The 57,671-nt window shown below is 70.7% G+C and carries 51 protein-coding genes (2 of these 51 only partly in view); 16 read left to right on the top strand and 35 right to left on the bottom strand.

Annotation, left to right across the window (positions count from 1 at the left end):
* Positions 1-1,227, bottom strand: partial view of a protoporphyrinogen oxidase gene (gene hemG, locus ACYVLP_RS02645; protein ID WP_460625776.1) — the 5' portion only. It extends 165 nt beyond the left edge of the window; the window shows 1,227 of its 1,392 coding nt (coding positions 1-1,227); it begins with the start codon at positions 1,225-1,227; its stop codon lies beyond the left edge, outside the window.
* Positions 1,228-1,296: 69 nt separating this feature from the next.
* Between hemG and ACYVLP_RS02640 the strand changes: the two genes are divergently transcribed.
* On the top strand, positions 1,297-2,046 hold the full coding sequence (locus ACYVLP_RS02640; RefSeq protein WP_460625775.1) for a DedA family protein: 750 nt from the start codon (positions 1,297-1,299) through the stop codon (positions 2,044-2,046).
* A 187-nt stretch (positions 2,047-2,233) separates the two neighbouring features.
* Positions 2,234-3,439, top strand: a complete 1,206-nt coding sequence (locus ACYVLP_RS02635) for a DUF4349 domain-containing protein (protein WP_460625774.1) — start codon at positions 2,234-2,236, stop codon at positions 3,437-3,439.
* Positions 3,440-3,484: 45 nt separating this feature from the next.
* Here ACYVLP_RS02635 and murJ read toward each other — a convergent pair whose 3' ends face one another.
* Together murJ and hemE are read right to left on the bottom strand one after the other, a co-directional pair.
* Positions 3,485-5,173 carry a murein biosynthesis integral membrane protein MurJ gene (gene murJ / locus ACYVLP_RS02630; protein ID WP_460625773.1) on the bottom strand — a complete coding sequence of 563 codons (1,689 nt, stop codon included), beginning with the start codon at positions 5,171-5,173 and terminating at the stop codon, positions 3,485-3,487.
* The gene (gene hemE / locus ACYVLP_RS02625) at positions 5,170-6,222 is read right to left on the bottom strand and encodes a uroporphyrinogen decarboxylase (RefSeq protein WP_460625772.1); all 1,053 of its coding nucleotides are present in this window, start codon (positions 6,220-6,222) and stop codon (positions 5,170-5,172) included. The genes murJ and hemE overlap by 4 nt, the downstream gene beginning before the upstream one ends.
* 118 nt (positions 6,223-6,340) lie before the next feature.
* Here hemE and ACYVLP_RS02620 point away from each other — a divergent pair, with 118 nt between their 5' ends.
* The 7 genes from ACYVLP_RS02620 (at position 6,341) to ACYVLP_RS02590 (ending at position 16,238) form a co-directional block, all read left to right on the top strand.
* Positions 6,341-6,925 carry a DUF3000 domain-containing protein gene (locus tag ACYVLP_RS02620; protein WP_452267758.1) on the top strand — a complete coding sequence of 195 codons (585 nt, stop codon included), beginning with the start codon at positions 6,341-6,343 and terminating at the stop codon, positions 6,923-6,925.
* Positions 6,922-8,190: an HRDC domain-containing protein gene (locus tag ACYVLP_RS02615; protein ID WP_460625771.1), complete on the top strand. Its 1,269-nt coding sequence runs from the start codon at positions 6,922-6,924 to the stop codon at positions 8,188-8,190. The genes ACYVLP_RS02620 and ACYVLP_RS02615 overlap by 4 nt, the downstream gene beginning before the upstream one ends.
* A 111-nt stretch (positions 8,191-8,301) precedes the next feature.
* Positions 8,302-9,543, top strand: coding sequence for a thiolase family protein (locus tag ACYVLP_RS02610; RefSeq protein WP_460625770.1), 1,242 nt, complete (start codon positions 8,302-8,304; stop codon positions 9,541-9,543).
* Positions 9,540-11,693 (top strand): 3-hydroxyacyl-CoA dehydrogenase NAD-binding domain-containing protein, encoded by a 2,154-nt coding sequence (locus tag ACYVLP_RS02605; protein WP_460625769.1) that lies wholly within the window; start codon positions 9,540-9,542, stop codon positions 11,691-11,693. Before ACYVLP_RS02610 ends, ACYVLP_RS02605 begins: the two co-directional genes overlap by 4 nt.
* A gap of 153 nt (positions 11,694-11,846) precedes the next feature.
* Positions 11,847-13,376 carry a helix-turn-helix domain-containing protein gene (locus ACYVLP_RS02600; RefSeq protein WP_460625768.1) on the top strand — a complete coding sequence of 510 codons (1,530 nt, stop codon included), beginning with the start codon at positions 11,847-11,849 and terminating at the stop codon, positions 13,374-13,376.
* A gap of 86 nt (positions 13,377-13,462) precedes the next feature.
* On the top strand, positions 13,463-14,284 hold the full coding sequence (locus tag ACYVLP_RS02595) for a 3-hydroxybutyrate dehydrogenase (RefSeq protein ID WP_460625767.1): 822 nt from the start codon (positions 13,463-13,465) through the stop codon (positions 14,282-14,284).
* A 22-nt stretch (positions 14,285-14,306) separates the two neighbouring features.
* A complete protein-coding gene (locus ACYVLP_RS02590; protein ID WP_460625766.1) occupies positions 14,307-16,238 on the top strand; it encodes a helix-turn-helix domain-containing protein in 1,932 nt (643 codons plus the stop codon).
* Positions 16,239-16,247: 9 nt separating this feature from the next.
* Here ACYVLP_RS02590 and ACYVLP_RS02585 read toward each other — a convergent pair whose 3' ends face one another.
* The 14 genes from ACYVLP_RS02585 to ACYVLP_RS02520 form a co-directional block, all read right to left on the bottom strand.
* Positions 16,248-17,183, bottom strand: coding sequence for an alpha/beta fold hydrolase (locus ACYVLP_RS02585; protein ID WP_460625765.1), 936 nt, complete (start codon positions 17,181-17,183; stop codon positions 16,248-16,250).
* Positions 17,180-18,328 carry a branched-chain amino acid ABC transporter permease gene (locus ACYVLP_RS02580; RefSeq protein WP_460625764.1) on the bottom strand — a complete coding sequence of 383 codons (1,149 nt, stop codon included), beginning with the start codon at positions 18,326-18,328 and terminating at the stop codon, positions 17,180-17,182. Before ACYVLP_RS02580 ends, ACYVLP_RS02585 begins: the two co-directional genes overlap by 4 nt.
* The gene (locus ACYVLP_RS02575) at positions 18,325-19,209 is read right to left on the bottom strand and encodes a branched-chain amino acid ABC transporter permease (protein WP_460625763.1); all 885 of its coding nucleotides are present in this window, start codon (positions 19,207-19,209) and stop codon (positions 18,325-18,327) included. The genes ACYVLP_RS02580 and ACYVLP_RS02575 overlap by 4 nt, the downstream gene beginning before the upstream one ends.
* Positions 19,206-19,949: an ABC transporter ATP-binding protein gene (locus ACYVLP_RS02570; protein WP_460625929.1), complete on the bottom strand. Its 744-nt coding sequence runs from the start codon at positions 19,947-19,949 to the stop codon at positions 19,206-19,208. The genes ACYVLP_RS02575 and ACYVLP_RS02570 overlap by 4 nt, the downstream gene beginning before the upstream one ends.
* 41 nt (positions 19,950-19,990) lie before the next feature.
* Positions 19,991-20,725: an ABC transporter ATP-binding protein gene (locus tag ACYVLP_RS02565; protein ID WP_460625762.1), complete on the bottom strand. Its 735-nt coding sequence runs from the start codon at positions 20,723-20,725 to the stop codon at positions 19,991-19,993.
* The gene (locus tag ACYVLP_RS02560; RefSeq protein WP_460625761.1) at positions 20,722-21,942 is read right to left on the bottom strand and encodes a substrate-binding domain-containing protein; all 1,221 of its coding nucleotides are present in this window, start codon (positions 21,940-21,942) and stop codon (positions 20,722-20,724) included. The genes ACYVLP_RS02565 and ACYVLP_RS02560 overlap by 4 nt, the downstream gene beginning before the upstream one ends.
* 186 nt (positions 21,943-22,128) lie before the next feature.
* Positions 22,129-23,997 (bottom strand): 1-deoxy-D-xylulose-5-phosphate synthase, encoded by a 1,869-nt coding sequence (gene dxs / locus ACYVLP_RS02555; protein ID WP_460625760.1) that lies wholly within the window; start codon positions 23,995-23,997, stop codon positions 22,129-22,131.
* A 178-nt stretch (positions 23,998-24,175) separates the two neighbouring features.
* Positions 24,176-24,544 carry a hypothetical protein gene (locus tag ACYVLP_RS02550; protein ID WP_460625759.1) on the bottom strand — a complete coding sequence of 123 codons (369 nt, stop codon included), beginning with the start codon at positions 24,542-24,544 and terminating at the stop codon, positions 24,176-24,178.
* Positions 24,545-24,636: 92 nt separating this feature from the next.
* Positions 24,637-25,980: a peptidase C39 family protein gene (locus ACYVLP_RS02545; RefSeq protein ID WP_460625758.1), complete on the bottom strand. Its 1,344-nt coding sequence runs from the start codon at positions 25,978-25,980 to the stop codon at positions 24,637-24,639.
* 146 nt (positions 25,981-26,126) lie between these two features.
* Complete coding sequence (locus tag ACYVLP_RS02540) at positions 26,127-27,296, bottom strand: C39 family peptidase (protein ID WP_460625757.1); 1,170 nt, start codon at positions 27,294-27,296, stop codon at positions 26,127-26,129.
* Positions 27,297-27,419: 123 nt separating this feature from the next.
* Positions 27,420-30,197: an aconitate hydratase AcnA gene (gene acnA / locus ACYVLP_RS02535; RefSeq protein ID WP_460625756.1), complete on the bottom strand. Its 2,778-nt coding sequence runs from the start codon at positions 30,195-30,197 to the stop codon at positions 27,420-27,422.
* Between the two features lie 189 nt (positions 30,198-30,386).
* Positions 30,387-30,851 (bottom strand): MOSC domain-containing protein, encoded by a 465-nt coding sequence (locus ACYVLP_RS02530; RefSeq protein ID WP_460625755.1) that lies wholly within the window; start codon positions 30,849-30,851, stop codon positions 30,387-30,389.
* Positions 30,851-32,125 (bottom strand): class I SAM-dependent RNA methyltransferase, encoded by a 1,275-nt coding sequence (locus ACYVLP_RS02525; protein WP_460625754.1) that lies wholly within the window; start codon positions 32,123-32,125, stop codon positions 30,851-30,853. Before ACYVLP_RS02525 ends, ACYVLP_RS02530 begins: the two co-directional genes overlap by 1 nt.
* Positions 32,122-34,083 carry an APC family permease gene (locus tag ACYVLP_RS02520; protein WP_460625928.1) on the bottom strand — a complete coding sequence of 654 codons (1,962 nt, stop codon included), beginning with the start codon at positions 34,081-34,083 and terminating at the stop codon, positions 32,122-32,124. The genes ACYVLP_RS02525 and ACYVLP_RS02520 overlap by 4 nt, the downstream gene beginning before the upstream one ends.
* A gap of 238 nt (positions 34,084-34,321) precedes the next feature.
* On the opposite strand from ACYVLP_RS02520, the gene ACYVLP_RS02515 reads away from it, so the two are divergent.
* Together ACYVLP_RS02515 and ACYVLP_RS02510 are read left to right on the top strand one after the other, a co-directional pair.
* Positions 34,322-34,984: a potassium channel family protein gene (locus tag ACYVLP_RS02515; protein ID WP_460625753.1), complete on the top strand. Its 663-nt coding sequence runs from the start codon at positions 34,322-34,324 to the stop codon at positions 34,982-34,984.
* A 23-nt stretch (positions 34,985-35,007) separates the two neighbouring features.
* Positions 35,008-35,694, top strand: a complete 687-nt coding sequence (locus ACYVLP_RS02510) for a potassium channel family protein (RefSeq protein WP_460625752.1) — start codon at positions 35,008-35,010, stop codon at positions 35,692-35,694.
* A 79-nt stretch (positions 35,695-35,773) separates the two neighbouring features.
* Here the strand turns inward: ACYVLP_RS02510 and ACYVLP_RS02505 are convergent, their stop codons facing one another.
* The 5 genes from ACYVLP_RS02505 to ACYVLP_RS02485 form a co-directional block, all read right to left on the bottom strand.
* The gene (locus ACYVLP_RS02505) at positions 35,774-36,529 is read right to left on the bottom strand and encodes a DUF3159 domain-containing protein (RefSeq protein WP_460625751.1); all 756 of its coding nucleotides are present in this window, start codon (positions 36,527-36,529) and stop codon (positions 35,774-35,776) included.
* Positions 36,522-36,914, bottom strand: a complete 393-nt coding sequence (locus ACYVLP_RS02500) for an OB-fold nucleic acid binding domain-containing protein (RefSeq protein WP_460625750.1) — start codon at positions 36,912-36,914, stop codon at positions 36,522-36,524. Before ACYVLP_RS02500 ends, ACYVLP_RS02505 begins: the two co-directional genes overlap by 8 nt.
* Before the next feature lie 42 nt (positions 36,915-36,956).
* Positions 36,957-37,733, bottom strand: a complete 777-nt coding sequence (locus ACYVLP_RS02495) for a DUF3710 domain-containing protein (RefSeq protein ID WP_460625749.1) — start codon at positions 37,731-37,733, stop codon at positions 36,957-36,959.
* Between the two features lie 101 nt (positions 37,734-37,834).
* On the bottom strand, positions 37,835-38,374 hold the full coding sequence (dut, locus tag ACYVLP_RS02490) for a dUTP diphosphatase (protein WP_460625927.1): 540 nt from the start codon (positions 38,372-38,374) through the stop codon (positions 37,835-37,837).
* Positions 38,375-38,457: 83 nt separating this feature from the next.
* Entirely contained in the window at positions 38,458-38,757 is a 300-nt protein-coding gene (locus ACYVLP_RS02485; RefSeq protein ID WP_452267784.1) for a DUF4193 domain-containing protein, read from the bottom strand.
* A gap of 360 nt (positions 38,758-39,117) precedes the next feature.
* Here ACYVLP_RS02485 and ACYVLP_RS02480 point away from each other — a divergent pair, with 360 nt between their 5' ends.
* Positions 39,118-39,303, top strand: a complete 186-nt coding sequence (locus tag ACYVLP_RS02480) for a hypothetical protein (RefSeq protein WP_452267785.1) — start codon at positions 39,118-39,120, stop codon at positions 39,301-39,303.
* Between the two features lie 7 nt (positions 39,304-39,310).
* Here ACYVLP_RS02480 and ACYVLP_RS02475 read toward each other — a convergent pair whose 3' ends face one another.
* The 3 genes from ACYVLP_RS02475 to ACYVLP_RS02465 all read right to left on the bottom strand — a co-directional run bounded on the left by ACYVLP_RS02475 (position 39,311) and on the right by ACYVLP_RS02465 (position 41,985).
* Complete coding sequence (locus ACYVLP_RS02475; protein WP_460625748.1) at positions 39,311-40,168, bottom strand: inositol monophosphatase family protein; 858 nt, start codon at positions 40,166-40,168, stop codon at positions 39,311-39,313.
* 10 nt (positions 40,169-40,178) lie between these two features.
* Positions 40,179-41,279: a ferrochelatase gene (locus ACYVLP_RS02470; protein WP_460625747.1), complete on the bottom strand. Its 1,101-nt coding sequence runs from the start codon at positions 41,277-41,279 to the stop codon at positions 40,179-40,181.
* Between the two features lie 67 nt (positions 41,280-41,346).
* A complete protein-coding gene (locus ACYVLP_RS02465) occupies positions 41,347-41,985 on the bottom strand; it encodes a trimeric intracellular cation channel family protein (protein ID WP_460625746.1) in 639 nt (212 codons plus the stop codon).
* Positions 41,986-42,199: 214 nt separating this feature from the next.
* On the opposite strand from ACYVLP_RS02465, the gene sepH reads away from it, so the two are divergent.
* A complete protein-coding gene (gene sepH / locus ACYVLP_RS02460; protein WP_460625745.1) occupies positions 42,200-43,600 on the top strand; it encodes a septation protein SepH in 1,401 nt (466 codons plus the stop codon).
* A gap of 36 nt (positions 43,601-43,636) precedes the next feature.
* Here the strand turns inward: sepH and ACYVLP_RS02455 are convergent, their stop codons facing one another.
* The 4 genes from ACYVLP_RS02455 to ACYVLP_RS02440 all read right to left on the bottom strand — a co-directional run bounded on the left by ACYVLP_RS02455 (position 43,637) and on the right by ACYVLP_RS02440 (position 49,008).
* Positions 43,637-44,317 carry a thymidine kinase gene (locus ACYVLP_RS02455; protein WP_460625744.1) on the bottom strand — a complete coding sequence of 227 codons (681 nt, stop codon included), beginning with the start codon at positions 44,315-44,317 and terminating at the stop codon, positions 43,637-43,639.
* A gap of 11 nt (positions 44,318-44,328) precedes the next feature.
* Complete coding sequence (locus tag ACYVLP_RS02450; RefSeq protein ID WP_460625926.1) at positions 44,329-45,480, bottom strand: alkaline phosphatase family protein; 1,152 nt, start codon at positions 45,478-45,480, stop codon at positions 44,329-44,331.
* A 111-nt stretch (positions 45,481-45,591) separates the two neighbouring features.
* Positions 45,592-46,194 carry a DUF5998 family protein gene (locus ACYVLP_RS02445; protein ID WP_460625743.1) on the bottom strand — a complete coding sequence of 201 codons (603 nt, stop codon included), beginning with the start codon at positions 46,192-46,194 and terminating at the stop codon, positions 45,592-45,594.
* 120 nt (positions 46,195-46,314) lie between these two features.
* Positions 46,315-49,008: a bifunctional acetate--CoA ligase family protein/GNAT family N-acetyltransferase gene (locus ACYVLP_RS02440; protein ID WP_460625742.1), complete on the bottom strand. Its 2,694-nt coding sequence runs from the start codon at positions 49,006-49,008 to the stop codon at positions 46,315-46,317.
* A gap of 55 nt (positions 49,009-49,063) precedes the next feature.
* Between ACYVLP_RS02440 and ACYVLP_RS02435 the strand changes: the two genes are divergently transcribed.
* From ACYVLP_RS02435 to ACYVLP_RS02425, 3 genes are read left to right on the top strand one after another with little or no spacing between them, the layout of a single operon-like run.
* Positions 49,064-49,684 (top strand): nitroreductase family protein, encoded by a 621-nt coding sequence (locus ACYVLP_RS02435; RefSeq protein WP_460625741.1) that lies wholly within the window; start codon positions 49,064-49,066, stop codon positions 49,682-49,684.
* Positions 49,685-49,740: 56 nt separating this feature from the next.
* Entirely contained in the window at positions 49,741-52,230 is a 2,490-nt protein-coding gene (locus ACYVLP_RS02430) for a DNA gyrase/topoisomerase IV subunit A (protein WP_460625740.1), read from the top strand.
* Complete coding sequence (locus ACYVLP_RS02425) at positions 52,227-53,366, top strand: sucrase ferredoxin (protein WP_460625739.1); 1,140 nt, start codon at positions 52,227-52,229, stop codon at positions 53,364-53,366. Before ACYVLP_RS02430 ends, ACYVLP_RS02425 begins: the two co-directional genes overlap by 4 nt.
* Positions 53,367-53,378: 12 nt before the next feature.
* Here the strand turns inward: ACYVLP_RS02425 and ACYVLP_RS02420 are convergent, their stop codons facing one another.
* The 6 genes in view from ACYVLP_RS02420 to ACYVLP_RS02395 are tightly spaced (at most 22 nt apart) and all read right to left on the bottom strand, a layout consistent with a single transcriptional unit that may run on beyond the window.
* Positions 53,379-54,227: a hypothetical protein gene (locus tag ACYVLP_RS02420; protein ID WP_460625738.1), complete on the bottom strand. Its 849-nt coding sequence runs from the start codon at positions 54,225-54,227 to the stop codon at positions 53,379-53,381.
* Positions 54,224-55,234: a VWA domain-containing protein gene (locus ACYVLP_RS02415; RefSeq protein WP_460625737.1), complete on the bottom strand. Its 1,011-nt coding sequence runs from the start codon at positions 55,232-55,234 to the stop codon at positions 54,224-54,226. Before ACYVLP_RS02415 ends, ACYVLP_RS02420 begins: the two co-directional genes overlap by 4 nt.
* Entirely contained in the window at positions 55,231-56,220 is a 990-nt protein-coding gene (locus tag ACYVLP_RS02410) for a vWA domain-containing protein (RefSeq protein ID WP_460625736.1), read from the bottom strand. The genes ACYVLP_RS02415 and ACYVLP_RS02410 overlap by 4 nt, the downstream gene beginning before the upstream one ends.
* Entirely contained in the window at positions 56,211-56,690 is a 480-nt protein-coding gene (locus ACYVLP_RS02405; RefSeq protein WP_460625735.1) for a hypothetical protein, read from the bottom strand. Before ACYVLP_RS02405 ends, ACYVLP_RS02410 begins: the two co-directional genes overlap by 10 nt.
* Positions 56,677-57,564 carry a DUF58 domain-containing protein gene (locus ACYVLP_RS02400; protein WP_460625734.1) on the bottom strand — a complete coding sequence of 296 codons (888 nt, stop codon included), beginning with the start codon at positions 57,562-57,564 and terminating at the stop codon, positions 56,677-56,679. Before ACYVLP_RS02400 ends, ACYVLP_RS02405 begins: the two co-directional genes overlap by 14 nt.
* Positions 57,565-57,586: 22 nt before the next feature.
* Positions 57,587-57,671, bottom strand: the 3' portion of a protein-coding gene (locus tag ACYVLP_RS02395) for an AAA family ATPase (RefSeq protein ID WP_460625925.1). It continues 965 nt past the right edge of the window; only the last 85 of its 1,050 coding nucleotides appear in the window; its start codon lies beyond the right edge, outside the window; it ends in the stop codon at positions 57,587-57,589.

Below are 57,671 nucleotides of genomic sequence, written 5' to 3'. Positions count from 1 at the left end.
CAGTCCCCCGCCCCAGCGCTGGACGTGCGCCGCAACCGGGTCCGGCAGCGCCGGGCCGAGCACCGCACGCAGGTCGGTGAGCGCGACGTCGACGAGCTCGTCGTCGGAGCGCTGCAGTGACGCCTCCTCACGGTGGCGACCGATCGAGGCGCGCAGGAACGTGTGGTCCGGACGCGCCGCAGCCAGCCACGGCCACTTGACCGTGGAGAAGGTCGAGGCCTTGATCGTCAGCGGCTCGGTCGGCGGGACGAGGAAGCCGCTTCCGTCAAGGGCCGCGGGCGGGGGTCCGGCCAGGGCGAACGTCACGATCGCCATCGACGCATACCCGATGGACGCGAGTGCGGCAGCAGCCTCCGGGGCGACGCCTCGCAGGAGGCGGGCGGTCGGCGCGGCCGGCGTCGCAAGGACCACGGCGTCGAACCGGTGCTCGACGGCATCGGTCGTGGGTCCGGTCGTGAGCACGAACCCGTGGCCGTCCCGACGCAGCTCGCGGACGGTCGTCCCGGTGGCGACCGAGACGCCGGCTGCGACGAGGGCCTCGCCGAGCAGGACCGGGAGCCGGCCCAGGCCGCCCACGAGCGTGGCGAACACCGGCAGCACTGCCATCGGGCCCGACTGCGCCGCAGCGGCGGCCCGGCGCGCGACGTCGAGCAGCGAGCCCCCCTCATGGGCTGCTTGAGCAAGGGCCGGCACGGCGAGGTCGACGGAGATCTCGCGGGCATGGCCGGCATACACCCCAGCGAGCAGCGGCTCGACAAGCAGGTCGGTCACGGCGGTTCCGAGCCTGCTGTCCACCAGGTCGCCCACCGAGATGTCCGCAACGACAGGACCGTCGATGCGCTCGGACACCAGCCGGGCGACCTCGTCGTCACGCAGCAGGCCGCGCACGGACTCCGGGTCGGAGGGTACGCCCATCACCGTCCCCTTGGGCATCGGCCACCGACGGCCTCGCGAGACGATCGTGGCGCCCACCGGGGCAGGGTGGGTGGTCTGCTGCTGCAGCCCCAGCTCCTCGAAGAGGGCGAGCGCCTCGGGGCGCCGGGCGAGCACGGACTCGGCCCCGACATCGACCGGCACCCCTGCGACGGGTTCCAGGCGCAGCTTGCCGCCGAGCCGGTCCGTGCCCTCCAGAACCGTGACCTCGACGTCGCCGTCGGAGCGGCAGAGCTCCCAAGCGGCCGCCAGACCGCTGATGCCCCCACCGACGACTGCGACCCTCCGTGCCATGCGGCAACTCTCCCATCTCACCCCGAACGGCCGATGCGCCGCCCTGGCCGGTCGCGCGACCGTAGAGGCATGAACCTGACAGCGGCGGCCCTTCAGGCCGCGGCCGAGAGCGAGCCGAGCGGCATCGTCGGCTTCGCGGTCCGGGTCATCGAGGCGCTCGGCGAGTGGGGCGTCGGGGCTCTGACGTTCCTGGAGACGGTCGTGCCGCCGATCCCGAGCGAGGTCATCCTGCCGCTGGCCGGGTTCGTCGCGAGGCAGGGGCAGATGAGCGTCCCGTTGCTGATGCTCACGAGCACGCTCGGTGCCTATCTCGGCGCGCTGGTGCTCTACGGATCCGCCGCACTGCTGGGGCAGTCCCGGGCGGTCGACCTCCTGTCGCGGCTGCCCCTCGTCGACCGCCGCGACTTCGAGCGGTCGGCGCGCTGGTTCGAGGACCACGGGCGGCGCTCGGTGTTCATCGGCCGCCTCGTGCCGGGTGTGCGCAGCCTCGTGTCCTTGCCGGCCGGCGCCGTCCGGATGCCGCTCGGATGGTTCAGCGTCTTCACCATCGTCGGCAGTGCGATGTGGAACGGGCTGCTGATCGGCCTGGGCTGGGTGCTCGGGGCCCGATACAGGCTCGTGGACCAGTACTCCTGGGTGCTCGACTGGGCCGTCGGGATCACGGTGGTCGTGGTCGTCGGCTGGCTCGTGGTCCGTCGGCTCCGGCGCGGTCCGGAAGGGCCTGCGGACGAGGACCTCGAGGCCCTCCGACAAGGCGGCCCTCCCCCGGTGCCGGGGCCGGCCGACCCACCGGTTGACGCACCCGGCGACCACCACTGACGGCGGTTGACGCGCTTGAGCGCACCGGACGCCACGACTGACCACGACTGTCCGCACCAGACCGCACCTGGCCGTCCCGCCGTCGTGCAACGAACGGCGACGCAGACGTGTCTTGACAGAGCAGAAGCGTCGCCACGCCCAGGAGGGCCCCTCCCAGCTGGACCGGCGACATGTCGAAAGGGTCGCCATGACAGCGCTCACCCCGTCTCGCCGCTCGCGTCTCGACCTCGTGCGAAGCCGCCCGATCCTCATTGCGCTAGCCGTCCTGGTCTTGATCGCGATCGCCATCCCCTTGGGGCTCAAGACGATCCACGCGTCAGGAGACGTGGCGACCAGCGGGGGCTCTGCCGGGTCCTCGTTCGCTGAGTCGGACGCAGCACCCAAGGCCCCGCAGGCCGCGCGAGACGCCGCTGGACAGGGGACGTCCGGCGTCGCGGGCGCCCCGTCGGCAGCGGGCGCGAACGGGAACAGCTCGGGCTCGCTCGGAGCGGCCGCGGGCACCATCGAGCCGAAGCTCGCGCGGTCCGCGTGGCTTGGCATCCGGGTGACCGACCTCACGGGCGCCAGCGCCCAGGCGCGGGCCATTGCGACCTCGGCGGGCGGTCGGGTGACCTCCGAGAACATCGTCACCGCTACCGACCCGACCGGGGGTTACGGCGTGCCGAGCTCCGGGTCGGTCAGCCCCGGCGTCAAGGAGGACGTCGCCACCGTGCCCGTCGGGGTGGACCAGGCCCGGATGACGCTGAGCGTTCCCGAGGAGAAGCTGGACGGTGCGCTGCTCGAGCTCTCGCGGCTGGGCACGGTCGCCTACCGCTCGTCCCAGACGGAGGACGTGACCGACACCTACGTCGACGTGAAGGCACGTATCGCACCGGCCCAGGAGAGCATCGACCAGGTCCGGCGGCTGCTCAGCCAGGCCAAGGACCTGCAGCAGATCATCCTGCTCGAGCAGGAGCTCAACCGTCGCCAGGCCGATCTCGACTCGCTGACCCAGCAGCTCGCCTCGCTCGAGCAGCGCACGACGATGAGTGACGTCACCCTGACGATGTGGACGGACCAGACGGCGCCCGCGCAGACCAGCAACGGCTTCGTCGACGGACTGCGGACCGCATGGGACGGGCTGCTGAGCTCGGTCACCGTCATCCTCACCGGCCTGGCCGCCCTGCTGCCCTGGCTGCTCGTCCTCGGCCTGTTCGCGTGGTTCGGGCTGAGGATCTACCGCCGCCGCACCGGCACCGTCGCTCCGGCGCCTGCAGCCGCGACCATCGGTGCCGCACCCTCCACGGGTCCGGCACCCTCCACGGGTGCCGCAACCTCGGGCGCCGCGACCTCGGGCGCCGCGACCACACCTGACCCGACGCGGCCCTCGAGTGACCCGACCAGCACCACGTGACGACACCGAACGCCGAATTCGGTCACCAGCTGGATCGGAAGCGGGTCAGGCCATGCCGGTCTCGCTGACCCGGTCGCGGACCATCTCCGCGGCCTCGCGGACCTCCTTGACGTGCAGCAGGTGGGCGATCCCGACGTAGATGGCCACGAACACCACGCCGACGAGGCCGATCTCGAGCGCGTTGGCGATCATTCTTCCGACGACGGTCGTGCCCTCGCCCTCAGCGGCATACGTGCGGATCGGGGCCAGCACGCTGTGCGTCCCCCACGCCATCACGCCGGCCACGGTCGCGGCGACCCCCACGCGCGCCGCGGCGTCGATGACCGCGGCACCGCCGATCGGGCCGATGCGGGCGCGGACGCAGCGCAGGCCGTAGGCACAGCTGATGATGTTGCCGAACGTCTGGCCGAAGGCCATCACGGCGACCGCCCACTGCGGAGCGACGACGAAGGTCACCAGCATCGCCACGACGCTCGTCCCGGTCAGCATGATCTGCATGACGAACGTGGGTTGCCCGGCCTCGAGAGCGAAGAGCGTGCGGTAGCAGAGCAGGTCGATCCCGAACGGGATGATGCCAAGGATCATGATGACGAGCACCACGGCAGAGTCGCGGACGGAGTCCTGCGACAGACCAGGGTTCAGCAGCGCGACGATCGGCTCCGCCTCGACCATGACGAAGGCCATGACGGCCACATTGACGACGAGCGGCATGATCAGGCCCGTGCGGAAGTCCCCGTGCATATGGTCCGCGTCGCCCCGGGCCGCGGCCGCTGACAGGCGCGGGAACAGCGCCGTGATGATCGAGACCGTCACGAAGGCGTGCGGCAGCATGAAGATCGTGAAGGCGATCCCGGACACCGCGGGACCGCCCACCGGCACTCCGCGTGGCGCCTCACTCACAGCATGGTTGAGCGTGCCTTGGGTGATGAAGAACCCGAGCTGCGAGACCACCAGCCCCACGAAGGCCCACATGGCCAGCCGGCTCACCCCGCCGAGCCCGGCACCCCGGATGCCCCACCGCGGGCGGTACTGGAATCCGCTCCGGCGCAGCGCCGGCACGAGCCAGAGCGACTGCACGACGACTGACAGCGTCGCCGACCCCGCGAACAGCCAGATCATCGGGGCGGTCCACTGCTCGGGGGCGCGCGGCAACGGCTGACCGGTCTGGTCGACCTGGTGCGGCGCCGGGAACAGGATGATGAACAGCACCAGGCCCGTCACCGCGACGATGTTGGCCATGAACGGCGCCCACGCGAACGCGCCGAACCTCCCCCGCGCGTTGAGGATCTGGCCGAGCAGGGCGAAGAGGCCGTAGAAGAAGATCTGCGGCAACGTGATCAAGGAGAACGCGAGCGCCAGCCGCTTCATGCTGGGCGCGCTGGTGCTCGCGAGGAGCTGGACGAACAGCCCCGCACCAGCCGTGACGAGCACGGTCAGGGCCGTCATTCCCACGAGTGCGATCGTGATGACACGGTCGGTGAACTGCTGCCCACCGTCGGGCAGCCGCATCGCGCGGGTCAGCGACGGGATCAGGACGGCGTTGAGAATGCCGCCTGCGGCGAGCATGTAGAGGACGTTCGGCAGCGTGTTCGCGAGCGAGAACGCGTCGCCCGCGAGCCGGGCGCCGATGATCGAGGTGATGAGCCCCGCCCGCACCGTGCCGAGCACGCGCGAGGCCACAGACCCACCGAACATGGTGAGGCTGGAGCGGGCGACCGACGGAGCTGCCGTCATCGGCGGCTCGAGCACTCGTGCACGAGTGCGGTCACCCGGGTCAGCACGTCGGGGTCGACATCGGGGAGCACGCCGTGCCCGAGGTTGAAGATGTGGCCCGGGGCGGAGCGCCCCTCCCCGACGATCTCGCGAACCCGCCGCTCCAGGGCGTCCCACGGGGCGAAGAGCAGGGCCGGGTCGAGGTTGCCCTGCACGGCGTACCCGGGACCGAGGCGCTCGACGGCGTCGGTGAGGGACACGCGGTAGTCGACGCCCACCACGTCGGCTCCGGCCTCACCCATCAGGCTGAGCAGCTCCCCAGTGCCGACGCCGAAGTGGATCCGGGGCACATCGAGATCGGCGACGGCCGCCAGGGTCGTCGCCGAGTGGGGCATGGCCCGGGCTGCGTAGTCGGCGCGGGACAGCGCCCCGGCCCAGGAGTCGAAGAGCTGCACCACGCTGGCGCCGGCCTCGGCCTGCACGCGCAGGAAGGCCCCGGAGATCCGCGCCAGGCGGGCGCACAGGGCGTCCCACAGCGCCGGGTCGCCGTGCATGAGCGCCTTGGTGCGCTCGTGGTTCTTCGACGGCCCGCCCTCGACGAGATACGAGGCGAGGGTGAACGGGGCGCCGGCAAAGCCGATGAGCGGGGTATCCCCGAGCTCCGCGACGAGGTGGCGCACGGCCTCGGTGATGTACGGGACGTGCTCCGGGGTCAGGTCCACGAGCTGGTCGAGATCCTGCGCCGAACGGATCGGCCGCGCCACGACCGGCCCCACGCCAGGGACGATGTCGAGGTCGACCCCGATGGCCTTGAGCGGCACCACGATGTCGCTGAAGAAGATCGCCGCGTCCACACCGTGCCGTCGCACCGGCTGGAGCGTGATCTCCGTGACGAGGTCGGGGCGCATGCACGACTCGAGCATCGGGATGCCACGCCGCACCGCGCGGTACTCCGGCAGCGAACGGCCCGCCTGCCGCATGAACCACACCGGGGTGCGCGAGACCTGCTCGCGGCGCGCGGCGCGCACGAGGTCGCTCTGGCGGGTGGTCGGCAGGGCGGATGTCGGCACCGGTCAATCCTGCCACGCTCAGGGAGCGCCCCCGCCCAGTCCGGGCGGGGACTCGCGGGCCGCCAAAGCTCGGCGCGCCCTGAGGACAGATCGCCACAGTCCGGCATACCCTCGTCAGGTGCACACGAGAACGTTGCCGGGCAACCACGGCGCGGTCTTCGCGAGGACGCTCAACGCCCTTCGCGACGTCCGGATGCGCTCTGAGGTGCACCTCACCGAGGTGCCGGCGCCGACGCGCATCGCGCCGTATGCCGCTGCGCTGACCGCCGATGTCGTCGACGTCGCGAACCCTGACGAGGACCTCGCGACGGGCCGGTTCGTGCTGCTCCACGACCCCGCCGCCCCTGAGACGTGGGACGGCCAGTGGCGCATCGTCACCTTTGCCCGCGCCGAGCTCGAGCCGGAGCTGGCCGGAGACCCGATGCTCGGCGCCGTCGGCTGGTCGTGGCTCACCGACTCGCTGGGCGGGCGCGACCTGTCGTGGACCGCCGAGGCGGGCACCGTGACACGGGTCGTGAGCGAGAGCTTCGCCGGGCTCGCCGACCGGGCGGCGAGCGTCGAGATGGAGATCCGTGCGTCGTGGACCCCGGTGGGCGGTGACCTCGTGGACCACCTGCGGGCGTGGGCGGACATGCTGTGCACGATCGCCGGGATCCCGCCGCTGCCTGACGGAGTCGTCCCCCTGCCGGGGCAGCGACGGTGACGGCGGAGACCGACCAACTCGACGAGGACCACGGCGACACCGGTTCGCAGGTCGACCTCACACCCCTGACGACGCCGCGAGACGGCATACCTGATGTCGTCGTCGACGAGCGGGCCTTGATGCGGGCGGCTGAGGCGATGGCATCCGGTCGCGGCCCGATCGGGATCGATGCCGAGCGCGCCTCGGGCTATCGCTACGGCCAGCGCGCCTATCTCGTGCAGCTGCGGCGGGAGGGCTCCGGGACCTGGCTGATCGACCCTGTCGCCTGCCCCGACCTCTCACCGGTCGACGAGGCGATCGGCGACGGCGAGTGGATCCTGCATGCCGCCACACAGGACCTCCCCTGCCTCACCGAGCTCGGGCTGCACCCGAGACACCTCTTCGACACCGAGCTCGGCGGCCGCCTCGCCGGGCTGCCTCGGGTCGGCCTCGGGGCCATGGTCGAGCACTACCTGGGTCTGGGTCTGGCCAAGGAGCACTCCGCGGTGGACTGGTCCGAGCGGCCCCTTCCGGAGCCGTGGCTGAGGTATGCCGCTCTCGACGTCGAGGTGCTCGGTGACCTTCGCGACGCGGTCGCGGCCGACCTCGAGGCCCAGGGCAAGGCCGGGTGGGCGGCCGAGGAGTTCGACAGCCTGCTGACCTTCACCGGACCCGAGCCGCGGGTCGACCCGTGGCGGCGCACGTCCGGCATGCACAAGGTGCGCGGCCGGCGCGGGCTGGCGATCGTCCGGGAGCTGTGGCTGTGGCGCGACGACGTCGCCCAGCAGCGAGACCTCTCGCCCGGCCGGGTCCTGCCCGACGCGGCCATCAGTGAGATCGCGATCTCGAACCAGCGGGCGTCCCAGCCGCCGCGCAGTGTCGGGTCCAGCGACCCGCGCCTCGCGCGAGCGATGAGGCGCAACCAGGAGGCCATCGTCGAGGTGGTCGCCCATGCGCTCGAGCTGCCCGACAGCGAGCTGCCGGTCGTGGCGCTGCCGCCGACCGGACCGCCACCCCCGAAGTCCTGGCTCGACCGCGACCCGGTCGCCGCCGCACGCCTTGCCCGCTCCCGTGAGCTCATCGGCGCCCTGTCCGCGGAGCTCGCGGTCCCCGTCGAGAACCTCCTGACTCCCGACCTGCTGCGGCGCTTCCTCTGGGAGGGACCTGCGGCGCCGTCGACGACCGAGGTCGCTGACGCGCTCGTCTCGCTCGGAGCCCGTCGCTGGCAGACAACGGTGACCGCGCCGCTCATCGCGCTCGCCTGTGGTGAGAACCCACGCAGCTGACCGGCGTGAGGATGGTCACCCGACCGACCGTTTGCCCTGAAGTTACTCAGCAGTAGGATCGAGTCTGGCCCCGGGTACACCGGGCTGCCCCGTGATCCCTGAGGAGGCACCGTGCCCCGCGCACTCAATGAGGTCGTCTTCGTCGACGGCGTCCGGACGCCGTTCGGCAAGGCGGGTGAGAACGGCATGTACGCCCAGACCCGCGCCGACGACCTCGTGATCCGGTGCATCCGCGAGCTGCTGCGCCGCAACCCCGACCTGCCCAAGGAGCGGGTCGAGGACGTCGCCATCGCCGCGACCACCCAGATCGGCGACCAGGGGCTGACGCTGGGACGCACCGCGTCGCTGCTCGCCGGTCTGCCGTCCACGACGCCCGGATACTCCGTCGACCGCATGTGCGCGGGCGCGATGACCGCGGTCACCACGACCGCCACCGCGATCGCCTTCGGCGCGTACGACGTCGCCATCGCCGGCGGCGTCGAGCACATGGGCCGCCACCCGATGGGCGAGGGCGTCGATCCCAACCCGCGGATCGTGGCCGAGAAGATCGTCGACCCCGACGCCCTTGTCATGGGCAAGACGGCGGAGAACCTCCACGACCGTTTCCCGCAGCTGACCAGGGCCCGCGCCGACGCGTTCGCGGTCGGCAGCCAGGACAAGCTGGCCAAGGCGTATGCCAACGGCAAGATCCAGCGCGACCTCGTCACCATGGCGACCCGGCACGCCGAGCTCGGATGGGGTCTGGCCACGGCCGACGAGCCCCCGCGGCCCGGCACGACCGTCGAGGACCTGGCCGCGCTCAAGACCCCCTTCCGTGCGCGTGGCAACGTGACCGCCGGCAACGCCGCCGGCCTCAACGACGGGGCTACCGCATGCCTGCTCGCATCCGAGACGGCCGCGATCGAGCTCGGCCTGCCCGTCCGGATGCGCCTCGTGTCGTACTCCTTCGTGGGCGTCGAGCCGGAGGTGATGGGGGTCGGGCCCGTGCCCGCCACCGAGAAGGCCCTCGCCAAGGCCGACCTCGGCATAGAGGACATCGGCCTGTTCGAGCTCAACGAGGCGTTCGCCGTCCAGGTCCTCGCCTTCCTCGACCACTTCGGCATCGCCGACGACGACCCCCGCGTCAACGAGTACGGCGGCGCGATCGCCACCGGACACCCGCTGGCCAGCTCAGGGGTGCGCCTCATGACCCAGCTCGCCCGCCAGTTCGAGGAGCACCCCGAGGTGCGCTACGGCCTGACCGCCATGTGCATCGGCATCGGCATGGGCGGCGCGGTCATCTGGGAGAACCCACACCACGCTGACTACACGCCGACCGCCACCCCCGCCGCGACGAAGGAGTCGGTCCAGTGACCGCGACCACCGAGCACACCCACGTCGGCGCCTCTGCTGGATCGGGCGGAGCCGCCGCGTTCACCAGCGAGGTCGTGACCCGCGCCCTCGTCCACGACGTCGACCTGCCCGGCGGCGCCGGCACGCTTGCCCTCGTGACTCTCGACAACGGTCACGACCACACGAAGCCGAACACCTTCGGCCCCCAGTCGATCTCGATCCTCGCCGAGGTGATCGACGGGCTGCGAGAGCGGGCGGTGGCGGGCGAGATCACCGCGGTCGCCGTGACCGGCAAGCCGTTCGTCTTCGCGGTCGGCGCCGACCTCACGGGGATCCCGTTCGTCACGGCGCGCGAGCAGGCGCTCGAGGTCGCACGAGCCGGCCACGCAGCATACGCGCGGCTCGCCGACCTGCCGGTCCCGACCTTCGCGTTCGTCAACGGCGCGGCCATGGGCGGCGGCGTCGAGCTGGCGCTGTCCGCCACCTACCGCACGATCAGCGCCGGCGTGCCGGCGGTCGCCCTCCCGGAGGTCTTCCTCGGGCTGGTGCCCGGCTGGGGAGGGTGTTGGCTGCTGCCCAACCTCGTCGGTATCGAGTCGGCCATCAAGGTCATCATCGAGAACCCACTCAGCCAGAACCGCATGCTCCGCGGCATCGAGGCCTTCCAGCTCGGGATGGCCGACGCGATCTTCGAGCCCGCCGACTTCCTCGAAGAGTCGATCGCCTGGGCCGCACGCGTGCTCAGCGGGGAGGTCACCGTCACCCGCCCGCAGGTCGACCGTGACGAGACCACGTGGGTCACTGCCATCGCCAAGGCCAAAGCGCTGGCCGACGTGAAGACCGGACGCCAGGCCAAGAGCCCGTATGCCGCCCTCGCCTTGCTGGTCGACGCGCGGACCTCGTCGCGCACGGAGGGCTTCGCGGCAGAGGACGAGGTCCTCGCCGACCTCATCATGAGCGACGAGCTGAGGGCGGGCCTCTACTCGTTCGACCTCGTCCAGAAGCGCGCCAAGCGGCCCGCGGGCGCACCCGACCCCGCCCTCGCTCGGCCGGTCACGAAGGTCGGCATCGTCGGGGCGGGACTGATGGCGAGCCAGCTGGCCCTGCTGTTCGTCCAGCGCTTGCAGGTGCCTGTCGTGCTCACCGACATCGACGACGAACGCGTAGCCAAGGGCGTCGGCTACGTCAATGCTGAGCTCGACAAGCTCGCTGCCAAGGGCCGCCTCAACAACGACAAGCTGAACCGCTACAAGGCCCTGGTGAGCGGCTCGACATCCAGGGACGGCTTCGCCGACGCCGACTTCGTCATCGAGGCGGTCTTCGAGGAGATGTCCGTCAAGCAGCAGGTGTTCGCCGAGCTCGAGGCCGTCGTCCGGCCGGACTGCGTCCTCGCCACCAACACCTCGAGCCTGTCCGTCGCCGAGATGGCCTCCCGCCTCGATCACCCCGAGCGGGTCGTCGGCTTCCACTTCTTCAACCCGGTCGCGGTGATGCCGCTGCTCGAGATCATCCCCGGCGAGCGCACCGACGACGTGACCCTCGCGACCGCCTTCACCGTGGGCAAGGGCCTGCGCAAGACGTGCATCCGGGCTGCCGACCGGCCCTCGTTCATCGTCAACCGGCTGCTCGGCCGGTTCATGGGCGAGGCGGCGCGCATCGTCGACGAGGGTACGCCGATCGAGGTGGTCGACCGGGCCTTCGCCGGCCTCGCCCCGATGCCCCCGTTCGTGCTCATCGGACTCGTCGGTCCGGCCATCGCCCTGCACAACGGCGAGACGCTCGTGCGAGCGTTCCCGGATCGGTTCTACGGATCGCCAACCCTGCGGCGCCTCGTTGAGGCGGGGCTCCCGGGCTTCTACGACCTCTCCACGGGCAGGCCGGTCCTGCTCCCGACGGCTGCCGAGCTCATCGAGCGGCCGGACGAGCCAGTCGTCCTCGACGTGGCGCAGGTGCGCGAGCGTGTGCTCACAGTGCTGGCCGACGAGGCCCGACGGATGCTCGACGAAGGGGTCGCTCAGGCGCCGATGGACATCGACCTGGCCATGATCACCGGCGCCGGGTTCCAGTTCTGGAACGGCGGCATCACGCCGCTGCTCGACCGAACGGGCATCTCGGAGCAGGTCACCGGCTCGCGGTTCCTGCCACTCGGCGTGGCGAACGCTCCGCGCTGAGACTCTCGCGACTCATCCGTGACGCATCGGTGACGGTCCCGGTCCACCCAGCCAAAAGGGTGGGCCGGGGCACGCGTCCCGGCCGGACGGCATACGCGGCCCGTCACGGCGGGTCGACTTGCCTTAACTCATATATGAGTTAAGGTCGAGCGCGTGGCACAGACCTACCTAACCCGGATCGGCAGCCTCATCCGCGACGCTCGGCGGCACAAGGGCATGACCCAGGCGGAGCTCGCAGAGCTGCTCGGCACCTCCCAAGGGGCGGTGACGCGCATCGAGGCCGGACGCCAGAACCTCAGTCTCGACATGCTGGCCAAGATCGGCGACGCGCTCGACTCCGAGTTCGTCTCGCTCGGCCACTCCGGCCCACAGCACCTGCGGATCGTCGGCGGCAAGCAGCTGTCCGGCTCGATCGAGGTCAAGACGTCCAAGAACGCCGCTGTCGCGCTGCTCTGCGCCTCCCTGCTCAACCGCGGCCGCACCACCCTGCGCAACCTCGCTCGCATCGAGGAGGTCAACCGCATCCTCGAGGTGCTCGGCTCCATCGGCGTGCGCACCCGCTGGCTCCCGGACAGCAACGACCTCGAGATCATCCCGCCCGCCCGGCTCAACCTGTCCGACATCGACGTGGCCGCGGCGCGGCGCACCCGGACCGTCATCATGTTCCTGGGCCCGCTGCTGCACGAGCACGAGCTCTTCAACCTCCCGTATGCCGGTGGGTGCGATCTCGGCACCCGCACCGTCGAGCCGCACCTGACCGCGCTGCGCTCGTTCGGGCTCGAGGTCACCGCGACCCACGGCTTCTACGAGGCGCGCTCGGACCGGTCGGTCAACCCGTCCCGCGCCATCGTGCTCACCGAGCGCGGCGACACGGTGACCGAGAACGTGCTCATGGCGGCAGCGCGCTACGCGGGCACGACCGTGATCCGCAACGCGAGCCCCAACTACATGGTCCAGGACCTCTGCTTCTTCCTCGAGAAGCTCGGCGTCGGGATCGAGGGCATCGGCACCACCACCTTGACCGTGCGGGGCGTGGCCGACATCGACGTCGACGTCGAGTACTCCCCCAGCGAGGACCCGATCGAGGCGATGAGCCTCATCGCGGCCGCCGTGGTCACCGACTCGTCGATCACGATCCGGCGGGTGCCGATCGAGTTCATCGAGATCGAGCTCGCGACCCTCGACGGCATGGGGATGAAGTACAACCTCACCTCGGAGTACATGTCGGCCAACGGCAAGACCCGCCTGGTCGACCTCACGACGATCCCCGGTCCGCTGCGCGCCCCGACCGACAAGATCCACCCGATGCCGTTCCCGGGCCTGAACATCGACAACCTGCCGTTCTTCGCGCTCATCGGGGCCGTCGCCGAGGGCAGCACGATGATCCACGACTGGGTCTACGAGAACCGCGCGATCTACCTGACCGAGCTGACCAAGGTCGGTGCGCGCGTCCAGCTCCTCGACCCGCACCGAGTCATCGTCGACGGCCCGACCCGGTGGCGTGCGGCCGAGGTGGTCTGCCCGCCGGCTCTGCGTCCCGGTGTCGTCGTCCTGCTCGCGATGCTCGCCGCCCCGGGCACGTCGGTGCTGCGCAACGTCTACGTCATCAACCGTGGCTACGAGGACCTCGCCGAGCGGCTCAACGCACTCGGAGCCACGATCGAGGTCTTCCGCGACATCTAGCGGCGGGCGCCCGGACACATGGATACGGCGGATTTGTGTTCGGCCGCCACACAGGGGGTCCGGGGTGCGGTCCCTAGTCTTCCCGCATGCCCGACGCCCGCACCGACGCACGCGACGACGCTCACGGGGATCCTCAGCGAATGCCCGTGGCGGTCAACGACCCGATCGACCTGACCGGGCGCGCCGCCCTGGTCACCGGCGCCGCGAGCGGCATCGGTGCGAGCGTCGCCAGGGCGCTGGCAGCAGCCGGCGCCAAGGTGCACGCGGTCGACCGCGACCCCGAGGGCCTGGCCGTGCTCGCCGACGCGGCAGGCGTCGCGACGACCACCATGGACCTTGCGGACCTCGATGCCCTCTCCGACCTCCCGACCGACGTCGACATCCTCGTCAACAATGCGGGCATCCAGTTCGTCAGCCCGATCGAGGACTTTCCGCTCGACCGGTTCGACCTCATCGTCGACCTCATGCTCGTCTCGCCGTTCCGGCTGATCCGGCAGTCGCTCCCACACATGTATGAGCAGGGCTGGGGCCGGGTCGTCAACATCTCGAGCGTCCACGGCCTGCGCGCGAGCCCGTTCAAGGCCGCCTATGTCACGGCCAAGCACGGCCTCGAGGGCCTGTCCAAGGTCGTCGCGCTGGAGGGCGGTCCGCACGGGGTGACCTCGACGTGCATCAACCCTGCCTACGTGCGGACCCCGCTCGTCGAGAGGCAGATCGCCGACCAGGCCCGCACCCATGGCATACCGGAGTCCGAGGTCGTCGAGACGATCATGCTCGCGCCCGTCGCGGTCAAGCGCCTCGTCGAGCCCGACGAGGTGGCCGCGTTGGCCCTGTTCCTCTGCGGTCCCGCGTCCGCGTCGGTCAACGGCACGGCATTCTCGATGGACGGCGGATGGACGGCACACTGACGTTCGACCCTAGGATCTGCCCGTGGCACGGAGCACGCACACCGCCGAAACTCCCGCCGACGGCACGAGCGTGAGCGACGCCGACTCCGACGTCGACTCCGTCCCGTCGGCTCGCCGGGCCGAGCAGATGCTGCACCTGCTCGAGCTCCTCGCGCGTGACGCGACCATCAGCCAGGTCGCCGCGGCCGACGCCCCGGCGGCCGCACGCGAGCTCGCGCTGAGCATCACGAACGCGCGCGAGGTGCACCAGCACCGCGAGGCCGGACTGGCCGCCCTGCTCGACACCGCGCGCGAGCTGTCAACCGAAAGCGACCCGGGCGAGGTGCTGGACGCGATCGTGCGGCGGGCGCGGCGGCTGCTCGGCACGGACCTGGCCTACCTGACGCTCTATGACCCCGTCGCCGGCGACACGTACATGCGCGCGACCGACGGGTCCGTCTCGGCCGCCTTCCAGTCGGTGCGGCTCGCGCTCGGTGCCGGCCTCGGTGGGCTCGTCGCGTCGACGCGCAAGCCCTACTGGACCGCGGACTACTGGTCCGACGAGCGGTTCCGCCACACGGCGGCCATCGACGGCGCGGTCGGCGAAGAAGGGATCATCGCCATCTGCGGGACGCCGCTCATCGTGGAGTCGGAGTTCGTCGGTGTGCTCTTCGCGGCGAACCGTACGTCCCGCCCGTTCACGCGCGAAGAGGTCGCGCTGCTCGGCAACCTCGCCACGCTCGCCGCCGTGACACTCGTTCAGACTCGTGCGCTCGCCGACGCGGAGAAAGCCCTGGCTGCCCTGTCGGACGCCCACGAGACGGTCCGCCAGTATGCCGCCGGCGTCGAGAAGGCGGCCGCCGCACACGACCGCTTCGCCTCCCTCGTGCTCGACGGCGGTGGCGTCGACGACATCGCGCACGCCCTTGCCGAGCTCCTCGGCGGCTGGGCCGTGCTGGTCGACGAGACCGGCGCACGCCGCGGGTCCTCCGGTCCTGCGCCGGCGGACGCGCCCGGCGGCGCCGACCCGTTCGCCGCGCTCAACGCCGTGCCCGGGCTCGACAGCGGGCGGCTGGTCGAGCGGAACGGCGCCTATGCGGTGGCGATCACCGCGGCCCGCGAGCGCCTCGGCACCATCTATGTCGGCGGCCTCGGCACCCTCAGCGACTCCGAGCAGCGGACTGTCGAGCGGGCCGGAGTGGTCACCGCCCTGGTGCTGCTCTTCGAGCGCCAGGCGGCCGACGCGCGCCAGTCCGCGCGCAACCGGCTCGTCAGCGACCTCATCAGCGCCCGTGGCTCCCGGGACGAACGCCTCCAGCTCGCCCGCGCGGCAGGTTTCGAGCCGCAGCGTCCGTTCTGCCTGCTCGTCCTGCGTGGAGACGACCCCAACGGTCACCGTGCCCTGCTCATCTCGGCCAGCGCGGCCACCGGCGAAGCGGCCCTGGTGGGGTCGCACAACGGTGACGTCGTGGCCCTCGTGCCGGGCGCCGATGCCGACGGACTCGCGCGGTCGGTGGCGGCCCGCATCGCCAAGCGCACCTGCGTCACTGTCGCGGGGGTCGGCCCGGTGACCGACGTCGCGCGCGTCCCCGAGGCGCACGAGGAGGGCGCCCGCACGGTCGGCGCGCTCATCGCGCTCGGACACAAGGGCAAGGGAGCCGCCGCGACGCAGCTCGGCTTCGCCGGCCTCATCGTCGGCGCGCAGCCCGATGTCGACGAGTACGTCCGCAAGCAGCTCGGGCCGGTGCTCGACTACGACGAGCGGCGCGGCACCGACCTCGTGGGGACCCTCACGGCATACTTTGCGGCCGGCGGCAGCCCGCGGCATGCGGCCGGCGCCCTGCACGTGCACGTCAACACGGTGTCGCAGCGCCTCGAGCGCGTCACCGCTCTGCTCGGCGAGTCGTGGCAGTGGCCTGACCAGTCGCTCGAGCTCCAGCTCGCCCTGCGGCTGCGCGCGCTGCAGGCCCGCTGACGTCGGATCTCAGCCCGTCGAACCGAGCTGGCTGTCGATGGCGTCGACGACGGCCGCGACACCTGGGTCGCCCATGATGACGTCATAGTGGTTCGCGTCGACCTCGGTCGTGACGACTCCGGGAGGGACGCCGATCGCCGCCAGGCGACCCGCGTCGTAGAGGCCCTGCGGCTCGTCCAGCAGCCCTCGGCGAGCCCAGACGAGCTCGGCCCGGACGCCCTGCTCGACCGCGCCGGCGAGCGCACCGTGCGTCTCGGAGTCGGCCATCACGTCTGCGCCGTCGGCTCTGACGGCGTCGAGGACGCACGAGCTGCGCCAGTCCCCCGGTGTGGCGGCGTCCTCGACGAGATCGTGCTCGATGTAGGCCCGCGCGACCTCGCCGGCCGGGCCGCGCAGCACCGGGCCGAGGGCGGGATGCTGCTCCCAGAACTCGAGGTATGCCGCAGGCCCGGCGAACGTCATGCGCAGTCGGTCCATGGCCGGGCCGATGACCGACTGGAGGGCCGCGTCGATGTCGAGGTCCGGCGCGACAGGGAACGCCAGGCCTCCGTCGACGAGGACGATGCGGCGGAACCGGTCGGCATGGCGGGCCGCCGCGAGCGCCGCGACGAACGCGCCCATGGAGTGGCCGACCAGAACGGGCGCCGCCGCGAACGCGGTAGCCACCGACACGAGGTCGTCAACGTGCGCGCCGAGGCCGTAGGGACCCGGCGCGGAGCGGCTGTCGCCGCGACCCCGAAGATCCGGGGCGAGGACTCGGACCGTGCCTGGACCGTGACGCCGAGCCACCTCGTCGGCGACACGCCGCCAGGACAGGCCGTTCGCGGTGATGCCGTGGACGGCGAGCACGACCGGCGCATCGGGAGCGGCCGGGCCGACGGTGAGGTCGTGGATCGCGAGACTCCCCTCGGGCAGCTCGATGACGAACGCGGACTGAGTGGTCATGAAGCCCCTGCCTTCCTGATCAGCCTCGCGCCGAGCCCGGTGATGCCGGAGGGCGCGAAGTACACGACGACGATGAAGAAGACCCCGAGGATGAACAGCGGCTCCGAGAGCACCTGGCCGACGAGCGGCGGCAGTGCGTCGATGAACGGCGCGCCACTCACCTCGACGAGCCTGGCGTCTGCATAGGTGTACAGCATGCCGCCCACCACCGCGCCCCAGCGGCTTCCCGCGCCGCCCAGGACCACCATGACGAGCAGCGACAGCGTGAACTCCGAGGTCGTCAGATGCGGGTTCGACCCGCCGAGCACGAGGGCGTGGACCATTCCGCCGAGCGCTCCGAGGGCCGACCCGGCGACGAGAGCGAGCAGGCGCACCCGGTAGGTCCCGAAGCCGAGGACCGCGGCCCTGGCTCCGTTCTCGCGCACCGCCGCCATCGCATGACCGGCCCGCGACCGCACGACGAGGGTCACCACCAGCCAGGCCACGACGAGGAAGGCCAGGGCGAGCCAGTACCGGTACGGCGCGTTGGCGACGCCGACGAGCCCGCCCGGCAGAGCGGCACGGTCGAGGGTGATGCCTTCCTCGCCGCCGGTGACCCCGCCCGGGTTGCGCATGACGAGAATCGAGGCTGCCTGCGCGAACGCGAGCGTCACCATGGCGAACGCGATCCCACCGACACGAAGAGCGACTCCCCCGACGACCAGGGCCAGCAGGGTCGATGCGCCGAGGGCGAGCGCGGCCGCAGCGGGCAGGGGCAGGCCGAGCGACGACACCGAGATCGTCAGCAGATAGCTGCCCGAGGCGACGAAGAGGGCGTGCCCGAAGCTGAGCAGGCCGGTCCTGCCGAAGAGAACGTCGTAGCTGAGCGCGATCCCGCCCATGACAAGACAGGTCGCGAGCAGCTGCATGGACCCTGGCCCGTTGAGTCGCCCCGGGAGTATGCCGGGCAGCTCGGCGGGCACGTACGGGAGGTAGGCGAGCACGCCGAGGACGAGCACCGCCACGAGTGCCCCGAGTGTCGGGATACGCCGCCCCGAGCGGGCCTTCGCGGAAGGACCGTCGAGCGCGGTCCGAGGTGCCGGCTCATCAGCGCTGGTCAGCTCCGTACTGGTGGGTTCGGTACTGGTCAGCTCGGCGCTGGTCATGGCGTCGCTCCGTTCAGGGTCGAGGGGCGCAGCAGCAGGACCAGTGCGAGCAGGAAGACCACCGACAGGTCTCCGACACCGCTGGCCGCGTAGTAGTTGGCCAGCTGCTGGACGAGCCCGACCACGACCGCCGCCACGGCCGTGCCTGTCAGCGAACCCATTCCGCCGATGACGACGACGATGAAGGCGTAGATCAGCAGCGAGCCACCCTGCGTCGGAGAAACGGCTCCGGCGTACTGCGAGTACATGAGGCCGGCCAGGCCCGCCGCCGCCCCTCCGATGGCGAACACGATGGTGAAGGTCCGGTGCACGTTGATGCCCAACGCCTCGACCATCGTGCGGTTCTCGACGCCGGCCCTGATGACGAGCCCCAGCCGGGTGAGCTGCAGGAGAGCGACGAGTCCCGCGAACAGGGCCGCCGCCACCAGGATGTAGACGAGACGGTCGTTGGGAAGGCGGGCACCGAGGATCTCGGTCGTACTGCTCATCCATGACGGCTTCTCGACGGGTCGCGGGTCTGCGCCCCAGATCCCTTGCGCCGCAGCCACTCCCGCAAGCGATAGGCCAACGGTGACGAGCACCTGCTGGATGTGACGGCGGTAGAGCGGGCGGATCAGCACCACCTCGACCACGAGGCCGATGCCTGCACCGACCGCGATGCCGACGACGATCGCGCCAGCGAGCCTCCCGGAGGCCGGCCAGCCCCCGGGCAGAGACTCCATGACGATCCACCCGGCGTAGGCGCCCGCTGTCATGAAGACGCCGTGCGCGAAGTTGAGCACGCCCATCAGACCGTAGATCAGGCTCAGCCCGCTCGCTGCGAGGAAGTAGAGTGCGCCGAGCCCGAGACCGGTGACGAGCAGCAGGAGGAGGTCGCTCATGCGGCCCCCGCCCGGTACATCGAGACGCCGAGGAGCTGCCGAGTCAACGCCATGTCGGCGACGAGCTCGCTCGCGCCACCACGGTGCACCACGGTGCCTGCGTCGAGGACCACGACCTGGTCGGCGATCCGCCGGACAAGCGGCAGGTTCTGCTCCACCAACAGGATCGGCGTATGCCGGGCCACCTCCGCCAGCACGTCCGCCACCTCCGTGACGAGCTTGGGCGCCAGTCCCTTGGTGGGTTCGTCGACCAGCAGGACGTCGTTGTCGCGCAGCAGGACCCGCGCCAGGGCCACCATCTGCTGCTGACCACCCGAGAGCGTGCCGGCACGCTGGGCCCGGCGCGTGAGCAGGTCGGGGAACAGATCGGCGATGACCGGAGCCTCGACGCCCCGGTCAGGGTCGACGAGCCTGAGGTTCTCGTCGACCGTTAGGGCGGCGAAGACCTCGCGGTCCTCTGGCACGTAGCCCACGCCACCACGCACGATCTTGGCCGTCGAGGAGTCGTGGATCTCCTTGCCGCGCAGCGTGATGCGGCCTGCGCGCGGCGCAAGGCCGATAATGGCCTTGAGGGTTGTGCTCTTCCCGACGCCGTTGCGGCCGAGCAGCGCGGTGACCCCCCGGTCGGGCACGTCGAACGTCACCCCCTGCAGGACGTGCGACCCCCCGTATCGCACGTGCACGTCGTCGAGGCGCAGCACCACGCCGCCGCCCGGACCTTGTCGCCCGCCGGGCAGCATGGTGTCCGGCGCCACGGACTGCGCAGACGACCTTCGGTCCTTCACAGTGCCTCCCCGAGGTATGCCTGCTGGACTCGCTCGTCCGCGGTGACGTCGTCGGGGGCTCCGACGGCCAGGAGCTGGCCGTGGTGGAGCACCGCGACGCGGTCTGCGAGGCCGAGCACCACGTGCATGTGGTGCTCGACCATCGCGACCGCCACCCCGGCGTCGCGCACCTCGCCGATGATCTCCGTGAGGCCGTCGACGTCCTCGGCCGACACGCCCGCCATCGGCTCGTCGAGCAGGAGCACGGACGGCTCCGAGGCGAGGGACATGGCGAGCTCGAGCTTGCGACGGTCCCCGTGCGACAGGTCACGGGCCAGCGTCTCCGCACGACCCGGCATACGGACCCGGGCCAGAAGGCTCGCCACGCGCTCGCTGTGGCGGTCCCGTGCGCGGCGGAACGGCGACATCGACGCGGGACCGGCGGCCTGCACCGCGAGGCGCACGTTCTCCGCCGCCGTGAGGCCGTCGAAGAGTGCCGATGTCTGGAACGACCGGGCCAGCCCCATGCGCGCGCGCGACGTGGCGCTGGCTCGGGTGATGTCCTTGTCCTGCAGGGTGACCCGGCCGCTCGTAGGTCGGGTCACCCCACTGAGGATGTTGACGAGCGAGGACTTGCCCGCGCCGTTGGGACCGATGACGCCCACCAGCTCCCCGGCCCCGACCTGGAGCGACACGCCGTCAAGGATCTGCGCGCCGCCCACCTTCCAGCCGACGCCCTGCGCGGCGATCACTTGAACTGCGTGACCGGCGGCGCGACGGCGGCCGGGTCGAGCGTCTCGCCGAGCTGGGGGACGACGTTCGTCCCGTCCTTCTTCAGCGTGGCGGTGAACATCGGCTGCAGCAGCGCGTGGTCCTCGGCCCGGATCTCGAGGGCGCCCTTGGGACCGTCGAACTTCCAGCCCTCGAGAGCGGTGACCATCTTGTCGACGTCGTTCCCGCCGGTCTCCAGAGCGTGCACGATCATCTGACCCGCGACGAAGCCGTCGTTGGTGAACAGGTCGACGGTGCTGCCCTGGGCTTTCATGCCCTCGTCGAGTGCCTGGTACGCCGCGTTGTCCGCCGCGCCATCGAAGAAGTGGGACAGGAAGGCGATCCTCGTCGCGACGTCGCCGAAGAGCGGGTGGGTCGCCTTGATGTCGAGGCCCGTGACGACCTTCGTCCGGTCGAAGATCCCCTGCTGGCCAAGGGTCGTCCACATCGCCGTCGCGTTCGCCCCGGCCCAGGCGACGAAGAGCAGGTCGGGCGCCGCGCTCTTGACCTTCGTGGCGAACGGGGTGAGATCCGTTGCGGCGGCGGGCACCTCGACCGCGCTCACGGTGGCGCCCTTGCCTCCGAGGATGGCGGTGACCGCGGCGACGTTTGCCTTGCCGAAGGCGCTGTCCTGTGCGAGCACGGTCACCTTCTTGCCCTTGACGTCGCCGAGCATCGACCCCGCCGTGGCGACGTCCTGGTAGGTCTGACGGCCCGAACGGAAGGTGTACCGGTTGGCTCCGGTGATCGCATCCGCGGCGGCAGGCCCCGAGATGAACAGGACCTTGTTGTCGCTCGCCAGCGGCGCGACCTGCAGGGCCACCCCAGATGCGGTCGAGCCGGCGATGATCTTGTTGCCCTGGCCGATCAGGTCCGTCGCCGATGCGACGGCCTTGGCGGGGTCACCCGCATCGTCCTGCTCGGTCAGCTCGATCTTGTGCCCGGCGACCGCGCCGGTTCCCTTCGTGGCGTAGGCGAGGCCGGCAGTGAGGCCCATCCGGTACTGCTCGCCGTAGCTGGCGAGCGGACCCGACTTGGAGTAGACCAGCCCGACCTTGTACGGCGCGGCCGTCGCGCCCGAAGCCCCTGCGGTCGAGTCACCCGCAGCAGGGGCGCCGGGCTGACCGGGCGAGCCGCAGGCTGCGACCGAGAACGTGATCATCGCGCTCGCCACGGCGAGGCTCCAACGCTTGGACACCGATGTCCTCCACCTCTGGTGGGCGCTCGCGCGTTTGCTGCGACGAGATCCTTTGACGCCCAACCGTTTCCGGCGAACGTAGTCGGATGGACGGAGGGCCCGGATGGGGTGTCCCACCACAAACACGCCCGACTCGTGTGCTTCGACGACACGGTGCGGCCCCCGTCGGGGCGCGGGCGACGGGTGTCAGGTCAGGCGCGGCTCGAGGTCTGCCACGACCTGGTCGGCCGTGAGGCCAAGCTCCTCGAGGATCTGGCCACGCGAGGCATGGTGAAGGAACCGCTTGGGGATGCCGTAGGAGTGCACCGGCGTCGCGACGTCGGCCTCCCCGAGCGCAAGCGTCACGGCAGCGCCGACGCCACCACTGACGAGGTTGTCCTCGATGACGGCCACCGCAGCGGCCCGGCGGGCGAGCTCTACGAGCTCGTGGGCCACCGGGACGACCCACCGGGGGTCGACGACGCGGACGGTCCGTCCATGGGCGGCGATCTTCTCGCCCGCCTCGATCGCGAGTCCGGCGAAGGCGCCGACCCCCACGACGAGCAGGTCGACCTCGTCGCCGGAGTTCTCGAACAGCACGTCGAGGCCACCGATGCTGCGCACGGCCGTGAGCGGGTCGGCGACGTCGCCCTTCGGGAAGCGGATGACCGTGGGGCCGTCGGCGACCTCGAGGGCCTCGCGCAGCTGCTTCTTGACCTGGTCGCCGTCTCGAGGGGCGGCGAGTCGAAGACCCGGCACGATCGAGGTCAGGGTCATGTCCCACATGCCGTTGTGCGAAGCGCCGTCGCTGCCCGTGATCCCGGCGCGGTCGAGGATGAAGGTGACCCCGGCGCGGTGCAGCGCGCAGTCCATGAGCACCTGGTCGAAGGCCCGGTTGAGGAAGGTGGCATAGACCGCGACGACCGGGTGCAGGCCGGCATACGCGAGCCCGGACGCCATCGTGACGGCGTGCTGCTCGGCGATGCCGACGTCGAAGACGCGGTCAGGGTAGGCGGCGGCGAAGCCGTCGAGGCCGACCGGGATGAGCATCGCGGCAGTGATGGCGACGACGTCGCGGCGCTCGGCCCCGATCGCGACCATCTCCTCGTTGAACTCGTCGGTCCAGATCCGGCCGGCGACCTCGAAGGGCAGGCCCGTCTCGGGGTTGAACTTGCCGACCCCGTGGAACTGGTCCGCAGCGTCGTCGAGCGCCGGCTGGTAGCCGCGCCCCTTCTGCGTGAGGACGTGGACGATGACGGGTCCGCCGAAGTCCTTCGCCTTGCGCAGCGCCCGCTCGACCGCCTGCTCGTCGTGGCCGTCGACGGGCCCGACATACTTGAGCCCGAGGTCCTCGAACATGCCCTGCGGCGCGACGATGTCCTTCAAGCCCTTCTTGACGCCGTGGAGCGTCTCGAACATCGGTGCACCGACGACGGGGGTCTTCGCCAGGGACCGCTTGCCCCACGAGAGGAACTTCTCGTAGCCGCGGGTGGTGCGAAGGGTCGCCAGGTGGTCGGCCAGGCCACCGGTCGTCGGCGCGTAGGACCGCTCGTTGTCGTTGACCACGATGACGAGCGGGAGGTCCTTGTCGACGGCGATGTTGTTGATCGCCTCCCAGGCCATCCCGCCGGTCAGGGCACCGTCGCCGATCACCGCGACCGTATGCCGCCCGGCCTCGCCTCGCAGCCGCCGACCCTTCGCGATCCCGTCGGCCCACGACAGAGCGGTCGAGGCGTGCGAGTTCTCGACCACGTCGTGCTCGGACTCGGCCCTGTTGGGGTACCCGGAGAGGCCACCCTGCTTCTTCAGCTTGCTGAAGTCGTGGCGCCCGGTCAGGAGCTTGTGGACGTACGACTGGTGCCCGGTGTCGAAGACGATGGTGTCGCTCGGCGAGTCGAACACGCGGTGCAGCGCGATCGTGAGCTCGACGACCCCGAGGTTCGGCCCGAGGTGCCCACCGGTCTTGGACACCTCCGTGACGAGGAACGTGCGGATCTCCTCGGCGAGCGCCGGCAGCTGGGTCTCCGGCAGTGCCCTGAGATCGGCCGGGCTCGTGATCTTCTCCAGCAGCGCCACGCTGGCTCGTCCTCTCGGTGCTCGTCGTCGTTCGGCAGACTCGAACGGGGGTCGATCGAGTCTACGGGTCAACGCACGAACGCTCCCAAAGGTGCACCTGACGCGACGTACCTCACGTCACACTTGTCCCAGGCCGTGCGTGTTTGTGCGTGGCCGGCTGGACCCGTTCACACAAGCTTCACAGGCGTGGGGCGAAGACCTTGCCTTGCAGCGCCTCGTGGAGCAGGCTCGCCCCACGGCTGGCGGCTCGCAGGCGCATCCCCTCCCGCTCGATCTGCAGCAGGATCTCGGCGAGCGCCTCCGGAGGGACGTCCGGCCCGATCGCCACGCGCGCCTCACGCCACGCCTCACGCATGGCCACCACCTGGCCGTCGAGGTGCCGGCCGGCCAGCCAGGCGAGCGCGATGGGGTGCCGTCGCCACCCGGCATACGACCGGTAGTCCGGCGGGCACTGGTCCAGCAGCCACATGACCGCGCGGTCCTCCCACCCAGGGGTGTGAGCGGGCGGCACGCCGGGCGGCCAGCCGGGAGGAGTGTGCGCGGTCACGGTCCCAGTCTGCCTCGGCGGGCGGCGGCGGACGTGAAGGGGGGCGGCGCCCACGTCTGGCGGGCGCCGCCCCCTTCGTCAGGGGCTCTGGGTCACCAGTTCGCCTCGGGCGGCGCGTCCGGGAGGGCGACGGTCTCGGGGTGGATGACATAGACGATGCCGCCGCTGTGGGGCGCCCAGACGTTCTCGAACTGCTCACGGTCATAGGTCACGCGGACCTGGCCGTTGTCGGGGATGAGGTGCGACGCCGGGTCGTTGCAGACGACGTCGCCGTTGGGTGCGAAGCCGACGATGACCATGAGGTGACCGTTCGTGCTGTAGCCCGCCCCCTTCAGCTCGCCCTTGGTGAAGGAGACCGACGCCACCAGCGGGATCCCGGCCTTGATGAACTCCTCTGCCTCGGTCAGCGTGCGCAGGCGGGTGACGAAGCCGCGCAGGCCCCGGGTCGCGGCGTATGCGGCGTTGAACGGCCAGTTGCCCGCCCCGTCGTAGGTGTAGTCGAAGACGTTGCGCGCCGTGAAGTCGACCTGTGGGTCGCTCTCGTCAGGGATCTGCGCCGTGACCCACTGGGTCTCTGCTGCGCTGGGCCCAGCACCCCAGTAGGCGACGACCATCGACGTCGACGTCGGCGAGCACCAGGCTTCGCCGCCGTTGTCCCACTGCGGGAAGTGGCCCTTGTGCTTCTCCTGGGAGAAGGTCGGGACGTTGAGGGTGGTGCCGCAGGCGGGGCCGTTCGGGCTGCGCGGCACCTTCTTGTCGCTCGGCAACGCCGAGGCCATCGCCCCCAGCTCGGTGATCGCGGGGACGTCGCTGGAGCCCACAGGCCGGTACAGGCGCACCTCGAGCTCGTACGACGTCAGGGAGAACCCGCTCCGGGTGGCGAGCGTGTCGGTGAAGACAGTGGCGACCGTGTCGCCCTGGCCGTTGAGGGAGGTCCGGTGGATGCCGCCTCCGTCGGCGGGGTCCTTGGCGGCCCAGCGGCCGAGCACGTACTGCTTCGTCAAGTTGGCGCCGCCCTGGTCACCGCGAACGAGCACCTCGATCCACGACTCCCCGGGGGTCGAGGCGTTCCACGACGCGACGAGCTCGGTGAGTCCGAAGAGGAGGGGCACGGTCGGCGAGACCCACCGGGCGACCTCGTACGAGCGCGGCGTCGGGGTCGCGGTGTGGGGGTCGGTGTAGGAGACAGTGTCCTGCGACGCAGCGAACGCGATGCCCGCTCCGGAGACCGCGACCCCGTAGCCGGTGCCGTGCGAGAAGTCCGTACCAGCCCACGACGAGCGGGCGATGTGGCGGGTGGAGTCACCCTTCTTGGCCTCGACGGCCCGGGCGCGAGGGGCGACGCCGACGAGGGCGACGCCGGCTGCGGCGGTCGCGAGCACGGTGCGGCGGCTCGGGTGGAACGGTGAGTCTGAGACGACTGAACGGCTGGGCATGGCTGACCTTCCTGGAGGGGAAATGGCGGGGCCAGTCAACACCCGTGAGAGTGGCGAGAGGGGCCGAGCAACAGAAAAACCCACGACTGGGCCCGTCTCGCACCACAAGATCACCCGTTCCGGGTGCCGTTTGGAGCCTGGACGGTTCAGCGCCAGTTCGCCTCGGCGGGCGGGGCGGGCAGCTCCACGGTCGGTGGGTGCATGACGTAGGCCAGACCCCCGTTGTGCCGCAACCAGACCCGCTCGAACTGGTCCCGCCGGTAGACCGACCGCACCTCGTCGTTGCTCGCCACGAGGTGGGAGTTCGGGTCGTTGGAGATGACGTCACCCTCGTCGGTGAAGCCCACGACCGTGAGCAGGTGGCCCTTCGTGTCGTAGCCCGCGCCGTCGAGCTCGTCGACCGCGAAGGACACCGAGACCACGAGCGGTATGCCGGCCGCGACGAACTGCTCGACCTCAGTCAGGTCACGCAGCCGGGTGACGTAGGCGCGCAGCCCGCGCGAACCGGCGTATGCCGTGTTGAACGCCCAGTTGCCCGCACCGCGGTAGGCGCGGTCGTAGACGTGTCGCACACCGTGGACGACCGACGCGTCCGTGTCGTGGCCCACCCACGCGCTCTCCGCCCGGCTCGGGGCGATGCCCCAGTGCTCCAGCACCATCGTCGTCGAGGTGGGCGAGCACCAGGACTCGCCCCCGTTGTCCCACTCCGGGAACGTCCCGATGTGCAGCCGCTGCGAGCGGGGCGGGACGTCGATCTCGTGGCCGAGGCCGACCGAGGGCGAGCTCGCCGGAACGTCGTCCGGGATCGCGAACCAGGACACTGCTCCGGCGACGAGTGACACCGAGGGCCAGGACGCGCCGGCACTCCCGCGCCCGGCCGCCTGCGCCAGGGCCAGCCCGGTCAGGCGCAGCTGCCAGCGGTCGAAATGGCGGCCGGGCGCGGCGAGATACGTGTCGGTCTCGACCTGGCCCGCATCGAACCTCTGGCCGGTGACGGTCGTCCGGGTGATCGGGGACTCCCCCATCGGGTCGTCCTGCGCCCACCGGGCGAAGGTGAACCACGGGGTCCACCCGGCACCGTCCGCCACCCGGCCCTCGACCAGCAGCCACGTCCCAGGGGGTGTGACGGCGTTCCACGACGGGATGAGCTCCCTTGCGGGGAAAGCAGACTCGACGACCGGAGACTCCCAGCTGCGCGCCACGTACGTCTGGGGCCGTGCCCCCTCGACGTGCTCGTCGGCATACGTCAGGGGCTCCCCAGAGGCCCAGCCGAGGCCGTTCTCCCACACGGTCAGCGTGGCGTGTCGCTCGTTCACCGGATGAGCATGCCAGAGGCCGAGAGGCCACGTCCGGCAACCCTCCCGAAGTCCTTCTCGACCCGGGGGGCGCCGCACGTGGCCAGTCTCGGAACTCTCAGACCCTCCCCACAGCGGGGTCCGTCAGCTCGCGACGAGCGAGCGCAGGACGTAGTGCAGGATGCCGCCGTTGCGGTAGTAGTCCGCCTCGCCGGGGGTGTCGATGCGCACCACGGCGTCGAACTCGACCGTCTCGCCACCGTCCCTCGCCGCGACGACACGGACCGTCTTGGGCGTCCGGCCCTCGTTGAGCTCGGTGATACCGGTGATCGAGAAGGTCTCGGTGCCGTCGAGCCCGAGCGAGTCGGCGTTCTGGCCCTGGGGGTACTGCAGCGGGATGACGCCCATGCCGATGAGGTTCGAGCGGTGGATCCGCTCATAGCTCTCGGCGATGACTGCCCGCACGCCGAGCAGGCGGGTCCCCTTGGCCGCCCAGTCACGTGAGGACCCCGAGCCGTACTCCTTGCCGGCCAGCACGACGAGCGGAGTCCCCGCCTCGGCGTAGCTCTGGGCTGCGTCGTAGATGGTCGTCTGCTCGCCACCCTGGGTGAAGTCGCGGGTGAAGCCACCCTCGACGCCGTCGAGCAGGAGGTTCTTCAGCCGGATGTTCGCGAAGGTGCCGCGGATCATCACCTCGTGGTTGCCGCGCCGCGAGCCGTACGAGTTGAAGTCGCGCTTCTCGACGCCGTGCTCCGCCAGGTAGCGGCCCGCCGGGCTGTCCGCCTTGATCGAGCCGGCTGGGCTGATGTGGTCCGTCGTGACCGAGTCACCGAGCTTGGCCAGCACCCGTGCGCCCGCGATGTCCTCGACCGGGGCCGGCTCGGCCGCCATGCCCTCGAAGTACGGGGGCTTGCGCACGTAGGTCGACTCGCCGTCCCACTCGAAGGTGTCGCCCTCGGGCGTCGGGAGCGACCGCCACCGGTCGTCACCGGCGAACACGTCGGAGTAGTCCTCCGTGAACATGTCCTGGTTGATGCTGGCGGCGATGGTCTGCTCGACGTCCTCGGGCGCCGGCCAGATGTCCTTGAGATAGACGTCTGCCCCGTCCGAGCCCGTGCCGAGCGGCTCGGTCTCGAAGTCGAAGTCCATGGTCCCGGCGAGGGCGTACGCGATGACGAGGGGCGGGCTCGCGAGATAGTTCATCTTGACGTCCGGGTTGATCCGGCCCTCGAAGTTGCGGTTGCCCGAGAGGACGGACGTGACCGCAAGGTCGGCGTCGTTGATCGCCTTGGAGATCTCCTCGTTGAGCGGGCCCGAGTTGCCGATGCAGGTCGTGCAGCCGTAGCCGACGAGGTGGAAGCCGAGCTTCTCCAGGTAGGGCCACATGCCGGCCTTGTCGTAGTACCCGGTGACGACCTTCGAGCCCGGAGCCATCGAGGTCTTGACCCACGGGGCGACCGTGAGGCCCTTCTCGACGGCGTTCTTGGCGAGCATCGCGGCCGCCATCATCACGGACGGGTTGGACGTGTTCGTGCAGCTCGTGATCGAGGCGATCGACACGATGCCGTGGTCGATCTCGAACTCGCGGCCCTCGGCATCGGTCACTGCGACCTTCTTGGAGGGACGGCCGTTGGCCTTGCCGTCGTGCGGCTTGTCGCCGCCGTTGTCGTCGCCCGGGTCGCTCGCGGGGAAGGACGCCGCCGAGCCCGGGTCGCCCTCGTCGTGGGCGACATAGGTCGGCAGGACCTTGCGGAAGGACTCCTTGGCCGCCGAGAGCTCGATGCGGTCCTGCGGGCGCTTCGGGCCGGCGATCGAGGGGACGACCGTCGACAGGTCGAGCTCGAGGTACTCGCTGTAGCGGGCCTCGGGGGTGTCCGCGCCGAGCCACATGCCCTGCTCCTTGGCGTACGCCTCGACCAGCGCCACCTGCTCGTCGGAGCGGCCGGTGAGACGGAGGTAGTCGAGCGTGACGTCGTCGATCGGGAAGATCGCGCAGGTCGAGCCGAACTCGGGGCTCATGTTGCCGATCGTCGCGCGGTTCGCGAGGGGCACCTGCGCCACGCCCTCGCCGTAGAACTCGACGAACTTGCCGACGACGCCGTGCTTGCGCAGCATCTCGGTGATGGTGAGAACGACATCCGTCGCCGTCGCGCCGGACGGGATCGAGCCGGAGAGCCTGAAGCCGACGACACGAGGGATGAGCATCGAGACGGGCTGGCCCAGCATGGCGGCCTCGGCCTCGATGCCGCCGACGCCCCAGCCGAGGACGCCGAGGCCGTTGACCATCGTCGTGTGGGAATCGGTGCCGACGCACGTGTCGGGGTAGGCCACGAGCTCCCCGTCGATCTCGCGGACCATGATGGTCCGGGCGAGGTGCTCGATGTTGACCTGGTGGACGATGCCGGTGCCTGGAGGCACCACCTTGAAGTCGTCGAACGCCGTCTGGCCCCAGCGCAGGAACTGGTACCGCTCCCTGTTGCGCTGGTACTCGATCTCGACGTTGCGCTCGAAGGCGTCGGGGCGGCCGAACACGTCGATGATCACCGAGTGGTCGATGACGAGCTCGGCGGGCGCCAGCGGGTTGATCTTGGCGGGGTCGCCCCCGAGGTCGGAGACCGCTTCGCGCATCGTCGCGAGGTCGACCACGCACGGGACGCCCGTGAAGTCCTGCATGATGACGCGGGCCGGCGTGAACTGGATCTCCGTGTCCGGCTCCGCGTTCTCGTCCCAGGAGCCGAGGGCCCGAACGTGGTCGGCGGTGATGTTCGCGCCGTCCTCGGTGCGGAGCAGGTTCTCCAGGAGCACCTTGAGGCTGTACGGCAGAGTCTCCTGGCCGTCGATCCCCGCGAGGCGGTAGATCTCGTAGGACTTGCCGTCGACCTCGAGGGTCCCCTTGGCCTTGAAGCTGTCAACACTGCCCACGACGGGCTCCTTCCAGCAGCTGAAGTTGGATGTCACGGTGCTCGATTTATCTTGACGTCAAGATATATCTAACCACACGCGCTCGGCGCTGTCAGTCCACACCTGCGGCCCATCTTGGTCGCATCGATGCCGCTTGTCTGCCCCGGGTGCCACGGCCGCAGGGATCGTCCCCTCCGGCCCCCGGCACGGTCACACCTCGTGCCCGACGACGTCGTCATCGGGGTCGAGGTCGACCTCGTCGCCGACCTGGATCGTGCCCGATGTCAGCAGCCGCAGCACCGAACCGGCACGGTTGTGCAGGGCACGGGCTGCACCCTGGCCGATCTCGTCGTCGAGGAGCCGGCATGGGGCGGCGACCCTGACCACCTCGAGCTCCACGTCCCCGATGAGCACCCGCGCGCCCGGCCTGGTCGGGATGTCCCCACCAGTGATGGTGATGTTCCGTCGCGTGAGCCCCGGGTCGATGGGGGCCCCGAGGTCGTCCGCGGCGGCCCTGAGAGCCTCCGCTGACTGCAGCGTCACGTGGCGATGCCTGCTCCCGTGGTAGCGGTCCCCGACGAGCCCAGCGCCCGCCTCGGCCGCCACCCGGTCGACGGACTTCGTCGGCAGGCGCCTCCCGGGAGCGATGTGGATCGACACGACCGACGGCTTCATCAGGCCTCCGAGGCCGGGGGCTCCAGGACCGCGATGCACTCCACATGATGGGTCATCGGGAACGCGTCCCACGCCTCGACCGAGCCGAGCGCGTAACCGTGGTCAGCGGCCGCGCGCACGTCCCGGGCCAGCGCGGCCGGGTCACAGGCGACGTACACGACCCGGCGAGGCCGCATCCGGGCGACCATGGCCATGACGTCCTTGCCGGCGCCGGTGCGCGGCGGGTCAAGCACGACCAGGTCGGTCGAGATGTCCTGGGCCACAAGGGATCTCAACTCGCGGTCGACGCGGTTGGCCCGCCACTCGACGTTGTCCAGGTGCTCGGTGTTGCGTATGCCGTTGTCAACGGCCCGTGCGTCGCCCTCGACTCCCAGCACGAAACCTCCGGGCGCCACAAGCTCACCGAGGCGCATCGTGAACAGGCCCGAGCCGGCATACAGGTCGAGCACCCGGTCGCCGGGACGGGCCGCGAGCAGGGAGACGACCCGCGACAGGAAGGTCGAGGCGGCTCCGGGATGGACCTGCCAGAAGCCGCGCGCGGCGACGACGTACTCCCCCGCCCAGTCGCCGTCCCGAGCCAGCTCGCCGACCAGGCCGCCGGAGGCCGCAGACCCGCGAGCGCCGCCTGCGCCACCGACCGGCACGAGAACGGGCTCGTCCGGGTGGGCGGCGTCGACGACGTCGACGGACTCGACGTCTGGCCACTCGGTGTCGAGCACTCCTGAGTCGATGACTCCGCGCGTCGCGATGAGGCAGTCGTCGAGGGGCACGACGGAGTGGGACCGGTGTCGCCGCAGACCGGGACGACCCTGCCCGTCAACGGCGAACTCGACCCGGGTGCGCCATCGGAGCCCGTCCGTGTCGCCCGGCACCGGACTCACCTCGACGTCGACCTCGAGTCCGGCGATCCGCGCGAACTGCTCGCGGACGACCGCAGCCTTGAGGGCGCGCTGCACGGACGGAGCCACATGCTGGAAGTCGCAGCCTCCACACTCTCCGGGGACGGCATACGGACACGGCGGCTGGACCCGCCCGGGCGCTGCGACGAGCACCCGCACCGCGTCGGCGCGGACGAACCGGTCCCCGACGTTGCCCTCGGTGATCCGCGCGACGACCTGCTCGCCCGGCAGCGCGTGTCGCACGAAGATGACCTGCCCCTCGTGACGGGCCACGCAGTGGCCGCCGTGGGCGACCGGACCGACCTCGACGGTCCATTCAATGCCGACGAGCGACGGCGCGTCCGACTCCCGAGCCCGTGGTCGACGGTCAGTCACAGGTTGCCGCCGCGGAGGGAGCCGCTGATCGGGGGCTCGTCCACCCAGGCCCTCTCGGCACCCTCGGAGGACGCGAGCTGCCAGGGCACGCTGACGACCATGACACCCGGGGTGAACAGCAGCCGTCCCTTGAGACGCAGCGCGCTCTGGTTGTGCAGCACCTGCTCCCACCACTTGCCGAGGACGTACTCAGGGAGGTAGACGGTGACGATGTCGCGCGGGTTGCCCGAGCGGATCGACTTGACGTAGTCGACGATCGGCCGGGTGATCTGACGGTACGGCGAGGCGAGCACCTTGAGCGGGACCGGGATGTCGTGCTTGTCCCACTCGGCGAGCAGCGCCTGGGTCTCGTCGTGGTCGACATCCACCGTGACGGCCTCGAGGTACGACGGCCGGCTCGCCCTGGCATAGGCCAGTGCCCGCATCGTCGGCTTGTGGACCTTGGAGATACAGACGATGGCGTGCACGTGGCTGGGCAGCATCGGCCGGTCGACCTCCCAGTCGACAGCAAGCTCGTCGCGGACACGGGCGTAGTGCTTCTTGATGCCGAGCATGAGCACGAAGAGCACGATCATCGCCAGGATCGCGTACCTCGCCCCGGCCTGGAACTTGGTGATCAGCACCACGACCAGCACCGTGGCGGACATGGCCGCGCCGAGGGCGTTGATGGCGCGCGAGCGCTGCATCCGGCTCCGCTCGCGCGGGTCCCGCTCGAGCCGAAGGTGCCTTGTCCAGTGCCGGATCATGCCGGTCTGGCTCGTCGTGAACGACACGAAGACGCCCACGATGTAGAGCTGGATCAGGGCAGTGACCTCGGCCTTGAAGATGATGACCAGGACGATGGCCGCCGCCGAGAGCATGAGGATCCCGTTCGAGAATGCGAGCCGGTCTCCACGGGTGTGCATCTGCCGCGGGAGGTAGCCGTCGCGGGCCAGGATCGAGGCCAGGACCGGGAAACCGTTGAAGGCGGTGTTCGCGGCGAGCACGAGGATGATGCCGGTGACGATCGAGACGAAGATGACGCCCAGCTGGAAGTTCGCGAACACCGTGGTCGCGAGCTGCCCGATCGTCGTGTGCTGGACGTAGGTGTCACCGACGGGCACGCCGTCCTTGAGCAGCTGGGTCGCTGGGTTGTCGGCCATCTTGACGCCGGTCCACATGCTCAGCGCGATGATCGACGCCAGCATGGTGATGGACAGGATGCCCATGAGGAGCAGCGTCGTGGCGGCGTTCCTGCTCTTGGGCTTTCGGAACGCCGGCACGCCGTTACTGATGGCCTCGACGCCGGTCAGCGCCGCACACCCCGACGAGAAAGCGCGCAGCAGCAGGAAGGCTGCCGCGAGGCCAGTGACCTCCTCGCCGCCCTCGGGGACGAGCGTGAGGTTCGCGCTCTCGGCCGGCAGCAGGGTGCCGGTGACCTTCTGGATGAAGCCGACGATGCCCATCCCGATGATCGCGACCATGAAGGCGTAGACCGGGACTGCGAAGGCCTTGCCCGACTCGCGGACGCCTCGAAGGTTCATGGCGGTGAGGAAGATGATGAGGCCCACCGCGATGATCACCTCGTTGCCTCGCACGAACCCGAGGACGGTCGCCGCGTTCTGCACGCCCGACGAGATCGACACCGCAACGGTCAGCACATAGTCGACCAGGAGCGCGCTCGCGACCGTGAGGCCCGCCTTCGGCCCCAGGTTGACGGTGGCGACCTCGTAGTCGCCGCCACCCGAGGGGTAGGCGTGGACGTTCTGGCGGTACGACGCCACCACGACGACCATGACGAAGATGACGCCCAGCGTCACCTGCCAGCTGTGCGTCATGACGAAGGCCCCACCTGCGAGGCCGAGCATCAGGAGGATCTCGTCGGGGGCGTACGCGACCGAGGACAGCGCGTCACTGGCGAAGATCGGCAGGGCGAGCCGCTTGGGCAGCAGGGTCTCGCCGAGCTTGTCGCTGCGCATCGCGCGACCGAGCAGGAGGCGCTTGAACAGCGAACCGGTACCGGGCACGACGCAACTGTATGACGTAACCGGCGCCCGCACGCGACGCCAGTCCACCGGCAGGTCGGGGTGGGGCCTGTGCCTCCGAGACGTGTCCCCGACCGTGCCGAGACGGTATGCCGTCCGGCGTGTTTCACGGGCTGGGCACACCCAGGTGGGTGCGGGGTCGGTGGTGCTCCCACGGTGTAGCGTCGCGTCCGTGCACTTCGTCATCATGGGCTGCGGCCGCGTCGGGTCGACCCTGGCCCGCACGCTCGGGCGCAGCGGCCACGACGTGGCGATCATCGACGCGGACGCCTCGGCCTTCCGCCGGCTCGGCACCTCGTTCGAGGGGCAGACCGTGACCGGCATCGGGTTCGACCGCGACACCCTCATCGCTGCGGGGATCCGCGAGGCCTACGCGTTCGCCGCCGTCAGCAGCGGCGACAACTCCAACATCCTCGCCGCGCGGGTGGCGCGGGAGACCTTCGGGGTCGAGCACGTCGCCGCCCGGATCTACGACCCGCAGCGGGCGATGGTCTACCAGCGCCTCGGCATCCCGACTGTCGCCACGGTGCGCTGGACGGCCGACCAGATGATCCAGCGGCTGCTGCCCCAGGGCGCGGTGCCCGAGCTGACCGACCCGAGCGGCAAGATCGTCATCGCCGAGGTGCCGATGGAGCAGGGCTGGATCGGCAAGCCGCTCCTGCTCGTCGAGGAGCAGACCGGCGCGCGCGTCGCGTACCTCACCCGGCTGGGCGAGGGCGTCATCCCCCGCCTCGACACCGTGATCCAGCAGGGCGACCTCGTCCACCTGGTCGTTCCCCGCGACGACCTCGCGCGGGTCGAGCGGCTGTGCGACCAGCCGCCGGCACCCCACTGAGCGGCCCCGAGGAGAAGGAACCCATGCGCGTCGTCATCGCCGGAGCAGGAAGCGTCGGCCGCTCCATCGCCCGAGAGCTGCTCGGCAACGGGCACCACGTGCTGCTCATCGACAAGGACGCCGACGACGTCCAGGCCTCGCGGGTGCCGGAAGCGTCGTGGCTGCTCGCCGATGCGTGCGAGCTCGCGGCCCTCGAGGAGGCCCGGCTGGAAGAGGCCGACGTGGTCGTCGGCGCCACCGGTGACGACAAGGCCAACCTCGTGCTGTCGCTGCTCGCCAAGACCGAGTTCGGCGTGCCCCGGACCGTCGCCCGGGTCAACAACCCGAAGAACGAGTGGATGTTCGACGAGTCCTGGGGCGTGGACGTCGCCGTGTCGACCCCGCGCCTGATGACAGCCCTCATCGAGGAGGCCGTGAGCATCGGCGACCTCGTGCGGATCTTCGAGTTCCAGCAGGGCCGCGCCTCGATGGTGGAGATCACCCTCCCTGACGGCAGCCCTTTCGCCGGGCGACGGGTGGGCGACGTCGACTGGCCGACCGACACAGTCCTCGTCGCGATCATCCGCGAGGAGCGTCCGCTCGCCCCGACCGCCGACGATGCGATGGAGGCGGGCGACGAGCTCCTCTTCATCACCACGACCGAGCAGGAGGGCAAGCTCCAGCAGCTCGTGGCCCCCGGCAGCCGTCCTCGGCACGACGAGGACGACTGAGCCGCGACTGAGCCGGCACTGAGCCGGCACTGAGGCGTTACCGAGCCGGCGCGGAGCCGGCGCCGGACGCGCCGGAGCGTCAGGCCGTCGCCTGGCGCTCGCCCGCGTGCCGCTCCGGGTCGATCGGTGTGTTGCCACGCAGCAGGATGGCGCCCATGGCCGTGACGGCGAGCAGGTATGCCGGCCAGCCGAGGACGACCTTGGCGACCCCGAGCGCCTCGACCTGTTCCGCGAGGTAGAGCGGGACCATGATCGCGAGGCGCACGACGTTGAGGGCGATGAGCACCCACGCGAGGCGCGCCGCGACGGTGACGATGCCGGGGTGCCTGCGCCACCAGGTGGGGCTCTCGGCGAATGCCTCGGGCTCGGCGACCCCGACGACGAAGCCGAAGAGCGGCCACCGAGCGAGGTTCGTGACGAGCAGGAGCAGCAGCAGCCCGGCGTTCTGGAGCATGCCCGGCAGGAAGGCGTCCTCCGCCTTGCCGGAGCGAAGCGCGAAGAAGGCCGAGATGCCCACGCCCACTGCGGCATACGCGATGAACCGAATGTCGGTCCGCTGCACGAGCCGCACGAGCAGCAGGACACCGACGCAGACTCCGGCCACGATGAGCGCGGTCTGCAGGTTCTCGGTGCGGGACCAGGTCAACGCGAAGGCCAGCGTCGGGATGGCCGACTCGATGGCGCCGCGCCAGCCGCCGATAGCCTCGGACAGCTTGTCGCGCAGCAGCTCCTCGACCGTGTGGTAGCGGCGCAGGTCGGCCTCGGACCGGGCGACGGCGTCGCCAGGCTCCGGTGCGCCGCCGCGGCGCGCTGCCTCTCCGTCGACCTCAGCCATCGGAGGGCGCCGACCGGTAGATGATCTCGTACTCGGGGTTGAAGATCGTCGTCACACTCCGCTGCTTGGTGATGCGGCCGGTCGCCTGCATCTTGATGCCGGGCACGATGCCCGCGATCCGCCGGCGACCGAGCCACACGAGGTGCAGCGAGTCGGTGCCGTCCCAGAGCTCGACGTCGAGCGCCGGTGTCTCGTCGCGAGGCCGGAGAGTGACCGACCGCACCTCACCGGACACGGTGACCCGTGTCCGCGGCTTGACGTCGCCGATATGCACCACGCCGAGGTCGGATGACTCCTGGCGCAGCTCGTCGGCCTCGATCTCGTGCGAGGACCGCGTGAGCCGGTGCGAGAACCGGCGCAGCGCGCCGGGATGCCCCGAGCTCACAGGTGCTCCCCACACGGGTGAGCACGGCGACAGCCAGACATCTCAGCGGACCTCGGTGATCTCGGGACCGCGCTCGAAGGGCTTGAGCTCGCCTTCCGGCGCGCCGGCCTCAGGGGCCTCTGCCTGGGCCGCATCCTGGGCGTCTGGCAGGCGAAGAGGCAGCAGCTCGCGAGGGGGCATGGCCTCCTCACCACGGTCGATCACCGCGGTTCGGATGACCTCGTGGACCGCCTCGGACGCCGCCGGCTCGATGGCCGCCCGACCGGAGACCACCGCCCGGAGGAACCAGCGAGGACCGTCGACGCCGATGAACCGCGCAGGCATGAACACCGTGCGCCCGTCCGGACCGGCCTGCGGCATCCGCGTGAGCAGCTCCTCGCCGAACTCCCCCGTCACCACCTCTGCCGTGCCGCCCGAGTCGACGATACTGCCCGCGATCTCGTTGCGGATCTCGATCCAGACGCCCTCCGTGCGTGGCGCGGCGAACGCCTGAAGCTGCACCGCGGACTCTCCGAGCACCGCAGTGACTCCGGTGATCTGCTGCTCCTGCTCGTTGATCTCGAGACGCAGCTCCATGCCCTGCTGGCCCCGGAGCCAGATCGCGCCGAGGTTGAGGTAGTCGGTGCTGTCGGTGACGCTCGAGCGGTCGAGCGGCCCCGTGGGCGGGGTGGACGCGGGGCCGCCCAAGCCGGCGTCGGCGCCCTCGTCGTAGTCGTCGTACTCGGTGCCGTCGCCGACCTCGTCAGCATCGTGCAGCTCGTCGAGCTCGTCGCTGACCGCCTCGGGCCGGTCCTTCGGCTTGCGGCTGAAGAGTCCCACGTCATTCCGTCCTTTTGAGTCCTGCTGCCCGGGGGCGTCGCGCCCGGCCGGGAAAAGGCAGCCGTGCCTGCACGCAGCGCCCGGCGAACCGTATCCGATGCTCACCGCGCGGGCGGCGTCTCCCCCACGATCGGCGAGCCGTCACCCCCGGCACCGAAACCACCGGTGGATCCATGTCCAGTGTCCCCCCGACTGGTCTCGTCGAGCGAATCGACCTCGACGAACCTCACCCGCTCGACTCGCTGCACGACGAGCTGCGCGATCCGGTCGCCCCGCCGAACGGTGAACGGCTCCCTCGGGTCCAGGTTGACGAGGTTGACGAGGATCTCGCCCCGGTAGCCCTCGTCGATGGTTCCCGGCGAGTTGACGATCGAGATCCCGTGCCGCGCGGCCAGGCCTGAGCGTGGGTGGACGAACCCGGCGTGGCGGGGCGGCAGTGCGATGGCCACCCCCGTAGGCACCAGCACGCGCTCGCCCGGCCCGATCGTGACCTCGACGCGCGAGCACAGGTCGGCGCCGGCGTCGCCGGGGTGGGCGTATGCCGGCAGTGCCAGGCCCGCGTCCAGACGCAGCACCGCGACCTCGAGGTCCGCAGGGCCTTCGGCCGCCGCCGGGAGACCCGACGAGCAGTCCTCGGACAGCGCCGCTGTCGACGCCGGAACAGCACAAGGGTCGGTCACGAGGACCGACCCTACTTGCTCCTGCCCCTGACGCACGGCTCCGCTCAGGCGGCGCACTCCGTGCAGATCATCATGCCGTTCGTCTCCTTGGCGAGCTGGCTGCGGTGGTGGACGAGGAAGCACCGCGAGCAGGTGAACTCGTCGGCCTGCTTGGGCAGGACCCGGACCGACAGCTCTTCACCCGAAAGGTCGGCACCAGGCAGCTCGAAGCCCTCTGCCTGCTCCGTCTCGTCCACATCTACGCTCGACGAGGTCTTGTCGACACGCCGCGACTTCAGCTCCTCGATCGAGTCCTCGCTGAGGTCGTCGTCCGTCTTGCGTGGCGCGTCGTAATCGGTTGCCATCGTGTTCTCTCGCTTCTACTCGTGCTGCGCCTTGCGGTCTGTGAGGCGGAGAACGCTTGCGGGCCCGTGCTTGTTCCCGCACGAAGCCATGCGTCACAACACCTCGAAACCGCTCCCGTTACCGGGATGAAACATCTCCGCGTGCGGCGGATTGTGCCTGATCCCGGAGGCGTTGTCACGTTGCGCGAACCACGGTTTGAGACATCTGCCCAGGAGGCAGGGTCACAGCTGTCCTTTTCGGACCAACAGTTCACCTTTCCTTTGCCATCCGCCTACCTGCGCGGGTGCACAGTGGAGCTCCGGAGGCACGGTAGGGTCGGCGGACCCGTCAGAACACTCCCACGGCCCGGAGGTGCACCCATGACCGAGTTCGTCGACCAGATCAGGCAGCGCGTCAGCGATGCCCTCAGCGACCTTGCCGACGCCACCGAGGCCGGCGACGAGTACCGCATCCGGGTGCACACCGGCGAGCTCGAGTCGTTCGCACGCCTCGCCGCGGAGAACGGCATCCGGGTGCCGGAGCTCGAGCCGTTCCGGGCCGCCTGAGTGCCGGCTACCTGCCGAGGAACAGCCCGCGGACCTGCTCGACGAGCGCAGGACCGGCCGCAACGGTGAGCGACTTGCCGGGCGTCGGACCGTCCCCGACGACCACTCCCCCGGCCTCCTCGACGATGAGCCAGCCGGCCGCCAGGTCCCAGGCGTTGAGCCCGGACTCCGCGTAGGCGTCCACGGAGCCTTCGGCGACCCGGACCAGGTCGAGGGCGGCGCTACCGATGCGGCGGATGTCCCGCACCTCAGGGAGCACCCGACGCAGCACCTCGGCCTGGCGTGCCCGCACCTCGGGTGCGTAGCCGAACCCGGTCGCAAGCAGTGTTCGCCCGATCCGGTCCTCGGTCGACACGGCGAGCGGCACCTCAGGGCTCTGGTCCGGGGTCTCCGGTCGGGTCCATGCGCCGCCCCCACGCCGGGCATGGTGCACGAGGCGCAGCGACGGGTCGGCCACAGCCCCGGCCACCGGCCGCCACCCCGCCTGGGTCGCCGGGTCCCCGACGACCACCGCGACCGACACGGCATATGCCGGCACCTCGTAGAGGTAGTTGACCGTGCCGTCGATGGGGTCGACGACCCAGGTCAGGCCGGAGGTGCCCGCCACGTCGGCGCCCTCCTCGCCGAGGATGCCGTCGTCAGGCCGGGCCGCGTGGACGAGCCGGTGCAGCAGCTCCTCCGAGCGCCGGTCCATGACGGTGACGACGTCGGTCTCGGTCGACTTGGTCGCCGCGACGCCCATCCGCGGTGGGCGGTCGTCACGGATGAAGCGGCCGGCCTCGGTCGCGAACTCGACGCAGAGGCGCTCGAGCTCGGCAAGGTCGACGCCGTCGGGCAGGTCCAGGACGGTCTGGCTCGTTGACATGCGTCTCTCCCTAGTCGAGACCGCACAGGGCCGGCCTGGCCTCGCGCAGGTTCGGGCAGCAGCCGGCGGCGCACACCGACGGCATGCGTCCCTCGAACGTCGCCACGGCCTCGCCCCGCGCCTCCGCGGCGCGCTCGAGAAGCGCGTCGACCAGGTCGCGGACGAAGACGGCGTCGGTGCCGACGGTGGGCACGCGGAGCAGGTCCACGCCCACCCGCTGCGCAGTGGCCATCGCCTCCGTGTCGAGGTCGTAGACGACCTCCATGTGGTCGGACACGAACCCGACAGGTGCAGCGACGACCGTGGTGACACCCTCGGCGGCGAGCTGCTCGATGCGGACGTTGACATCCGGCTCGAGCCACGGCTGGCTCGGCGGCCCGGACCGAGAGCAGTAGACCAGCTCGCCGCTCAGGTCGCGCCCGAGGGCCTGGTTTGCCGCGTCCGTGAGCCGCGAGGCCAACGCCAGATGTTGTCGACGGTAGAGGTTGCCCTCACCGTCACCCGGTCCGGACGTGTCGTCCATGGCGTCCGGGATCGAGTGCGTGACGAACAGCAGCGCGAGCTCCTCGTCAGGAGCGCCGTCGACCGCACGAAGGGTCCGCACCAGATGCCCGAGGTTGGCCTCGGCGAAACCCGGCCTGACGGCATACGGCCCGATCTTGTCGATCTCGAGGTCCACGCCCTCGGCGCGCACCAGGGCGTCCGCCGCGGCGAGGTTCTCGCGGTACTGCCGGCACGAGGAGTACGACGCGTAGGCGCTCGTGGTCAGCGCGACGACCCGTTTGTGACCGGCCGCCGCGACCTGCCGCAACGCGTCGTCGATGAAGGGCGCGCCGTTGCGGTTGCCCCAGTAGACCGGCGTGGCGATCTCCCGCGCGTCGAGCTCCGCACGGATCGCCGAGATGAGAGCGCGGTTCTGGTCGTTGATCGGGCTCCGGCCGCCGAACAGGAAGTAGTGCTCACCGACCTCCGCAAGGCGCTCGTCGGGGATGCCGCGGCCGGCAGTGACCCGGCGCAGGAAGGGGACGACCTCGCCGGGCTCCTCCGGGCCGCCGAAGCTGAGCAGGAGGATCGCGTCGTAGGGGTGCAGGGGCGGGTTCTCGGCAGTCATCTCTCGGGCTTGTCTCGGCTTGGCTGGGCTTGGGGTATGAGGGTGAGGTCGGAGGCACGCGGTCCGGTCACGGGGTGGACGAGGAGCGCAGTGGGGTGGGCGCGTTGAGGTCGAAGTAGACGGCGACGAGGCGCACCACGAAGACGAGCGCCGCGACGGCCCACAGCATCCACAGCTGCAGGACGCTCGCCTGGAATGCGGCCACGATGATGATCGACCCGATCAGGGCCGGGATCGCGTAGAGCTCGCGCCGCAGCACCTCGGGCACCTGGTCGGCGAGCAGGTCGCGCACGACCCCGCCGCCGACGGCGCTGATCACCCCGACGAGCACGGCCGCGATCGGCACGACGTCGATCGTCGTGATCGCCTTGAGGCTGCCCGACACCGCAAACGCGGCGAGGCCCCCGGCGTCGAGGACGCGGACGAGCCGCGAGACGCGCTCGATCCCCGGCTGGAAGAAGAACGTCGCCAGCCCGCCGAGCGCCGCAGCCGCGATGAGGCGCCAGTCGCTGATCCCCACCGGCGGCACGGAGCCGATGAGCAGGTCGCGCACGATGCCGCCACCGAGGGCCGCGGCGAGCGCGAGAACGATGACGCCGAACAGGTCGAAACGCTTCTTCACCGCCACCAGACCGCCCGAGAGAGCGAAGACGAAGACGCCCACGAGATCGAGGGCGGTCTGGGCGGACTGGAAGGAGGTAGGCATGCCAAGGCAAACGGTACCCGCGCGGCGTGGTCGCTTTTATGCCACCTGTGGCAATGGCATGCTCGACAGCGACGGCACGACCCAGTCACGAACCAGCACCACTGCGCACGCCTCAGCTCGACACATGCATGACCAGGCATGACCAGGCAGTACCTACGGATCCTCCGGGGATCCTCCGCACGACCGCAGACTCGTCCAACCGGGAGATCCACCCATGCAGCACCTCAGGCTCGTCGGCGTCCACGAGGACGGATTGCACCTGCTGCTGGCCGACGACGGTGGCGAGCGGTATGCCGTCCCGCTCGACGAACCGCTACGCGCGGCCGTCCGGCGTGACCGCCCACGGCTCGGGCAGCTGCAGATCGAGATGACCGGCGGCCTGCGGCCCAGGGACGTCCAGGCCATGATCCGGGCCGGAATGAGCACGGAAGAGGTTGCCGAGCGGGCCGGCTGGCCCGTCGAGAAGGTGCACCGCTACGAAGGGCCGATCCTGGCCGAGCGCGAACATGTCGCGGGCATGGCTCGCCAGGTCCGGCTCCGCCCCCGCGGGGGGTCCGCCGGTGCTGCCCCGACCCTGGAGGCCCGCGTCCTCGACCGGCTGCGCTCCCGGGCGCTCGACGTCGGCTCGGCGCGGTGGGACTCACGCAGGTCCGACCACGGCGCCTGGACGGTGCTGCTCGTCTTCCACGCAGGTGGTCAGGAGCGCGAGGCGACGTGGCAGTTCGACCCCCTTGCCCGCACCGTCACCGCGTCGGACGACGAGGCGCGCTGGCTCTCCGAGGACGAGGACCAGCAGGCGCCCGGCCCGATCCCGGCGCCGCACCTGTCAGCGTCTTCTCGGCCCAACCGGGTGTACGACGTCGAGGCCGAGGGTGGCCTCGGACTGCCGACCCGGCACAGCGAGGCCGAGACAGTCGACCTCATGGCCGCCATGCGCGAGCGCAGTGCCCAGCGGGGCCGCCGACGCCGGCCCAAGGGCGCGGAGGTGCCCGGCATCGAGAACGCACCCGAGGACGCGCTGCCCCTCGAGGAGCTGGCCAAGGACCCGCGGGAGGAGGTTCCGCCGCCTGCGCACACCCACCCCGAGGACGACCCAGAGATCACCAAAGAGGGGCCGGCGGAGCGCCGCATCGGCGCCGACGCGGCCGCGCGCAAGGCACGACGGGCCGAGCCTACGCAGCCTGTCCGGCAGTCCCGTTCGGCACCCGAGCGGCCTGCCGGCAGGCGTCGCAACGGCGCCAGCGCCCCCACGGCGAAGGAACGCCATCCCCAACCCGATCCCGAGCCGCGCGAAGCACCGTCAGCGACCGACGATGACAGCTTCGACCCGTCCGACCTCGCCGTCCTTGCCGACCTCGCCGACCTGACCGACGTCCCCGACGCGCCGGCCAACGGCCGAGCCACTGGCCCGACCAGTGTCACCAGGGCGACCGGAGCGGCTGGAGCGAGCGACGCGGATGAGGACCTGACCGACGTGAGCGACCTCGCGGACGGCACCGACGGTGAGCTCGTCGATCAGCGGGTGCCCGCGCGCGCCAAGCCGGCCTCGACACGCCGCTCGGGGCGGCCCAGCGTCCCCAGCTGGGACGACATCATGTTCGGCCGCCGCGACTGAATCCTTGGCGCCTCGCTTCGCTGCGGCGCCAAAGAATCAGCTCGGGAGCGGCGGGAGCGGGCACACGTCGAGGTCGAACGGCAGGACCTCGGGAGACAGCGCCGCGGCCTTGGCCGCGTGCGAGGTCATGCGGCGCATGTAGTGGCGCCGGCAGAGCACCTCGTACTCGACGACGCCGGACGTGCTCGGGGCGGTGTCGCCCACGACCACCTGCTCGCCCTCGATGACCATGACGCCGTCGACGACGCGGGCGTTGGTCGTGGCCCGCCGGCCGCACCAGCACAGCGCCTCGACCTGGAGCACCTGCACGCGGTCCGCGAGCTCGATGAGCCGCTTGCTCCCCGGAAAGAGCTCGGTGCGGAAGTCGGCAGTGATCCCGAAGGCGAAGACGTCGATCTCCATCTCGTCGACGACGCGGGCGAGCTGCTCGACCTGGTCGCTGGTGTAGAACTGCGCCTCGTCACAGATGAGGTAGTCGATCCGCTGCCCTGACGTGGCCCGCTCGACGATGGTGTCCCAGAAGTCGAGGTCGTCCACCACCTCCAGAGCGCCGGTCGACAGGCCCAGTCGGGACGACAGGACGTTGCTGCCCGCCCGGTCCATCTTGGTGAAGATCAGCCCGACTCGGCCGCGGGCGCCGTGGTTGTGGTCCATCTGGAGGGCGAGCGTCGACTTGCCGCAGTCCATGGTCCCGGAGAAGAAGACGAGCTCAGCCACGAGGCCCCACCCTAGGCGCCGCGACGAGGTGGCACCACGACCACGGGCACGGCGAGTTCCGCTGCGCTGGTGGAGCCGTGCAGGCCCAGGAGTGCGACGATCTCGGGACGCATGAGCCCCGAGTGGACCACGGCGAACTCAGTCTCCATCGACACGACGAGGTCACCGATCCGGTCGAGCACCTCCGGCCGCACGGCACCGAACCAGCCTTCGTCGACGGCCCGTTCACGCGTCATGACCGAGGCGCGCCCGGCAAGCCGCTCCTCCCACGCGCTGGCGACCGAAGCCGCGGCCCCCCGCTCGACATAGATCTGCAGGCTGCGCGGCTCTCCGCCGAGGTGACGCACGCCGGCCATGAGGTCCGGCTCGTCGACCAGGTCGATGCGGTCGGCGAAGGGCACGTCGACCATGCCGTGGTCCGCCGTGACGACGATCGAGGTGTCATCCGGCACCGAGGCCGCAAGGCGCGCGAGCGCCCGGTCGACCGACTCGACCTCGTCGCCCCACTGCCACGACTGGCAGCCGTGCACGTGGCCGACCTTGTCGACCTCGCCCCAGTAGAGGTACACGAGTGCTCGCCGGCTGGCGCGCAGCGCGGTCACGGCGGCGTCGACGCGGTCCTCGATCGTGGCGCCGGCCTTGAACCTCGCCCCGCGCAGGGCCGCCGTGGTCAGTCCCGAGCCGTTGAAGTACCACGGCCCGATCATGGTCACCGAGACGCCGGAGCTCTCAGCGGCCTCGAAGACGGTCTCGTGGGGCTGCCAGCGAAGGGGGTCCGGACCGTTCTCCCACGACAGCTCGTTGACGATCAGGTCGGTCTCCGGGTCAAGCACCTGCATGCCGACCAGCCCATGGGAGCCGGGCGGCAGACCGGTGCCGAACGACCCCATCGAGGTAGCGGTCGTCGTGGGGAAACCACACGGCACCCGGGCCGCGCGATCCAGGTGTGAGCGCAGGAACGGGGCATGCCCGCTGCGCTGGCGCAGCTGGTCGAACCCGAGCCCGTCGACGAGCACCACGACCGTCCGCGGGACCGCAGGGAGCCCGAAGACGTCGCGGCCGGCATACCGCGGGACACCGAGTCCCTCGGCGACCGAAGGGAGCACCGACGCGAGCGTGCCTCGGGACCAGCCCTCGCGGGCCGAGCCGCCGGTCCAGTCGATGGGGACCTCGCGCGGCGCCGTGCCGCGTCCGTCACCGAGGGCGGGGGCTTCCTCGCGGGCCACCGGCTCGCTGGAGGACTGGGACACGGGTGTCTCAGATCCGGCCACGGGTCAGAGGGCCGCCGTGCCGGTGCCGATACTGGCCGACAACACCCGCGCGAACTCCATGGCCTTGCCGACCGCCTCCTCGCCGTCGGCTGCGGAGCTGACCCTCAGGGAGATGTCGTCGGAGGCGATGGTCCCTTCGAAGCCGTGGTCGGCCGTGCAGTCCGGGTCGCCGCACTGGGCCGGGATCATGTCGAGCCGGCTCACTGCTCCCCACCCGAGCGTGAGCGTGAGGTCGCGTCCGTGCGTGCCCGGTGCGAAGGTGTCGGGCTCCGACACGACGTGGGTCAGCATGACGCCGCGGACCGCAGCCAGCGGGACCGTCTCGGTGGTCGCAGTGGCCATGAGCTTGTCGTCGGACTCGGCGTGGTCGTCTGCATGGGCGATGACCAGCCGCTTGGGGGTGACGACGAGCACCGTCACATGGCGGCGGACCGTCTCGTGGTCGAAGGTCGTCTCCTGGTGCACGAGGTGCGACACGACCTCGTCGTCGCCCACCGCCGACTCGACCACGTCGCAGACGAGCGACGGGTAGTACCCGGCTCGGGTGATCGCCTCGGTGAGGTCTTCGGGAAGGGCCCGTCCGGTGCCCTGGGAGACGCGTCGCATGCCCCCATCCTTGCACCCGGAGGCCCTCTGGCCGGGTCGCTGTCCCCCGATGGTCGCCACGAGGAGCGGCCCCGGTGGGCTCCCACGCGAATCCGGCGGGGCGGTCCGGCGGCGCTTCGCCTAGGTCATCCGTCGCCGGCCGGTGTCCTTGCGGACCAGGGCCGGGCGCACGACGACCTCGGCGCCGAGCACGTCGACTCCCCCGGTCCACGCGTTGACCGGGTTGAGCTCGACGGACGCGAGCTCGGGATGGTCGTCGGCCAGGACCGACAGACGGGCCACCAGGTCGCTGAGCGCGGCACGGTGCACCGGCGCGGCGCCCCGATGGCCCGCGAGCAGCGGAGCCGCCTTGACCCCGTCGATGAGGTCGGTGACGTCGACGTCGGTGAGCGGCGGGACCCGGTAGGCGATGTCCCCGAGCAGCTCGGTCGGTGGTCCGGCGACGGAGAAGCTCACCACAGGTCCGAACAGCGGGTCCTCGCTGGCGCGGATCACACACGACACGCCGGGGACGGCCATCCGCTGGACGACGAACCGGTCCGCGCCGAGGGGGCCCAGCCGTTGGCTCAGGGAGGCGTATGCGTCGCGGACCGACTCGGCGTCGACCAGGTCGCCCCGCACGCCGACCAGGCCGGGCTGGTGCCGCACGATCGGGGAGGTCGACTTGAGGATCACTGGGTAGGTCAGCTCGTCGGCGGCCGCCACGGCGGCCTCGACCCCCGTGACCTCGACCGCGGGCCACAGCCGTATGCCGTATGCCGCGAGCAGCTCGCGCGCCTCGTCCCTGGTCAGGGCCCGCCCTTCGGGCGCCGCGGCGAGGTATCGCTCGATGAGACCGAAGGCGCGCTGGCGGTCGAGCCCGACGGGTGCCACCGGCGTGCCGCGGTCACGCTGCTTCCACAGGGCGTACCGCGTGACTGCGTTGAGCGCCCTGATGCCGTCCTCGGGCATGCCGTAGGACGGCACCGAGCGCGGCACTCCGTCGGGCTGCACGTAGCTCAGGCCGTCAACACCACGCATACCCAGGAACGTTGCGACGCAAGGCTTCTCGTATCTGGCGACAACCTTCTGAACGGCCCCGGAGACCTCCTCGTCCTGGATCAGCAGCGGCGGGATGAAGGCCGCGACGACGCTGTCGACCTCGGGGTCGGCGAAGGCTGCGTCGAGCGCGTCCGCGAACTCCTCGGCCGAGGCATGGGGAAGGAGGGACACGGGGCCGTGCGTCACCCGCAGGCCCCAGCTCACGCAGGCGCTGGCGCTGAGGGCACCGAGGGCATCCGAGTTGCCCACGATGGCGACCCGGTCGCCCTGGGGAAGCGGCTGGTGCAGCGTCAGCTGAGCGACGTCGAAGAGCTGGTGGATGTTCTCGACACGGATCACGCCTGCCTGGCGCAGCAGGGCGCTGAACGCCTGACGCGGGACGTTGGTCACGCGGGTGCGGTGGCCGGGAGGCGCGGCGAAGCTCGACACGCCGGACGAGACGACGACGACCGGCTTGACCGAGGCCAGCTGCCGCGCGATGCGGGAGAACTTGCGCGGGTTGCCCATCGACTCGAGGTACAGCCCGACGGTGTCGGTCTCCTGGTCGTCGATCCAGTACTGCATGAGGTCGTTGCCCGACACATCCACCCGGTTGCCGGCCGAGGCGAAGATCGAGATGCCCAGGCCCCGGCGGGCCGCGGAGGCCAGCACCGCGACGCCGAGGGCGCCGCTCTGGGCGAAGAGCCCGAGCCGCCCATGGTCCGGGACGACTGCGGCGATCGTTGCGTTGAGACGCACCGACGGGTCGTTGTTGATGAGGCCGAAGCTGTTCGGCCCGACGATGCGCATGCCGGCCCGCCGGACCCGGCGGCGCAGCTTCTCCTGCAGGCGAACCCCCTCGTCGCCGGCCTCGGCGAACCCGGACGACAGCACGAGCAGAGCCTTGACCCCGGCCTTGCCGCAGTCCTTGACGACCTCGACGGCCTGCTCGGCCGGGACCACGACGATCGCGAGGTCGACGGGCTCCGGCACGTCCCGGATGGTGGGGTACGCCGTGCGACCCTGGATCTCGTCGGCCTCCCGGTGGATCGGGTACACCTCGCCCTGGTAGCCGTAGGCGAGCAGGTTCCGCATGAGCAGCGACCCCATGGACTGGTCGTTGCGGCTCGCCCCGATGATCGCCACCCGCTCGGGGAACAGGATCGTGCGCATGCTGCGCGACTCGGAGCGGTGCTCGCGCGAGAGCTGCACCGCCTTGCTCTGCTCGGTCGGGAGGATGTCGAACGAGACCTCGATGACGCCGTCCTCGATGTGGTGGGTCACCTCGTAGCCGGCCTCGCGGAAGACCGCGAGCATCTTGCGGTTCTGGGGGAGCACCTCGGCGGTGAACCGTGAGATGCCGAGCTCCTGCGCGATGGCAGCGAGGTGCTCGAGCATAACCGACCCGATCCCCTTGCCCTGGAAGTGGTCCGAGATGTTGAAGGCGACCTCGGCCGAGCTGGGGTCGATCCGGTCGTAGCGGCCGATGCCGATGATCTCGCCGTCGAGGGTCGCCACGAGCGCCACGCGGTCGTGGTGGTCGACGTGGGTGAAACGGTACACGTCGCGGTCGCTCAGCTCGCGCAGCGGTGCGAAGAACCTCAGGTAGATCGACTCGTCCGACTGGCGGCTGTGGAAGTACCGGAGGCCGTCGGCGTCCTTCGGCGTGATCGGGCGGACGTGCGCGACAGAGCCGTCGCGGAGGACGACGTCCGCCTCCCACTCCAGGGGGGCCGCGGGCCAGTCCTCGTCTGCAACCTGGGCCGGCGTCGTGGGCTCCGAACCGTCCACCATGCGCACATCGTGTCATGTCCTGCGAAGCGCGCGATCGTGTTGCATCGTGGGCGGCATGGAGTTCTCGCAGGTCGTCAGGAACCGCCGGATGGTCCGTCGCTACGACCCGGACCGCCCGGTGCCGCTCGCGGTCGTCGAGCGGGCCCTTTCCAACGCGGTGCGCGCTCCCAGCGCCGGGTTCAGCCAGGGCTGGGACTTCGTGGTGCTCACGACAACGGCTGAGCGCGAGGCGTTCTGGGCGGTCACGACGGACCCGGACGGGCCGAGCGACCCCTGGCTGGACGGCATACGGGCGGCTCCGGTGCTCGTGCTGTGCCTGTCCGACAAGGACGCCTACCTCGACCGGTATGCCGCTCCCGACAAGGGCTGGACCGACCGTGACGAGTCGCGCTGGCCGGTGCCCTACTGGTACATCGACACGGGGATGGCCTCGCTGCTCATCCTGCTCACGGCGACCGACGAGGGCCTGGGCAGCCTGTTCTTCGGCGTCCCGCCGGAGCGGCACTCCGCCGTTCACGAGGCGTTCGGCATCCCGCAGGACCGCACCGTCATCGGGGTGGTGTCGATCGGGTATGCCGTCCCTGGCCCCAAGAGCCCGAGCCTGCGGCGGCATCGACGCACCGGCCGCGAGGTGGCCCACTGGGGGCGTTTCGGCGTGGCACGTGAGGACGACTGAACGGCCTGCGCGAAGATGGGGTGTTCACCGACGACCGGCAAGGAGCACCACCCGGCATGGCGCGACGCACGACCACCCCGCCTCCCACCGAGGACTTCGAGGAGAAGATCGTCGGCATCGACGTCGAGGAGGAGATGCAGAACGCCTTCCTCGAGTACTCCTACAGCGTCATCTACTCGCGGGCGCTGCCCGATGCTCGTGATGGCCTGAAGCCCGTCCAGCGCCGCATCCTCTACGGAGCCAACGAGCTCGGCCTGCGCCCCGACCGCGGCCATGTGAAGAGCCAGCGCGTCGTCGGCGAGGTGATGGGCAAGTACCACCCGCACGGCGACCAGGCGATCTACGACGCACTCGTGCGCATGGCCCAGCCGTTCACGCTGCGGCTGCCGCTCATCGACGGCCACGGCAACTTCGGCTCGCTCGACGACGGGCCTGCCGCGGCTCGCTACACCGAGGCCCGGATGGCCGACGCCGCCCTGCTCATGGTCGCCGGGCTCGACGAGGACACCGTCGACTTCGTCCCGAACTACGACGACACGCAGCTGCAGCCCGGCGTGCTGCCGGCCGCGTTCCCGAACCTCCTGGTCAACGGCGCCTCCGGCATCGCGGTGGGCATGGCCACCAACATGGCCCCCCACAACCTCGTCGAGGTGATCGGCGCGGCCCGGCACCTCATCGCGAACCCCACGTGCTCGCTCGAGGACCTCATGAAGTTCGTGCCGGGACCCGACCTGCCCTGCGGCGGGCGCATCGTCGGCCTCGAGGGCATCCGCGACGCATACCTCACCGGCCGGGGCAGCTTCCGCACCCGGGCCACGGCCCGCATCGAGGCGATCACCCCGCGCCGCAAGGGGATCGTCGTCACCGAGCTGCCCTACCTCGTCGGGCCCGAGAAGGTCATCGACAAGGTCAAGGACCTCGTCCAGAGCAAGCGTCTCCAGGGCATCGCCGACCTCAAGGACCTGTCTGACCGCAAGCACGGCCTGCGCCTCGTCATCGAGGTGAAGAACGGCTTCAACCCGGACGCGGTCCTCGAGCAGCTCTACAAGCTGACGCCGATGGAGGAGAACTTCGGCATCAACAACGTCGCGCTCGTCGACGGGCAGCCGCGCACCATGGGCCTCAAGGAGCTGCTCAAGGTCTACGTCGACTTCCGCACCGACGTCGTCCGCCGGCGCAGCGCCTTCCGGCTCGCCAAGAAGCAGGAGCGCCTCCACCTCGTCGAGGGCCTGCTCATCGCGATCCTTGACATCGACGAGGTCATCCAGGTCATCCGGTCCTCCGACGACGCGGCGGCGGCCAAGACCCGGCTCATCGACGTGTTCGACCTGTCGGACCCGCAGGCGACCTACATCCTCGACCTGCAGCTGCGGCGCCTGACCAGGTTCTCCCGGATCGAGCTGGAGAAGGAGAAGGAGGACCTCGAGCGCGGCATCGAGGAGCTGCGCGCGATCCTCGAGAACGAGAAGCTGCTCATGCGCCTCGTGTCCAACGAGCTCGCCGAGGTCGCCAAGAGCCACGGCACGCCGCGGCGCACCGTCCTGCTCGAGAGCTCCGGCGTGAGCGCGACCGCGTCCTCGTCGTCGCCGCTGGAGATCGCCGACGACCCGTGCTGGGTCCTGCTGTCGTCGACCGGCCTGCTGGCCCGCACCGGAAGCGCCGACCCCGTCCCGGCCGAGGGGTCTCGGTCGAAGCACGACGTGGTGGTCGGCGCGGTGGCGACGACGGCCCGCGGCGAGTTCGGCCTCGTCACCTCGGCCGGACGGATGTTCCGGCTGTCCGCGCTCGACCTGCCTACCCTTCCCCCGACGAACGGCGCACCCAGCCTCTCGGGCGGGGCCCCGCTGGCGGCATACGTCGACCTGCCCAAGGGCGAGGACCCGGTCACGATCCTGCCGATCGGGGCGGAGGCCCCGGTCATCGCGCTCGGCACCGCGACCGGTGTCGTCAAGCGCGTCACCCCCGAGGCACCCAAGAACGACGACTGGTCGGTCATCAGCCTGAAGGACGGCGACCGCGTCGTCGGGGCCGGTGTCGCCGCGGGCGAAGACCTCGACCTCGTGTTCGTCACCTCGGACGCCCAGCTGCTTCGATTCCCGGCGAAGTCCGTTCGGCCCCAAGGGCGTTCGGCGGGAGGCATGGCCGGGATCAAGCTCTCCGCCGGCGCCCGAGCTGCCTACTTCGGTGTCGTCGACCCCAGCCGAGACGGCATCGTCGTGACCGCGGCCGGGTCCTCGGGCGCACTGCCGGGCACCCAGGGTGGCTCGCTCAAGGTGACGCCGTATGCCGAGTACCCACCCAAGGGCCGCGCCACCGGCGGCGTGCGCTGCCACCGTTTCCTCAAGGGTGAGGACACGCTCGTCGTTGCGTTCGCGGGTAACGTGCCCGCCCGCGCCGCGGCCGCCAACGGCGTCGCGATCGACCTCCCCACGGCCGACGGCCGACGTGACGGCTCGGGCACCCCGACGACCTCGGTCATCGCCCAGGTGGCCGGCCCACCTGCTATCGAGCACTCAGCCGGGGCCTCTGAGGAGGCAGGGCAGTGACGCCGAAGGCGCCCACGCGGAGGGAGGCCACGAGGAGGGAGGCCACGCGGAAGGCGTCGGCGACCAAGGCCTCGTCGCCCAAGGCCTCGTCACCCAAGGCGGGAACGGCGTCCAAGGCATCCGGGCACCTGCCCGACGGCGAGGTCGGTGGTGGCCCCGTCGACCACGATGTGCACCCGTCGACCACCGGCTACGGCAGCCCCGCCGCCGATGCCTGCTCGGTGCTGTGGGACCACGACGGCACGAGCGCGTTCGGTACCGCCGCGCGGGCCCGGTTCTTCGTCATCCTCGAGCAGTCCGGGCCGTGGGGCCGGGACGCGGCTCGGGAGTCACACCTCGACCACGAGCTGGGTGGCGAGATCGACGCCCGCTCCGCCGCTGCGGGCGGGCGGTTCATGCTCATTCGACGGCCTGGCGGCCACCCCGACAACACAGGGCCGCGGCAGGTCTTTCTCGCCTATGCCGGCGGGGCTCCGGGCGACGCCTGGCTCCTCGGAGCACAGGTCACCGACATCGGAGGTCTCCTGGGCCTCGACTGGGGCGCTCTCGAGCGTGGGAGCCGGGCCCTGGCGCAGGCCTCCCTGCCCGGGGCGCAAGAAGCGGAGCCCACGCTTCTGGTCTGCACCAACGGGCGCCGCGACGTCTGCTGCGCCGTGCGTGGACGCCCACTCGCCGCCCACGCCGCACGTCTCGCGCCCGGCCGCGTGTGGGAGGTCTCGCACACGGGCGGTCACCGGTTCGCGCCGACGGCGGTGCTGCTGCCCTGGGGCCAGACCTATGCCCGCATCGACGACACCTCGGCGGAGTGGGTGCTCGGGGCCAGCCTGACGGGCCACACTCCGAAGGAGCTGCTCGGCACGGTTCACGACCGGGGCCGCTCCGGCCTCTCCGCACCCGCGCAGAGCGCCGAGTCCCACGTGCGAGCCCAGATCGGCGAGACCCATCTGCCCGCGGTGTGGGCCGACGAGCCGGTGCCCGCGGGCGACGGCTTCGACGTGAGCGTGCACCATGCCGACGGCCGTACCTGGGAGGTCCGCGTCGATCGCGTCCCGGCCGGAAGGACCCGGCCCGAGTCGTGCGGCAAGGCCGCGGTCGAGGTGCTCGAGCACCGGCCGACGATCACATTCGGCGCCTGAGCCAACCGCGCTTCACCAGGGCTTGGGGTAGGTGTCGGAGCCTCCATCGGGTGCCGTCCGATCATCGTTGCCCTGCTGCTGGTTGCGCTCGATCGTGTTCTGACGCTGCTGCTCCTGCAGGTAGTCCTGCTCCTCCTGGCTGGGTGTGTTGCCAGGGTCGGGAGTCGGCTGGGCCGGGTCGGCGGGGCCTGCCTGCGGGCCCTGCTCCTGCTGCTGGTCGGGCGCCGGGGTGTCGGAGTTCTTCTCCTGCATCCGCTGCTGCGCCTGCTGGAGCTGGTCTCCTGTCCGCTGGCCCTCGGGCAGGTCGCACAGCGGCGGACGCTCGCTCGTGATCTTGATGCCCTTGTCGTAGTACTGCCGCCACTCGTCGGTCCGCTCGCGTGCCTTCGCGGCGTCGCCGAGTGCCTCGTAGGTGAGGCCGAGGTTGACCCGGACCTTGCAGTCGTCGATCCCACCCTTGGGCACCTGTTCGAAGGCCTGCTCGAACCACGGCCGTGCGAGGTCGTAGTGCCCGGTCAGCAGGTGCGCGTCGCCGATGGCGAACGGCGAGCGGAACTGCTCGACGATGTTGACCCAGCCCTGCCGCTCGCCCCAGGTCATCGTCCCCGCCTTGTCGCCCTCCTGGTATGCCGCGAGCGTCTGGCTGTGCACGAGGTTGAGAGACAGCAGCTTGAGGGCGACGAGTACCGCGAGGACGACGACAGGCAGGGACGCCAGCAGCAGCCGTCGGCGTCGGCGCCGCATGCGGGGGGTCAGCGGCTGGCGCACTCGCTCGCCGGCCGCTGACCCGCGGCCGAACCGTGCTCGCCGGGACTGCCGCGGCTCGCCGGCCGAGGCAGGACGATCGTCGACAAGGGTCACCGCTGCGCCTCCCTTCTGCGGCGGGTCTGAACGAGGGCGGTCACGCTTGCGCCGACCTCCCACGCGGCGATGCCGGCGACACCGAGCAGAAGCGGCCAGTAGAGCTCGCGGCGGGAGAGCACCTTGTGCTTCTCGATCTCCTCGCTCGTGCCGAACCGCTCGAGGTCGACGCCGTCGACGGCCGGGCCGATGGAGTCTCCCGACTCACGGTGCACGTACGTCAGGCCGAGCTGGTCGGCGATCGCCCGCAGGGTGGGCTCGCTGATCACGGACCGGGCGTCCTCGCCGGTCGTCGGGTCCTTGATGTATGACGTGGTGGAGTCGAACCGGGACCGGGTCGCCTTCATCCGTCCGCCTTCTGTCGTGCCGTAGCCGAGCACCGCCCCGCCGTTGATGAGGCGCCGGTCGATGTCGAAGGGTGCCGGCGGGGCGGGTGCGGTGTTCTCGCCGTCCCCGAAGTAGTAGACGATACGTCCACGTTCCGGCTGTCGTGAGTCCGACTGCTGCAGAAGTGTTTTCAATCTGTCGTTCGCTTCGGTGACCGACGACCCGTGTGAGACCTCGGACGGCTCCGGCAGCAAGGTCTCGAGTGCGGCATCCAGCGCGGTCGTGTCGGTCGTGAGGGGCAGCCGCACGCGCGCCGCCTGGTCGAACGTGAGGACCGAGTAGCGAGCACCTGGCAGAGCGGTCGCGATGTCCGCGATGTCGCTCGCGACGCCGTCGAGGCGCGGCCGCTCGTCGCCGTAGTCCTCGGCGATGATGCTGCTCGTCGTGTCGACGACGAAGTACACGTTGAGGTTGGCCGCGGTGGTGTCCACCTCGTCGCCGGGCACAGCCGGCCTGAAGGCAGCCACGCCGAGCAGGATCACCGCCGCAGTGAGTCGCCAGTGCGTGGTCTTCGACTCTCCGGGGACGGTCCGGGACGTCGGGTTCCACCACACGGCGGCGAGACCACCGATGACGGCCACCACGAGCAGCGGCCAGGGTGCGATCGGGAGCACAGTCATGATGCCCACCGTCGGCTCGCGCCGATGACGCCGACCAGGCCGACTCCGGCGAGCAGGATGGGCCCGGTCGGGTTGTCTGAGTAGAGCGCCCGTGAGGCCGCGTCGATGAGGGTGGCCTCCTGCGACTGGACTGCCTCGACGATCCCGCGCACCGCCGAAGGGTCGCTCATCGGGTAGTAGTGACCGCCCGTCCCCGTGACGATCGAGCGCATCTGGGCGGCCTCCTGGTCTGCCCCGTCCTCTTCGGGGTTGAGACCGTAGACCCGCACGCCCTTGGCCTTGGCGAGCTCGCCCGCCTCGTCGACGTCGATGATCGGGCGCCCTGCGAGATGGTTGTCGGTGGCGAACACGACCGAGCGCGCCCGTCGGACGTCGACCTTGTCAAAGCTCGACACGCACGTCGCGAGCCCGTCGCCGATGAGCGAGGTGCCCCGTCCGTTGAAGGTGCCGGCGAAGAACGAGTCGTAGTCGGGGTCTCCGGCGAGAGCCTTCGCGGCCGTGTCCAGCTCGCCGTTGATGAAGTCGTAGTCGTCGGTGAGCGGAAAGACGGTCGCCGCCGAACTGTTGAAGATGATGAGGCCGATCCGCTCACCCTCGAAGCTCTGAACGAGGGACTTGAACGTCGCCACGACAGCCGCGTCGTACGCGGCCATCGACCCGGAGATGTCGAGACACATGATGATGTCGCGACTGCGGGTCTGAGGCTTGTCGACCGTCGTGTCGAACGGTCGAGCGGCGCCGACGAGCGCAGCGACGGCGAGCAGGGCGCCGCTGGCGGCGAGGACGACCATCCGGACCCGATGCAGGCGCAGGGCCCGGCGGTACTCGGGCAGGTCGGTCAGAGCGGTGGAGTTCGCAACGGCGGCGCCTTCGCGCACGGCCCGCCGCGACAGCCTTCGGAAGACCGCATACGCGAGCGCGGCGGCGAGGATGAGGCCGAGCGTGAGGGTCGCCGGCGACTTGAGGTCGAGACCGGTCAGCTCCATCGCGCGACCACCTGCTTCGCGACGGTGCCCGCGCCAAGGAGCGTGGCGGTCTCGTGTGGGCCGAACTCGCCGGGATACAAGGTGCCCACCACATCGGAGACGGGCTCGAGGCGCGCGCCACGGGCGTTCAGCTCGGTGAGCGTCATCGTCGGCGCGTGGATCCCCGAGACCTCCTCGACGAAGTGGCGCACCAGGACGCTGAGCTGCTGGTGAGCCCGGCGCTGGGTGATCTCACCGGCTGCTGCGCGGTCGAGCACCACGTCGATCTGACGGGTGTAGTCCGCGCGCAGGCGGGTCAGCCGGTCGGCCGTGATGCGGGGCGGGATGACGATGGTGCGCCTGCGGGTCGACCACCACACCCACGCGTACCACGCGGCCACGAGCCCGAGGATCCCGATCCCGATCCACAGCCACCTCGTGGCATAGGGATCGGGAGCGTAGAAGCCCGGTGGCGGGTCAGCGGCGAGCACGACGCTGCCTCTCCAGCAGGGCGAAGACGGTCGTCACGACGTCGTCGCTCGAGCCCAGCCGCGCGTGGTTGATCCCTCGCCGGTCCAGCAGCTCACTCGTGCGGCGGACGCGTGCGTCCACGGAAGCGGCATACGCGCGCCTCACCTTCGGGTCGAGGCGGACGAGCGTCGGGAGCGTGTACGTGTCGGCCACGTCGTATGCCGTCCGGTCGCCGCCGATCGCCGTCGGATCGGCGTCCTCCACGGTGATCCAGAGGATCTCGTGCTGGACATGCAGCCGGCGCAGCAGGTCGTCGAGCGCCGGGTCCAGCTCCTTGTCGTCGGCGACGACGAGGAGCACGAGCCGGCGCCGGACGTTGCGCACGATCCAGCGCAGCTGGGTGGCCAGGTTGCTCTGGTCGCCGTCGAGGCGGGTGGCCGAGTCGACCGCGCGCAAGAGCAGCTCGAGGTGCGCCTCCGTGCCGCGCATGTCGTGAGCGACGGTCGATGCTGCGGTGCCGCGGACGAGCCCGACGAGGTCACCGTGTCGCTGGGCGAGGTACCCGACGAGCCCGGCCGCGGCGATCGCCACGTCCTTCTTCGGTTCCCCGCTGCTCGTCGTAGCAGCCATCCCTCGACCGGTGTCGATGACGAGCATGAGGTTCTGCTTGCGCGTCGCGACGTACCGCTTGACGAGCGGCGCCTGGTGCCGTGCCGTGGCCTTCCAGTCGATGTCGCGCACCTCGTCGCCGGGCACGTAGGCGCGCAGGTCGTCGTAGTCGAGGCTGCGACCGTGGAAGACCGAGGAGTACTCCCCCTCGAGCAGGCTGCGAGACCGCCGCCGGGCGTGGACGAAGAGCTTGCTCTTCACCCTCGTCAGCAGCGTCGTCGGCATGGCTGTCTCCCCCGAGTCCCGGTCAGGGAGTACGGATGCCGTTCACCATGGCGTCGACAACGGTCTCGACGGCGATGTCGTCCGCGGCTGCTTCGAAACCGAGCGTG

It is taken from the genome of Intrasporangium mesophilum (genome assembly GCF_054783095.1).
The sequence above is the reverse complement of the archived record's forward strand: the minus strand, read 5'-3'. Positions and strand labels throughout refer to the sequence as shown.

Coding starts and splice junctions, on each gene's coding strand:
- ACYVLP_RS02570 (WP_460625929.1), bottom strand. CDS start 19,949: ATGCTGCCCGGCGGGCGACAAGGTCCGGGCGGCGGCGTGGTGCTGCGC.
- ACYVLP_RS02545 (WP_460625758.1), bottom strand. CDS start 25,980: ATGCCCAGCCGTTCAGTCGTCTCAGACTCACCGTTCCACCCGAGCCGC.
- ACYVLP_RS02575 (WP_460625763.1), bottom strand. CDS start 19,209: ATGAGCGACCTCCTCCTGCTGCTCGTCACCGGTCTCGGGCTCGGCGCA.
- ACYVLP_RS02465 (WP_460625746.1), bottom strand. CDS start 41,985: ATGCCTACCTCCTTCCAGTCCGCCCAGACCGCCCTCGATCTCGTGGGC.
- ACYVLP_RS02410 (WP_460625736.1), bottom strand. CDS start 56,220: ATGGAGCTGACCGGTCTCGACCTCAAGTCGCCGGCGACCCTCACGCTC.
- ACYVLP_RS02530 (WP_460625755.1), bottom strand. CDS start 30,851: ATGAAGCCGTCGGTCGTGTCGATCCACATCGCTCCCGGGAGGCGCCTG.
- ACYVLP_RS02640 (WP_460625775.1), top strand. CDS start 1,297: ATGAACCTGACAGCGGCGGCCCTTCAGGCCGCGGCCGAGAGCGAGCCG.
- ACYVLP_RS02470 (WP_460625747.1), bottom strand. CDS start 41,279: ATGACTGCCGAGAACCCGCCCCTGCACCCCTACGACGCGATCCTCCTG.
- ACYVLP_RS02595 (WP_460625767.1), top strand. CDS start 13,463: ATGCCCGACGCCCGCACCGACGCACGCGACGACGCTCACGGGGATCCT.
- ACYVLP_RS02485 (WP_452267784.1), bottom strand. CDS start 38,757: ATGGCAACCGATTACGACGCGCCACGCAAGACGGACGACGACCTCAGC.
- ACYVLP_RS02585 (WP_460625765.1), bottom strand. CDS start 17,183: ATGACCACTCAGTCCGCGTTCGTCATCGAGCTGCCCGAGGGGAGTCTC.
- ACYVLP_RS02475 (WP_460625748.1), bottom strand. CDS start 40,168: ATGTCAACGAGCCAGACCGTCCTGGACCTGCCCGACGGCGTCGACCTT.
- ACYVLP_RS02435 (WP_460625741.1), top strand. CDS start 49,064: ATGGAGTTCTCGCAGGTCGTCAGGAACCGCCGGATGGTCCGTCGCTAC.
- murJ (WP_460625773.1), bottom strand. CDS start 5,173: ATGACGGCAGCTCCGTCGGTCGCCCGCTCCAGCCTCACCATGTTCGGT.
- ACYVLP_RS02400 (WP_460625734.1), bottom strand. CDS start 57,564: ATGCCGACGACGCTGCTGACGAGGGTGAAGAGCAAGCTCTTCGTCCAC.
- ACYVLP_RS02415 (WP_460625737.1), bottom strand. CDS start 55,234: ATGACTGTGCTCCCGATCGCACCCTGGCCGCTGCTCGTGGTGGCCGTC.
- ACYVLP_RS02510 (WP_460625752.1), top strand. CDS start 35,008: ATGCGCGTCGTCATCGCCGGAGCAGGAAGCGTCGGCCGCTCCATCGCC.
- ACYVLP_RS02635 (WP_460625774.1), top strand. CDS start 2,234: ATGACAGCGCTCACCCCGTCTCGCCGCTCGCGTCTCGACCTCGTGCGA.
- ACYVLP_RS02520 (WP_460625928.1), bottom strand. CDS start 34,083: ATGCGCAGCGACAAGCTCGGCGAGACCCTGCTGCCCAAGCGGCTCGCC.
- sepH (WP_460625745.1), top strand. CDS start 42,200: ATGCAGCACCTCAGGCTCGTCGGCGTCCACGAGGACGGATTGCACCTG.
- ACYVLP_RS02505 (WP_460625751.1), bottom strand. CDS start 36,529: ATGGCTGAGGTCGACGGAGAGGCAGCGCGCCGCGGCGGCGCACCGGAG.
- ACYVLP_RS02445 (WP_460625743.1), bottom strand. CDS start 46,194: ATGCGACGCGTCTCCCAGGGCACCGGACGGGCCCTTCCCGAAGACCTC.
- ACYVLP_RS02430 (WP_460625740.1), top strand. CDS start 49,741: ATGGCGCGACGCACGACCACCCCGCCTCCCACCGAGGACTTCGAGGAG.
- ACYVLP_RS02440 (WP_460625742.1), bottom strand. CDS start 49,008: ATGGTGGACGGTTCGGAGCCCACGACGCCGGCCCAGGTTGCAGACGAG.
- ACYVLP_RS02480 (WP_452267785.1), top strand. CDS start 39,118: ATGACCGAGTTCGTCGACCAGATCAGGCAGCGCGTCAGCGATGCCCTC.
- ACYVLP_RS02580 (WP_460625764.1), bottom strand. CDS start 18,328: ATGACCAGCGCCGAGCTGACCAGTACCGAACCCACCAGTACGGAGCTG.